The 56,950-nt window shown below is 70.4% G+C and carries 55 protein-coding genes and 2 tRNA genes (1 of these 57 cut by a window edge); 17 read left to right on the forward strand and 40 right to left on the reverse strand.

Annotated features, from left to right (window positions below; genetic code table 11):
* Positions 1-121: 121 nt before the first annotated feature.
* Positions 122-700, reverse strand: a complete 579-nt coding sequence (locus KV097_RS13190; RefSeq protein ID WP_220346208.1) for a hypothetical protein — start codon at positions 698-700, stop codon at positions 122-124.
* 136 nt (positions 701-836) lie between these two features.
* Between KV097_RS13190 and KV097_RS13195 the strand changes: the two genes are divergently transcribed.
* From KV097_RS13195 to KV097_RS13215, 5 genes are read left to right on the forward strand one after another with little or no spacing between them, the layout of a single operon-like run.
* The gene (locus tag KV097_RS13195) at positions 837-2,255 is read left to right on the forward strand and encodes a polysaccharide biosynthesis tyrosine autokinase (protein WP_220366136.1); all 1,419 of its coding nucleotides are present in this window, start codon (positions 837-839) and stop codon (positions 2,253-2,255) included.
* A gap of 5 nt (positions 2,256-2,260) precedes the next feature.
* Complete coding sequence (locus tag KV097_RS13200; RefSeq protein WP_220366137.1) at positions 2,261-3,613, forward strand: hypothetical protein; 1,353 nt, start codon at positions 2,261-2,263, stop codon at positions 3,611-3,613.
* The gene (locus KV097_RS13205; protein WP_220366138.1) at positions 3,591-4,634 is read left to right on the forward strand and encodes a glycosyl transferase; all 1,044 of its coding nucleotides are present in this window, start codon (positions 3,591-3,593) and stop codon (positions 4,632-4,634) included. Before KV097_RS13200 ends, KV097_RS13205 begins: the two co-directional genes overlap by 23 nt.
* Positions 4,631-5,938 carry a hypothetical protein gene (locus tag KV097_RS13210; RefSeq protein WP_220366139.1) on the forward strand — a complete coding sequence of 436 codons (1,308 nt, stop codon included), beginning with the start codon at positions 4,631-4,633 and terminating at the stop codon, positions 5,936-5,938. Before KV097_RS13205 ends, KV097_RS13210 begins: the two co-directional genes overlap by 4 nt.
* Positions 5,939-5,947: 9 nt before the next feature.
* Complete coding sequence (locus tag KV097_RS13215; protein ID WP_220366140.1) at positions 5,948-6,577, forward strand: DapH/DapD/GlmU-related protein; 630 nt, start codon at positions 5,948-5,950, stop codon at positions 6,575-6,577.
* 1 nt (position 6,578) lies between these two features.
* On the opposite strand, the gene KV097_RS13220 is transcribed toward KV097_RS13215, so the two are convergent.
* The 3 genes from KV097_RS13220 to KV097_RS13230 form a co-directional block, all read right to left on the reverse strand.
* The gene (locus KV097_RS13220) at positions 6,579-8,639 is read right to left on the reverse strand and encodes a glycosyltransferase (protein WP_220366141.1); all 2,061 of its coding nucleotides are present in this window, start codon (positions 8,637-8,639) and stop codon (positions 6,579-6,581) included.
* A 1-nt stretch (position 8,640) separates the two neighbouring features.
* Positions 8,641-12,144 (reverse strand): PKD domain-containing protein, encoded by a 3,504-nt coding sequence (locus KV097_RS19350; RefSeq protein WP_255559633.1) that lies wholly within the window; start codon positions 12,142-12,144, stop codon positions 8,641-8,643.
* Between the two features lie 107 nt (positions 12,145-12,251).
* Entirely contained in the window at positions 12,252-12,953 is a 702-nt protein-coding gene (locus KV097_RS13230; protein ID WP_220366142.1) for a hypothetical protein, read from the reverse strand.
* Positions 12,954-13,104: 151 nt separating this feature from the next.
* Between KV097_RS13230 and KV097_RS13235 the strand changes: the two genes are divergently transcribed.
* Positions 13,105-13,992, forward strand: coding sequence for a glycosyltransferase family 2 protein (locus KV097_RS13235; RefSeq protein ID WP_220366143.1), 888 nt, complete (start codon positions 13,105-13,107; stop codon positions 13,990-13,992).
* 13 nt (positions 13,993-14,005) lie between these two features.
* On the opposite strand, the gene KV097_RS13240 is transcribed toward KV097_RS13235, so the two are convergent.
* Genes KV097_RS13240 through KV097_RS13250 form a run of 3 tightly spaced genes read right to left on the reverse strand, consistent with a single transcriptional unit; the run spans position 14,006 to position 16,688 of the window.
* Positions 14,006-15,145, reverse strand: coding sequence for a DUF1972 domain-containing protein (locus tag KV097_RS13240; RefSeq protein ID WP_220366144.1), 1,140 nt, complete (start codon positions 15,143-15,145; stop codon positions 14,006-14,008).
* Entirely contained in the window at positions 15,142-15,894 is a 753-nt protein-coding gene (locus KV097_RS13245; protein ID WP_220346198.1) for a CDP-alcohol phosphatidyltransferase family protein, read from the reverse strand. Before KV097_RS13245 ends, KV097_RS13240 begins: the two co-directional genes overlap by 4 nt.
* Positions 15,891-16,688, reverse strand: a complete 798-nt coding sequence (locus tag KV097_RS13250) for a polyprenol monophosphomannose synthase (protein WP_220366145.1) — start codon at positions 16,686-16,688, stop codon at positions 15,891-15,893. The genes KV097_RS13245 and KV097_RS13250 overlap by 4 nt, the downstream gene beginning before the upstream one ends.
* 163 nt (positions 16,689-16,851) lie before the next feature.
* Between KV097_RS13250 and KV097_RS13255 the strand changes: the two genes are divergently transcribed.
* Positions 16,852-17,349, forward strand: a complete 498-nt coding sequence (locus tag KV097_RS13255; protein ID WP_220346196.1) for a GtrA family protein — start codon at positions 16,852-16,854, stop codon at positions 17,347-17,349.
* 77 nt (positions 17,350-17,426) lie between these two features.
* A complete protein-coding gene (locus KV097_RS13260) occupies positions 17,427-18,569 on the forward strand; it encodes a glycosyltransferase family 4 protein (protein ID WP_220366146.1) in 1,143 nt (380 codons plus the stop codon).
* On the opposite strand, the gene pth is transcribed toward KV097_RS13260, so the two are convergent.
* The 6 genes from pth to KV097_RS13290 form a co-directional block, all read right to left on the reverse strand.
* Positions 18,559-19,143, reverse strand: a complete 585-nt coding sequence (gene pth, locus KV097_RS13265) for an aminoacyl-tRNA hydrolase (RefSeq protein WP_220366147.1) — start codon at positions 19,141-19,143, stop codon at positions 18,559-18,561. The two genes, KV097_RS13260 and pth, sit on opposite strands and share 11 nt — an antisense overlap.
* Before the next feature lie 59 nt (positions 19,144-19,202).
* A complete protein-coding gene (locus KV097_RS13270; RefSeq protein WP_220343615.1) occupies positions 19,203-19,865 on the reverse strand; it encodes a 50S ribosomal protein L25/general stress protein Ctc in 663 nt (220 codons plus the stop codon).
* Between the two features lie 208 nt (positions 19,866-20,073).
* Positions 20,074-21,054 (reverse strand): ribose-phosphate diphosphokinase, encoded by a 981-nt coding sequence (locus KV097_RS13275; RefSeq protein ID WP_220343614.1) that lies wholly within the window; start codon positions 21,052-21,054, stop codon positions 20,074-20,076.
* Positions 21,051-22,514: a bifunctional UDP-N-acetylglucosamine diphosphorylase/glucosamine-1-phosphate N-acetyltransferase GlmU gene (gene glmU, locus KV097_RS13280; protein WP_220346193.1), complete on the reverse strand. Its 1,464-nt coding sequence runs from the start codon at positions 22,512-22,514 to the stop codon at positions 21,051-21,053. The genes KV097_RS13275 and glmU overlap by 4 nt, the downstream gene beginning before the upstream one ends.
* A gap of 35 nt (positions 22,515-22,549) precedes the next feature.
* Positions 22,550-22,629: transfer RNA gene (locus KV097_RS13285), tRNA-Gln, on the reverse strand.
* A 65-nt stretch (positions 22,630-22,694) separates the two neighbouring features.
* On the reverse strand, positions 22,695-24,125 hold the full coding sequence (locus tag KV097_RS13290) for an MFS transporter (protein WP_220366148.1): 1,431 nt from the start codon (positions 24,123-24,125) through the stop codon (positions 22,695-22,697).
* A gap of 62 nt (positions 24,126-24,187) precedes the next feature.
* On the opposite strand from KV097_RS13290, the gene KV097_RS13295 reads away from it, so the two are divergent.
* Positions 24,188-24,643, forward strand: coding sequence for a helix-turn-helix domain-containing protein (locus tag KV097_RS13295; protein ID WP_220346192.1), 456 nt, complete (start codon positions 24,188-24,190; stop codon positions 24,641-24,643).
* Positions 24,644-24,710: 67 nt separating this feature from the next.
* A complete protein-coding gene (locus KV097_RS13300; protein WP_220343610.1) occupies positions 24,711-25,676 on the forward strand; it encodes an acyl-CoA desaturase in 966 nt (321 codons plus the stop codon).
* A gap of 37 nt (positions 25,677-25,713) precedes the next feature.
* On the opposite strand, the gene KV097_RS13305 is transcribed toward KV097_RS13300, so the two are convergent.
* The gene (locus KV097_RS13305) at positions 25,714-25,938 is read right to left on the reverse strand and encodes a hypothetical protein (RefSeq protein WP_220343609.1); all 225 of its coding nucleotides are present in this window, start codon (positions 25,936-25,938) and stop codon (positions 25,714-25,716) included.
* Positions 25,939-26,117: 179 nt separating this feature from the next.
* Positions 26,118-26,984 (reverse strand): serine aminopeptidase domain-containing protein, encoded by an 867-nt coding sequence (locus KV097_RS13310; RefSeq protein ID WP_255559635.1) that lies wholly within the window; start codon positions 26,982-26,984, stop codon positions 26,118-26,120.
* Positions 26,985-27,254: 270 nt separating this feature from the next.
* On the opposite strand from KV097_RS13310, the gene KV097_RS13315 reads away from it, so the two are divergent.
* On the forward strand, positions 27,255-27,917 hold the full coding sequence (locus KV097_RS13315) for a TetR/AcrR family transcriptional regulator (protein WP_220343607.1): 663 nt from the start codon (positions 27,255-27,257) through the stop codon (positions 27,915-27,917).
* Here KV097_RS13315 and KV097_RS13320 read toward each other — a convergent pair.
* The 3 genes from KV097_RS13320 to KV097_RS13330 are packed head-to-tail and all read right to left on the reverse strand — an operon-like array spanning position 27,914 to position 29,433.
* Complete coding sequence (locus tag KV097_RS13320; RefSeq protein ID WP_220366149.1) at positions 27,914-28,681, reverse strand: methyltransferase domain-containing protein; 768 nt, start codon at positions 28,679-28,681, stop codon at positions 27,914-27,916. The genes KV097_RS13315 and KV097_RS13320 overlap by 4 nt on opposite strands.
* Position 28,682: 1 nt before the next feature.
* Positions 28,683-29,216, reverse strand: coding sequence for a Clp protease N-terminal domain-containing protein (locus KV097_RS13325; protein WP_220343605.1), 534 nt, complete (start codon positions 29,214-29,216; stop codon positions 28,683-28,685).
* Between the two features lies 1 nt (position 29,217).
* The gene (locus tag KV097_RS13330; RefSeq protein WP_220343604.1) at positions 29,218-29,433 is read right to left on the reverse strand and encodes a helix-turn-helix domain-containing protein; all 216 of its coding nucleotides are present in this window, start codon (positions 29,431-29,433) and stop codon (positions 29,218-29,220) included.
* Positions 29,434-29,552: 119 nt separating this feature from the next.
* On the opposite strand from KV097_RS13330, the gene KV097_RS13335 reads away from it, so the two are divergent.
* Complete coding sequence (locus KV097_RS13335; RefSeq protein WP_220366150.1) at positions 29,553-30,047, forward strand: MarR family winged helix-turn-helix transcriptional regulator; 495 nt, start codon at positions 29,553-29,555, stop codon at positions 30,045-30,047.
* A 43-nt stretch (positions 30,048-30,090) separates the two neighbouring features.
* On the opposite strand, the gene KV097_RS13340 is transcribed toward KV097_RS13335, so the two are convergent.
* The 11 genes from KV097_RS13340 to KV097_RS13390 all read right to left on the reverse strand — a co-directional run bounded on the left by KV097_RS13340 (position 30,091) and on the right by KV097_RS13390 (position 43,811).
* Positions 30,091-32,142 carry an MMPL family transporter gene (locus KV097_RS13340; protein WP_308289425.1) on the reverse strand — a complete coding sequence of 684 codons (2,052 nt, stop codon included), beginning with the start codon at positions 32,140-32,142 and terminating at the stop codon, positions 30,091-30,093.
* A gap of 89 nt (positions 32,143-32,231) precedes the next feature.
* Positions 32,232-33,995, reverse strand: a complete 1,764-nt coding sequence (locus tag KV097_RS13345; protein ID WP_220343602.1) for an ABC-F family ATP-binding cassette domain-containing protein — start codon at positions 33,993-33,995, stop codon at positions 32,232-32,234.
* An 81-nt stretch (positions 33,996-34,076) separates the two neighbouring features.
* Positions 34,077-34,994, reverse strand: a complete 918-nt coding sequence (locus KV097_RS13350) for a 4-(cytidine 5'-diphospho)-2-C-methyl-D-erythritol kinase (protein WP_220366151.1) — start codon at positions 34,992-34,994, stop codon at positions 34,077-34,079.
* A 9-nt stretch (positions 34,995-35,003) separates the two neighbouring features.
* Complete coding sequence (gene rsmA / locus KV097_RS13355; protein ID WP_255559636.1) at positions 35,004-35,918, reverse strand: 16S rRNA (adenine(1518)-N(6)/adenine(1519)-N(6))-dimethyltransferase RsmA; 915 nt, start codon at positions 35,916-35,918, stop codon at positions 35,004-35,006.
* A complete protein-coding gene (locus KV097_RS13360; protein ID WP_220366152.1) occupies positions 35,879-36,958 on the reverse strand; it encodes a resuscitation-promoting factor in 1,080 nt (359 codons plus the stop codon). Before KV097_RS13360 ends, rsmA begins: the two co-directional genes overlap by 40 nt.
* A gap of 162 nt (positions 36,959-37,120) precedes the next feature.
* Positions 37,121-37,966 carry a TatD family hydrolase gene (locus KV097_RS13365; protein WP_301022157.1) on the reverse strand — a complete coding sequence of 282 codons (846 nt, stop codon included), beginning with the start codon at positions 37,964-37,966 and terminating at the stop codon, positions 37,121-37,123.
* Positions 37,963-39,801, reverse strand: coding sequence for a methionine--tRNA ligase (metG, locus tag KV097_RS13370; RefSeq protein WP_220343599.1), 1,839 nt, complete (start codon positions 39,799-39,801; stop codon positions 37,963-37,965). Before metG ends, KV097_RS13365 begins: the two co-directional genes overlap by 4 nt.
* A 29-nt stretch (positions 39,802-39,830) precedes the next feature.
* Positions 39,831-40,952 (reverse strand): hypothetical protein, encoded by a 1,122-nt coding sequence (locus KV097_RS13375; RefSeq protein WP_220366153.1) that lies wholly within the window; start codon positions 40,950-40,952, stop codon positions 39,831-39,833.
* Between the two features lie 17 nt (positions 40,953-40,969).
* Complete coding sequence (locus KV097_RS13380; RefSeq protein WP_220366154.1) at positions 40,970-42,124, reverse strand: hypothetical protein; 1,155 nt, start codon at positions 42,122-42,124, stop codon at positions 40,970-40,972.
* On the reverse strand, positions 42,121-42,501 hold the full coding sequence (locus KV097_RS13385) for a hypothetical protein (protein WP_220366155.1): 381 nt from the start codon (positions 42,499-42,501) through the stop codon (positions 42,121-42,123). Before KV097_RS13385 ends, KV097_RS13380 begins: the two co-directional genes overlap by 4 nt.
* 140 nt (positions 42,502-42,641) lie before the next feature.
* On the reverse strand, positions 42,642-43,811 hold the full coding sequence (locus tag KV097_RS13390) for a hypothetical protein (RefSeq protein WP_220366156.1): 1,170 nt from the start codon (positions 43,809-43,811) through the stop codon (positions 42,642-42,644).
* Positions 43,812-43,983: 172 nt separating this feature from the next.
* Here KV097_RS13390 and KV097_RS13395 point away from each other — a divergent pair, with 172 nt between their 5' ends.
* A complete protein-coding gene (locus KV097_RS13395) occupies positions 43,984-45,669 on the forward strand; it encodes a hypothetical protein (RefSeq protein WP_220366157.1) in 1,686 nt (561 codons plus the stop codon).
* Between the two features lie 39 nt (positions 45,670-45,708).
* On the opposite strand, the gene rsmI is transcribed toward KV097_RS13395, so the two are convergent.
* Entirely contained in the window at positions 45,709-46,536 is an 828-nt protein-coding gene (gene rsmI / locus KV097_RS13400) for a 16S rRNA (cytidine(1402)-2'-O)-methyltransferase (protein WP_220366158.1), read from the reverse strand.
* 67 nt (positions 46,537-46,603) lie between these two features.
* Here rsmI and KV097_RS13405 point away from each other — a divergent pair, with 67 nt between their 5' ends.
* Entirely contained in the window at positions 46,604-48,277 is a 1,674-nt protein-coding gene (locus KV097_RS13405; protein WP_220366159.1) for a dolichyl-phosphate-mannose--protein mannosyltransferase, read from the forward strand.
* 4 nt (positions 48,278-48,281) lie between these two features.
* Here the strand turns inward: KV097_RS13405 and KV097_RS13410 are convergent, their stop codons facing one another.
* The 3 genes from KV097_RS13410 to KV097_RS13420 all read right to left on the reverse strand — a co-directional run bounded on the left by KV097_RS13410 (position 48,282) and on the right by KV097_RS13420 (position 50,815).
* Positions 48,282-49,538: an RNA polymerase sigma factor gene (locus KV097_RS13410; protein ID WP_220366160.1), complete on the reverse strand. Its 1,257-nt coding sequence runs from the start codon at positions 49,536-49,538 to the stop codon at positions 48,282-48,284.
* Complete coding sequence (locus tag KV097_RS13415; protein ID WP_220346181.1) at positions 49,523-49,900, reverse strand: YciI family protein; 378 nt, start codon at positions 49,898-49,900, stop codon at positions 49,523-49,525. Before KV097_RS13415 ends, KV097_RS13410 begins: the two co-directional genes overlap by 16 nt.
* An 87-nt stretch (positions 49,901-49,987) precedes the next feature.
* Positions 49,988-50,815, reverse strand: coding sequence for an aldo/keto reductase (locus KV097_RS13420; protein WP_220343590.1), 828 nt, complete (start codon positions 50,813-50,815; stop codon positions 49,988-49,990).
* Between the two features lie 164 nt (positions 50,816-50,979).
* Between KV097_RS13420 and KV097_RS13425 the strand changes: the two genes are divergently transcribed.
* Positions 50,980-51,549 carry an RNA polymerase sigma factor gene (locus tag KV097_RS13425; RefSeq protein ID WP_220366161.1) on the forward strand — a complete coding sequence of 190 codons (570 nt, stop codon included), beginning with the start codon at positions 50,980-50,982 and terminating at the stop codon, positions 51,547-51,549.
* On the forward strand, positions 51,546-52,526 hold the full coding sequence (locus tag KV097_RS13430; protein WP_220366162.1) for a DUF4349 domain-containing protein: 981 nt from the start codon (positions 51,546-51,548) through the stop codon (positions 52,524-52,526). Before KV097_RS13425 ends, KV097_RS13430 begins: the two co-directional genes overlap by 4 nt.
* Here KV097_RS13430 and KV097_RS13435 read toward each other — a convergent pair.
* A complete protein-coding gene (locus KV097_RS13435; RefSeq protein ID WP_220366163.1) occupies positions 52,523-53,086 on the reverse strand; it encodes a TetR/AcrR family transcriptional regulator in 564 nt (187 codons plus the stop codon). The genes KV097_RS13430 and KV097_RS13435 overlap by 4 nt on opposite strands.
* A 92-nt stretch (positions 53,087-53,178) precedes the next feature.
* Here KV097_RS13435 and KV097_RS13440 point away from each other — a divergent pair, with 92 nt between their 5' ends.
* Positions 53,179-53,619, forward strand: coding sequence for a DUF2867 domain-containing protein (locus KV097_RS13440; RefSeq protein WP_220366164.1), 441 nt, complete (start codon positions 53,179-53,181; stop codon positions 53,617-53,619).
* 52 nt (positions 53,620-53,671) lie between these two features.
* Here KV097_RS13440 and KV097_RS13445 read toward each other — a convergent pair.
* The 6 genes from KV097_RS13445 to glp form a co-directional block, all read right to left on the reverse strand.
* A tRNA-Ala gene (locus tag KV097_RS13445) sits at positions 53,672-53,747 on the reverse strand.
* A gap of 61 nt (positions 53,748-53,808) precedes the next feature.
* The gene (locus KV097_RS13450; RefSeq protein WP_220366165.1) at positions 53,809-54,702 is read right to left on the reverse strand and encodes a hypothetical protein; all 894 of its coding nucleotides are present in this window, start codon (positions 54,700-54,702) and stop codon (positions 53,809-53,811) included.
* A gap of 75 nt (positions 54,703-54,777) precedes the next feature.
* The gene (locus tag KV097_RS13455; protein WP_220366539.1) at positions 54,778-55,389 is read right to left on the reverse strand and encodes a GNAT family N-acetyltransferase; all 612 of its coding nucleotides are present in this window, start codon (positions 55,387-55,389) and stop codon (positions 54,778-54,780) included.
* Positions 55,386-55,880 (reverse strand): molybdenum cofactor biosynthesis protein B, encoded by a 495-nt coding sequence (locus KV097_RS13460; RefSeq protein WP_220343584.1) that lies wholly within the window; start codon positions 55,878-55,880, stop codon positions 55,386-55,388. Before KV097_RS13460 ends, KV097_RS13455 begins: the two co-directional genes overlap by 4 nt.
* Entirely contained in the window at positions 55,877-56,350 is a 474-nt protein-coding gene (moaC, locus tag KV097_RS13465) for a cyclic pyranopterin monophosphate synthase MoaC (protein ID WP_220366166.1), read from the reverse strand. Before moaC ends, KV097_RS13460 begins: the two co-directional genes overlap by 4 nt.
* Positions 56,350-56,950: the 3' portion of a gephyrin-like molybdotransferase Glp gene (glp, locus tag KV097_RS13470; protein ID WP_220343582.1), read on the reverse strand. Its footprint extends 620 nt past the window's final position; only the last 601 of its 1,221 coding nucleotides appear in the window; its start codon lies beyond the right edge, outside the window; it ends in the stop codon at positions 56,350-56,352. The genes moaC and glp overlap by 1 nt, the downstream gene beginning before the upstream one ends.

Consider the following 56,950-nt stretch of genomic DNA (forward strand, 5'->3'; position numbering starts at 1 on the left):
ACCAACTGCCCCATCATCGCCCCACCCACCACCACCCAGATCGCCACCATCACCAACAACCTCTGGGACACCACCAACACCCCCATCACCATCCGACGAGGCTCCTGAGGAACCGGACGGCTCAGGCGCGCTGAGCACCGACCTCGTCTCGCACGAGAACCTTCGCGAGCTCGTCGACCGACGCGGTAATCATGTCGAGCGCTCGACGGTAGCGGTGCATGCTGTGGCGGTAGGGGTCCGGGATCTCGTCGTCCGCCGGACGCCGAGGCGGTGAGCGGTGCAGCTGGACGTAGGCCAGCGCGGCGGCGAGTCGCTTCGAGTGGGAGGCCTCGGCCTCGACGAGCTCGTCGGGGCGCGCCGTCTCGAGGATCCGCGTGAACTCGCGGAGGAGGAAGGTGCGCTGCACCGCAGCCGGCTCCATCTGGACCACCGCCTTGCGGTGCTTCGTCGTCATGACGAGCACCAGGTCGGTCGACGAAAGGGTCGGCCGATCGAGCGCACGCCCCTCGAACCCCTCGGTGTCGATGTCTCGCAGGGCGAGGAGCTTGGCCATGGGTGAGTCGACAGGATCGCCCACGCGTGCGTAGAGCCCGGCGCTCGCCACGGTCAGATCGCTCTCTCCCAGGCGCTGGCGCAAGGCAAGCTGAGCCGCTGGGGAACGGCAGATGTTGCCCGAGCAGACGAAGAGGAGGTGCGCCACCCCACGAGACTACCGTTCGGCATCAATCTCAGGACGTAGCAAGCGCACACCTTTAACATAGACTCCACATCGGCCGCCACCGGAGGGCGGACACGCATCTCCCTGGGAAGTGCGAACGGCGAGCTCGAAGGCTGAGATGGATTCCAACGCGTACCTGCAGGTGCTCCGTCGACGATGGCTCGCGATCGTCCTCCTCGCCGCACTCGGGGGAGCGCTCGCCGCCGCCTACGTCCAGACGGTGACACCCCAGTACCGCTCGACCGCGACCCTCTTCTACGCGCTGGCGCGGACGGACTCCGTGTCCGAGCTCGTCCAGGGTTCGGACTACACCCGCGAGGTCGTGAAGTCGTACGCCTCGGTCGCCCGGACCCCTCGAGTGCTGACTCCGGTCATCGACGATCTCGACCTCGACACGACCCCGCGTCGTCTGGCGGGGTCGATCACCGCGTCGGCGCCGCTGGACCAGGTGATCATCGACGTCACGGCGACGAGCGCGTCGCCCGTCGAAGCGGCTCAGATCGCCAACGCCACCGCTCGCAGCCTGGCCACCGAGTCCGAGGCGCTCGCCCCGAAGACGCGCAGCGGTCGAGCAGCGCTGGACGTCTCGCTGATCTCGACCGCGACGACGCCGGAGTTCCCCTTCTCCCCCAACAAGAAGTTCTACGTCGCCGGCGGCCTGGCGGCCGGCCTGGGCGTCGGCCTCGCGCTCGCGCTCATCCTGGAGCGTCTCGGGAGCCGGGTCCGAACCGAGGCGGACGTCGAGGCCTACACCGAGGCCCCCGTGCTCGCACGCATCCCGCGCCAACGGTCCCGACGCGTCACCCCTGCCGCCCACAACGACGGTCGCGACATGGCTCGGAGCGAGGCGGTGCGTCGACTCCAGATCAACCTCGAGTCGCTCGGCATCGGTCTGACACCGGGCTCGGTGATGGTCACCTCCGCGCGGCCGGGCGAGGGCAAGACCACGACGACGGTGGACCTCGCCGCCGCGATGTCCGAGGCGGGCCACCGCGTGCTCCTGGTCGACGCCGACCTCCGGCGTCCGCGGGTGGCGAGCTACCTCGGGCTCGAGGGGAGCGTCGGGCTCACCAACGTGCTGGCCGAGCAGGTCGAGCTCGAGAATGTCGTCCAGCCGTGGCTGAGCGAGAACCTGCACGTCCTCCCCGGTGGCTTCGTCCGCTCGACCCCGGCCCAGGTCCTCGGTTCCGAAGCCATGCGTCGGTTCTTGCGCGACTCCTTGATGACCTACGACATCGTCCTGCTGGACGCCGCGCCGCTGATGCCGGTCGCCGACTCCGTCGCGCTCGCCAAGCTGGCCGACGGCACGCTGCTCGTCGTCGACAGCCGCTCGTCCAAGCCCGCCGACTTCAAGCAGGCGTTGCAGGTGCTGAGCGTCGCGGGCGCGAGTCTTGTCGGAGTCGTGCTCAACAAGACCACCGGTGGACGCTCCGGCCAGTACGGCTACGACCAACGTCCTCGCCGCTTCGACTTCCTGCGCAGAGAGCGGGATCCCCACGAGAACCGCGCGCCCGCTCTGGATCGCACGGGCAGGTAGTCGCGATGTCGACGATCGGGGCGTCCGACGTCCCCGGAGGCATCCAGACGTTCGCACCCCTGCGGCCGGCTGTCCCGGAAGCGGTCCCGCGCGAGACCCGCCCGTACCTCGCTGCGCTCGCCGCGACAGCGACCTTCGTGCTGGGCCTCAACTACCGGGTCGGCGGGTTCCTGCCAGTGGCGCTCCCGCTCCTCCTCGCCCTGGCACCGCTCTGGTTGCCCCAGGTGCGCCGCTACCGCGGAGGGCCGTTGGTCGTCTTCGGGGGGCTGCTCGCCGTGCTGTCCGGCTACTGGCTGATCCGGATCGTCACCGGGATCGACCATGAGCTCGACGAGCGGGCGGGGATGGCGACTGGCCTCGCGTACGTCGTCGCGTTCCTCGGTGTCGGTTTCCTCCTCTGGGCTCGCAGCGTGCTGGGCGTTCCCGCAACGGCACTGGCCTATGCGCTGGGAGTGCTCGCCTCGACCGCCGCCTTCCAGGCAGGTGCGACCGACAACCCCTGGAAGTTCGCGTACTCGTGGCCGGTCATCGTGATCGTTCTCGCGGCGTGCGCGCTCAAGCGCAGCCACCATGCCGCCGTGGGGCTGCTCCTCGTGCTCGCTGCGTTCAGCGCCGCCAGCGACGCTCGGAGCCTGATGGGGATATGTCTGGCGACGGCGGCCCTGGTCCTCTGGCAGCGGCGCCCAGGAGCCGGGTCACACGCCCTCGCGCGCCGCGGCAGCACCCTCGTCCTCCTCGCGGTGATGGCGTACGCCGGCTACTCCGTCGTCACCTCGCTCCTGCTCGGCGGCGCACTCGGCGACGAGACTCGAGAGCGCACGCAGGCGCAGATCGAGCGGAGCGGCAACCTCCTGACCGGTGGTCGTCCCGAGTGGTCGGCCACCATCGCGCTCATGCGTGACCAGCCGGAGGGCTTCGGGCTCGGCGCCGTACCCAACTTCCACGACGTCGCCACCGCGAAGACGGGCCTCGCCCCGCTCAACATCCCGACGATCGAGGGATACGTCGACAACTACATGCTCGGCCCGCAGTTCACCTTGCACTCCGTCGTCGCCGATATGTGGGCGAGCCTCGGCGTGGTGGGGCTGGTCGTGGCGCTCGCCGTGGTCTGCCTGCTGATCGGCTCGCTGGTCCGGGGGATCACGGCTCGCGAGGCGTCGGCGCTCGTCGTCTTCCTGGGACTGATGGGGCTGTGGGACCTCGGCTTCTCCTCCACGTTCTCGGTCCTCGTACGGCTGACTCTCGCCATCGCAGTCCTCCTGACCGTCCGGGCGGGATCCACCGCGCCGTGGCAGGAGTCGCCGCAGACTTCACCGAGCCTCGAAGGAGGCGATGATGCCGCGCACGTCCACCGGTGAGGACGTCATCGTGCTCGAGACCTTCCTCGAGCCGTCAGCCGGGACGAACCCGTACATGACCCAGCTGGCCCGCAACATGCCCGACGGCGTGCGGATCCTGACGTTCGGCTGGAGACGTGCACTTCTCGGACGTTACGACGTCCTGCACATCCACTTTCCCGAGCTGCTTCTCCGTGGGTCGACGCGTCCGCGGACGTACGCGCACCGTCTTCTGGCGGTGGTGCTGCTCCTTCGGTGCTGGTTGCGCCGCACAGCCGTCGTCCAGACTCTCCACAACCATCGCCCTCACGAGGACCGCGGCCCCGTGGAGCGGGTCCTCCTCCGGGCGATCCGGGCGCGGACGGACTGGTGGATCCTGATCAACACCGTCGACGCCGCCCCTCGGCCGGGCCGCGCCACGACGATCCTGCACGGCCACTACCGGGACTGGTTCGCCGGATGTCCGCGGCCTCCACGTTCGCCGGGGCGGCTCGCTTACGTCGGGATGATCCGCGAGTACAAGAACGTCCCGGCGCTGCTCGCCGTCTTCAGCCAGGTCGACGACGACAGCCTGTCGCTGGTCGTCGCCGGCCAGCCCCGCACCGACGACCTCACCTCCGCACTCTCACGAGCGGCCGCGCGTGACGGGCGCGTGAGGCTCGACCTCGCCTATGTCGACGACGACACCCTGGCGCGGACCGTGTCAGAAGCAGAGCTCGTAGTCCTGCCCTACACCGAGATGCGCAACTCGGGCGCCGCGCTCCTGGCGCTCTCGCTCGACCGGCCGGTGCTCGTGCCACGTGGCACGGAGAACGACGCACTGGCCGCGGAGGTCGGCGAGGACTGGGTGCTGCGGTACGACGGCCCGCTGACCCGCGAGGTGATCACCGCCGCTGTCGACGTCGTCCGCGGTCCGCGAGCTGCCGACCGCCCGATGCTCGACGGGCGGGACTGGAAGACCGCGGGTCACCTTCACCGCGAGGCGTTCCGCGCGGCGCTCACCCGTCGCCGCCACCGCCGAGAGGACTCCACCACCAGATGAGCGTGTGGCGCGCAACCCTGAGCACGGCGGGGACCCGTGTCGGAGTCATGGCTGTCTCCGGACTCCTCGGCATCGTCACCAGCCGACTGATCCTTCAGTACTTCGGCGTGGAGGCCTACGCGCAGTACGGGCTGCTCAACGGTGTCCGGCTCCTCTTGCCCTTCGCCGACCTCGGGATCGGCGCCGTTGTCATCAACGTGATCGCGGAGTCACGAGACCCGCGGAGGGATCGCCAGGTGCTGGCGACGCTGACGACCGCACTCCGCTACCTGACCATCTCGGGCGTGGTCATCGCGGTGCTGAGCCTGTTGTTCCTCTCGCTCGGCTGGTGGCCCGCGCTGCTCGGCGGCGCGCTCCTCCCGGGCGGGGACGTCGTCGCGATGCTCTGCCTTGCCGTGTTCGGTCTCTCACTGCCCCTCGGGCTCGGTGTCCGGATCCTCATCGGGCTCGGCAAGAACTCGATGCAGACAGCCGTGCTCGGGCTGGCGTCACCGCTGTTCCTGATCGGGCTGCTGCCGCTCATCGCCCTGGGCCACGGCGCCGGCAACTACGTCGCGCTGGTCTCGTACGTGGCTGGCTCTGTGACGTCGGCACTCACCCTCCTCCTCGGCGCACGGTTTCTCCGACCGCAGGTCTGGAAGGCCTTCCGAGACGCGCCGCGGGTGCGTTCGGTGCGCAACGTCAAGGTGGGCCACACCGCCTGGCCGGCGCTGCTGATGGCGATGGCGATGCCGATCGCGATGCAGACGGACCGGTTGTTCCTGTCGCACCTCAGCACGACCCGAGAGCTCGCCAACTACAACTTCGCCTCCCAGATCTTCGGTCTGGTGCTGCAGACGATCATCGCGGCCGGGATCACCCTGTGGCCGTACTTCGCTCGTGCGCGAGCGACGTCATCGGTCGAGAGCCCGTTCGGGATCATGACAGCGTTCGTCGTGGGAGCAGGTGTCCTCTCGGCGATCTTGTGTCTCGCCCTGCCGCTGCTCACCGAGATCGTCACCGACGGCAAGCTCCGGCTCGACCCGTTGCTGACCGTCGGCTTCGTGGCCCTCGTGCTCACCCAGGCGGCGAACTATCCCCTCGGGATGTACATGACCGACCCCAAGGGGTTCCAGTTCCAGGTCGTGCCGATCATCGCGACGCTCCTCGTCAACGTCCCGCTGACCTGGATGCTCGTCGAGCCCCTCGGTGCCGCTGGCCCTGTCCTCGCTTCCGCGGGAGCCCTGTTGGTTTGCCAGATCCTGCCGGCCGTCTGGTGGATCCGTCGCGATCTTTCGCGGCGTCGGCTCGAGCTTCGCCACTAGACTTCGGCCATGGTGGCCAGTGACGACGCCCGGTCCGTTAGTGCCCTTCGCGAGACGCTGAGAGCGGGCCCCGTCGGCGAGCTGGTGCGCCGCGTGAGGCGCACGACGAAGGCTCCTCGGGCCGGCGCGCTGCTGTTGCTGACCCTGTCGCTCGGCCGCCTGCCCCTGCGTGGACTGCGCACGTCGCTGGCTCGCCGTCTGCTCGGCCTGCAGATAGCCCGAGACGCGGTTCTGTACCGGTGGCGCGACCTTCGGTACCCCGCCGGGATCATCATCGGCGGCGGGAGCGTCATCGGGTTCGACGCGACGCTCGACGGCCGGCGCGGCATCACGATCGGGCGCAACGTCAACCTGTCGAGCGAGGTCGCGATGTGGACACTCCAGCACGACCACAACGACCCAGACTTCGGGACGGAGGGCGGTCCGATCACGGTCGGTGACTACGCATGGATCAGCTTCCGCGCGACCATCCTCCCGGGTGTCCGGATCGGCGAGGGTGCTGTGGTGGCCGCCAACGCCGTCGTGACGCGAGACGTTCCCGACTACGCCGTCGTGGGCGGCATCCCTGCCAAGGTCATCGGCCAGCGGACCCGCGACCTGGACTACTCGATCAGCGAAGGCGGACCCTGGTTCGTCTGACTCAGATCGGCCCCACAGGCGCGAAGGCACTGATGCGCGGGTCCCACGGTGCGCCCTCGAGGAGACATCGGGTCACCAGCACGTACCGCCCGACGTAGTCGTCCTGAGTCAGGCCGCGGTCAGCCGATCGGTCCCCGGCCGCGTCGGACTGCTCTGACACCGCGTCGATGATCGCCTTGGTCAGCGCGTCGGTCTCGCCCACAGGAACCAGCGTGGCGTCTCCCTCGACGTAGTCGGCGATGCCGCCTGCGTCGCTCACCACCAGAGGCCGTCCGGCGCTGAGGGCCTCGATGCACACCGTGGCACCGGACGCGTGGGCGTTGTCGAGCAGAGGGACCGCCACCACGGCCGCGGACGAGTAGAGCGCCGCCAGGTCCCACACGTTCGTGACCGGCGCGACGGTGGCGTTCGCCGGCCAGTCGAGCCCGGTCGCGCGCGGTGACCGGGTGGCCACGGCGAAGTCCACCTCGGGAAGGCTGCGGGCGGCGTCGAGCAAGGTCTCCCAGTCACGGTGCCGGTCGTTGCCGATCGAGACGACCACGGGGCGCCCGCTCGGCGCGACCTCGGCACCCGGCTGCCCCGCGACCGATGCCGAGCCGAACGGCACCAGCACCACCTCTCGCCCGGCGACGCGTCGGCGCGAGATCTCCTGGTTGCACCGGCTGAGGACCAGCTCCACCCCGGCACCGCGAAGCAGCGACGCGTACAGCCGCCGCCGCCACGCCGGGAGGTCCGCCCACTCGTCCCAGAGCCACACCGTCTGCGCGATCACCGGGGTGCGGCGGCTCTTGCGCTCGAGCCTCTGGACCGCCAGCACCGCCAGGTGCTCGCGCTCGGTGTGCGTCCACACCACGTCTGAGTCGGCGACGAGTCGCCGGTTGCGGAAAGCGTGGACCAGGTCGAACCCGAGGCGTTGACGGAAGGCCTCGCGGAGGCGTCTGCCAAGCCTGCCCTCCGGGTGGGACCGTGCCCACGCCATGTCGAACCAACGCTGGGCCTTCTCGTACCCGTACGGCGTGACGTCCCACGCGAGGCCGGCCTCGTGACGGCGACGCCATTCCTCGGGATCCTGCGCGTGGCCGAGGACGACCGCCACCCGCGGCCGTGCAAGAGAGGGCTCGCTCACCTGCGGCACCTCCCGCGCGTACTCCGAGTAGCGGTGGCCGAGGATGCCTGCCACCATCCCGGAGCCACGAGCGATGTTGCGGGTGCCCTGCGCGCGCTGCGACAAGGAGCCGGTCAGACGACCGGCCGTCCAGCGCAACGCCCCTCCAGCGACGCGCACCGTGCCCTGAGCGAGCAGGCTGGCGCGCTGACGGAGGCGGGCCCCCGGTCCGACGCAGACGGCGAGGTTGGTCCGGCTCCACGAGTTGCCGCTGCGATAGGAGCGTCGCACGACCCAGTCGCGGGTCAGACGCTCCGGCGGTACGACGTCGGTCACCAGTGCCTCGTCGCACCAGACGAATCGCCCGCCCTGTAGGCGCGCGTCGTGACTGAAGAGGGTGTCCGATCCGCCGGTGAGCCCGAACCGGTTGTCGAACGCCAGGCCGAGGGACCGTAGGAGGCGGAGGTCGAGCAGGAGGTTGTTGGTGGCCACCACGTCGACGACGGTTCCCGTCGGAAGACGGCGGCGCGTGAAGAAGCGGCCTGCGAGGATCCATGGCTCCGGCGCGTGCGCGAACTCTGAGACGACCGGTCCGACCACGCCCAGGACACCAGGATGGTCTTCGTACGTCCGCACGAGCGCGTCCAACCAACCGTCGCCGGGACGCTCGTCGTCGTCGATGAAGACGAGCAGGTCGGCGTCGTCGACCTCGGCGAGCGCTCGGTTCCGCGCGGCGGCGATGCCCGGCGTCGGCTCGTGCGCGTAGCGGACGACGTCGCCCGGGAAGGAACCTACGACGTCGCGAGCACTCGCCGACGGGTCGTTGTCGATGACCTGCACGTAGGCGTGCCCCGGGTACGAGGCAACCTGCGCGACCAGCCGCGGCAGGCTCGCCTCGATGTCCTCAGGGCGCCGGAACGTGAGTACGGCGATGGCTACCGTGGGCCGAGACGGCACGTCAGTCGATGACCTTGGCGAGCAGGTTGTCGTAGACGAGCGCCTGAGGCGCGTTCGTCGCCGAGCCTCCCAGGTATCCGGAGACGCCGACTCCACCCGCTGCCTGCAGCGCAGCGGTGGAGTCCGTCGCCGAGGCCGTCCACGATGCCGGCTCCGCCTCCCCGGTCTTCCACACCTTGGCGCGGACCGTCGTCGGTGAGGTGCCGACCGCTTGCACCTTGACCTTCAGGACGTCGCCGAGCTGGTAGGAGAGACCGGGGGCCACGGTGCTCGCGAGCAGCGACTCGGCTGCGCCGACGAAACGGCTCGGCGACACGACGACCTGCCCATCGGGCTGAAGTCTCAGGCGCACCCGGTAGCCGTCGTTGACCGAACCACGGACCCCGAACCAGGCGAAGATCCCCGAGCCGGTGAGAACCTTCTCGGCGCGGACCTCGGCCGTCAGCTCCGTCGACGTCCCGCTGACGGAGCTCAGCCATGCGGTCGACGTGCCTCCGGCAACGTGCATCTGGAGGCGGCCGACCCCGTCGGCGACCGAGTAGTTGCTGGCCAGCCAGGTGGTCGACCAGGAACCACCGACGTCTGCCGTCCCGAATCCGTTGGTCGCGGTGCGCCCGAAGGTGTCCTGCGCGATGACCGCATCGGGCGGCGGGAGGCTGACGGTCACGTTGCGGGTGACCGATCCCGTCGCACCGTCGTCGTCGGTCACCGTCAGCTTGACCGCATAGGTCCCCGCCGAGGCGTACGTCTTCTGCGGCGACGCACCGGTGGCCGTCGTCCCGTCACCGAACGTCCACGCGTAGGACGCGATCTCCCCGTCCGGATCGGACGACCCCGACGCGTCGAACGACGCCGACAGGTTGTCGGTCGACGACGTGAACGACGCGGTGGGAGCCTGGTTGACCGGTGGTGCAGTCACCGTGACGCTCTGCGTGACCGACGCCGTCGCTCCGTCGTCGTCGGTCACCGTCAGCTTGACCGCGTAGGTCCCCGCCGAGGCGTACGTCTTCTGCGGCGACGCACCGGTGGCCGTCGTCCCGTCACCGAAGGTCCACGCGTAGGACGCGATCTCCCCGTCCGGATCGGACGACCCCGACGCGTCGAACGACGCCGACAGGTTGTCGGTCGACGACGTGAACGACGCGGTCGGCGGAAGGTTCTGCGCCTCGCCCGTCGTCCCGGTGAGGTGGTGAGCCGCGATCTCTCCGGCCGGCAGGGCCCGCGGATAGACAGCGACCTCGTCGATGCGCCCGCTCAGGTTGTTGGACGTGCCGCGGTTCGGCCAGCTGCTCGAGAGCTGGTCGCTCCCGATGCGCCAGTAGCCGAGGTAGGCCTGGCCCCACTGCGTGTCCGTGCGCTGCCCGACCATCGTGCCGTCGAGATAGAGCTTCATGCCCGACTTGTCCAGGCTCGCCGCGAAGTGGTGCCACGTGTCGTCGTTGTAGCCGTTGCCCGACTGCACCGTCCGGATCTCGCCGGGGTTGACACCGAACGTCACTCGACCGCTGCCGTTGATGTAGAGAAGACGGTCGTGCGTCGAGGAGTTGCCGGTCTTTGAGCTGCCGAAGCCGGCGATCCTGCCACCCAAGATCGAGCTGGTACGGAACCAGCCCTCGATCGTGAAGGCGTTGGGCGCGAACCTCAGCTCGTTGGAGTTGATGCGCCCGCTGGTGCTTCCGTTGAGGCTCGACGCGGTGCCCGGAGACACCGCACCCGAGACGCCGCGTGTCACGCCCGAGCCCGCAGTCCCGTTGTCCGTGCCGCCCCAGTCCTGGACGCTGGTGCCCGAGGCCTCGTCGAGCCGGTAGTACAAGGTGGGCTTGCTGCCGAGGACGGCTCGGGCGTAGGGGCCGTACGGGGTACCGCCGCTGCCGAGCACCGAGGTGGACCCGTTGCCGCTCCAGCTGACGTTGTTGTCAGGGTCGGTGACCCGCACGCGGTAGGTGGAGGTCTGGCCGGCCGTGAGTCCGGTGTCCACGAAGGTGAGGGTCGGCCGGTGGTAGAAGTTGGAGCCCTGCGTCACCTCGTACACCGGGGTGGTCGTGTTGCCGTTGCGATAGACGCGGTAGGTGAGGCTTCCGCTGTCGGGATCGGTCGCGGCCTGCCAGGAGACCTGCGCGGTGCCCGGCGCCTTCGAGGTCACCGTCGGGGTCAGGCTGGGCGACGCGCTGGGTCCGACGTTGTTCGGCGCGAGCGACCGCTTGGCGAAGCGTACGAGGCCCTGCTGCGCGACGTTGTTGACCTTCGGGAACTCCCCGCCGTAGACCATGTAGTCGTCGTTGCCGGTCACGCTCCAGGCCGCCTGGCTCTGTCCCGTGAACGAGCCGACGTCGATCGTCGGGAACCAGTCGAGCAGTGTCGGGGACGGGTTGTTGTGGAAGCTCGGGTAGCCCATCGTGTCGCGCGACACGACGCCCGTGGCCTGCTTCGAGAGCGCCGTCGCCTGGTAGAAGTCCCACGGCTCCGTCTGGGCGAATCCACCGATGTTGCCGCAGTAGTGCTTGTGGCCGGCGGCGTACACCGCCTCCTTCGCCGGGTACACCGAGTACGTGTCACCGTGGCAGTCGTCGAGCCACGTGATCTGGCCGGTCGAGCTGGCTCGGAACGTGCCCTCGAACCCGCCACTGCCGTAGTAGTCGTAGCCGCTGCCGTAGACGCCGTCCTCGTCGGTGGCGAGGCTGAGGATCGCGGCGCCGTCGCCGGTGTTCTTCACGACCTGGTTCATCGGCCACCCGAGAGTCGCGCCGGACGTCGGGTCGACGGCGGCAAGGCCGCGGGCCTGGGCACCGTTGACGTTGCCGAAGTGCCCGCCGATCACGACTCGGGACCCGTCGGGCGTGATCGTCAGGGCGTTGACGCGATGGTCTGCCGCGGGCGCCCATGGCCGCACCGCCGCGTTCGAGGCGGCGAAGGCTGCGAGCCGGGTGCGGCTCTCGTTTCCGGCGCGGGAGAAGATGCCACCCGCGTAGACGGTGTCGTTGGTCGCGACGAGAGCGCGCACCTGCGAGTCCGTGCCGGTGTTGAAACCCGGGACAAGAGCGCCGGTGGCCGTGTCGAACGCGGCGATCCGGTAGCGGTTCTGCCCGCTCACCTGGGTGAACGAACCGCCGATGTAGAGACGAGAGCCATCGGGCGAGGCCGTGACGGCCAGCGCCTGTCCGTTCAGGTTGGGGTTGAAGCTGGAGATCAGCGCACCCGTCCTGATGTCGAAGGCCAGCATGTAGTTGCGAGTCACGACGTTCTGGCCTGCGGGCGACCCCGCAGGCCGCGCCTGCGTGAAGTTGCCGACGGCGTAGACCGTGTTGCCGACGACCTCCTGGTCCCACACCACCCCGTTGATCTGGACGGTGGGCAGCCCGTCCGCGGTGACGGTGACCGGCGTCGCGGGATCGGACGGTGCGGAGTCGGCCGGCGCTGGCGCGGTGACCGCGCCGAGGAGCGCCACGGTGAGCGCGGTGGCAGCACCGACGGCACCGAACCGGCGAAGGGTGGACTGGCGACGCATGAAGGCCTCCGAGAAAGGGTGGTCGAACGGTGACAACCTAGTCCGAGCAGGAGTCACGATCAGCAGGTTGTTCGTTTTGCGATGTCGCGTTCGGGACATCGCCGAGGTCAGGGCATGACACCTCTGAACGCCACGATGTCGGCGTCGCCGGAGTAGCTGACGCTCACGACCGCGCGTCGCGCGTCGGGCTTCGGGAGCTGGAAGACGTAGCGACCGGTCGCCGACCCGCCGACCGCGAGGCTCCCGTCGAAGGGTCGGGTCCGCTTGTCACCGAGCACCGGCGAGGCCGGCTGGTTCTGGCGGCCCACGTTCAGGTTCACGACCGCGTCGCCGAGCTGGACCGGCTTGCGGCTGTCGTTCGTCACGCGGACGACCACCACGACGCCGGGTCCCTCCACCTCACCAGCGCCTTGGGCCGAAGCACGGACGTCCTTCAGACGAACAACCGTCGCCGTGACTCCGTCTCCCATGTCGGCAGACTCGCTCATCGGAACCGGCTTCAAGGTCCCCGGATAGAGCCCGTCCGAGCCGTCGGACACGGACGTGCCGGGATCGGAGCCGGGCTCGTCCGCCGAGGGCGCGGAGCCGCCGTCGTCGGGTGCCGGTGTGTCGCCCGACGACTCCTCGGCCCCAGTCGTCGACGCTGCTCCGGCGGTCGCCGTCGGCTCGGCCTTCTCGCCCCGTGTCCCGGCCTCCGGCTCGTCGTCGCCGAGCACGAGCACCGCCACGACCAGGAGAACGACAGCCGTGACGACGCCCACTCCGACGACCACGACCAGGCGCCGCCGTCCCTCCGCGTTCTCGCTCACCGAACCGTCCCTCGCTCCTCGTCGCCCCGATGCTCTGAGCCTCTCGAGGCTAACGTGGCCGCGGAGCGATGTCCGCCGTTTCGGAGCACCGAGGCTATCGTCACGTCTACGATGACGCGGACCCGACCGGTCTCGAGACTCGAGGAGGAGCGTGACCGCGACGACCGCCATCGTGACGGTGAACTACGCATCGCACCGCCTCCTCGCGACGAACGAGGCGCTGCGGCAGGCTCAGGACGAGGGCCTGCACGTCGTCGTCGCCGACAGCTACTCGTCGGCAGGCAACCGCGACGCGGTGGCCGCTCTCTGCGCCGACCGAGGCTGGCAGCTGGTCCCCCTCGCCGGCAATCCCGGCTTCGGCAGCGCCGTCAACGCCGCGGTCGCCGCCCTCGACGAAACAGTCGCCACGCTGGTCCTGCTCAACCCGGACGCGTCCGCCCCCGCCCGCACCCTGTCTCACCTGGCCGACGCCGTCCGAGCCGACCAGGCCGCGATCGTCGCGCCGCGCATCGTGCGCCCTGACGGGTCGACGTGGTCGGAAGGCGGCGACATCCTCGTCGCCGAGGGCACCACCCGCACCGCGGGCGTACGGATCGAACAGGCGTCGCATCCCTGGCTGAGCGGCGCGTGCCTTGCCGTGTCGCGGCCACTGTGGGAGCGGCTCGGGGGGTTCGACGACGACTACTTCATGTACTGGGAGGACGTCGATCTGAGCTATCGCTGCGTGACGGGGGGCGGCCGCGTCGTGGTCAGGCGTGACCTCGAGGTCGTCCACGACGTCGGCGGCACCCAGGGGGGCGGACGTGCGAAGTCCGACCTCTACTACCGCTACAACTGCCGCAACCGGTTGCTGTTCGCGTCGAAGCACCTGACCGCCGACGAGATCCGCGGGTGGATCTCCACGGCGCCCTCGTACGCGCGGGACGTGGTCCTGCGCGGCGGGCGACGTCAGTTCCTCGAGCGTGGCCCGGGACCGCTCCTGTCCGCTGCGCGCGGATCGTGGGAGGGCTACCTCCACGCCCGGCGCGCGTTGCGCTGAGCGACGTCCCGCGTCATCCTCGGCGGCGTCCCGAGGCGACGCCCCGGGTCGAGTGCCCGCCCGCGATCTTCTCGAGGAGCTTCTCGTAGCCCTCGGCGACGTCGTCCCAGCGGTAGAGCTCCGCTGCGCGGTCCTGGAGGCGCCGGCCCGCCGCCCTCATCTCTGCCGGGTCGGCCTCCGCGCGCTCGAGGCAGGAGGCGACGCCCTCCTCATCGCGGAACACGAGATCGTCACCACCGAGCACGCCGACGTTGAAGGACACGTCGTAGGCCGCGACGGCCGTGCCGGCGCCCATCGCACGCAGGAGCGACGGATTGGTCCCGCCGACCGAGTGACCGTGGACGTAGAGCAGGGCGTGCGCATAGAGCTGGTCGAGCAGCTCCTGGTCCCACACGCCGCCGACCAGCCTCACCCCGCTGTGCTCGCGCGCCGCGAGACCCTCGACCCGAGCCGTGTAGTCGTCGGCGTACGGCGCTGACCCCACGACGACCACCGGCAACCTGGCACCGGATCTCACGGCACCGTCGACGATCTCGGAGACATGGTTCTCCGGCTCGAACCGGGCCACGACGAGGTGGTATCCCCCGGGCTCCAGCCCGAGGTCGGCGAGCCTGTCCGCGGGTGGGTCTCGAAGGATGGGTGCGCCGTACGCCAGCAGCTCGGTCGGCAGACCGAACTCGTCCTCGTAGTAGTCGGCGATTCCCTGCGCGTCCGCGATCACAGCGTCGGCCCAGCGCACCGACAGCGCCTCCGCCGCACGGTAGTAGCGCTTGCCGGCGCCGCCCCACTTGGCGCGCTTCCACTCCAACCCGTCGGCATGGAGCGCGGTGGGGATGCCCCGGAGGCGCAGAGCTGGCAGGAACGGGGCGTTGGCGGCGTTGAAGACCACCGCGGCGTCGTAGCGTGCACGGCCGAGCGAGACGTGGCCGACCGAGAGCGCGGTGTGCGACAAGGTCTCCAACGCCTTGCGCCGGGCCGCGGGCAGGTGCACCAGGGTCATACCGCGGTAGCTGTCCGCGCCTCCGCTCCCCCGGCAGTAGACCGTGACCTCGTGTCCTCGGTCGACGAGACGTCGGCCGACCTCCTCCACGGCGGTCTCGAACCCTCCGTACTGCGCCGGGACGCCGCGGGTGCCCAGCAGGGCGATCCTCATCGTGGGCCCCCGGAGGCCCGGTCCAGCGCGCGGAGCTCGCGCCACCACTTGACGAGCGCTGCCGCGAGCGCTGCCGCGTTGGCGAGCATGAGCGCGGTGTAGACGGCGGTGAACGCCGGCCCCCAGGCGAGCAGCACGAAGACGAGACAGAGGACCCCGTAGTCGGTCGGGAGCAGCAACCAGCGGCGCGCCGGGTGCTCCTCGCGGTCGACGTCGATCGTCGACCCACGTGACCCTGCCGGCCGGAGGGTCGGGACCAAAATCAGGCCGAAGAAGGTGACGACCGCCACGACCTCGTACGCCACCGGGACCAACAGCCAGCCGGCCTCGTCGTACGTCGGCCACCGGAACCAGGAGATCAGGACCGCCAGGTGGAGCGTGCTCGTCTTGATGCAGTCGATCATGTGGTCGAGCCACTCGCCGCTGCGCGAGCCGGCCCCCGCCAACCGGGCCAGCTGTCCGTCGACGGAGTCCATGACGTAGCCGAGGGCCAGGAGGACCGCGATCGCGCAGGCGGTCACCACGGTGGGCTCGGTCAGCGCCAGCAGAGCGATCGCGGCGGTGGACAGGGAGGCGCTGATCGCCGTCGCCTGGTTGGGCGTCATCCCGACCGTGCTGACGACCGCGGCCACCTGCCGACCGAGAGGTCTGTTGACGTGCCGCGAGTAGGCGGCGGTGCCCTTGGCCGGCTTCTGCGCCCGCCGGAGCGCGTCGAGAGCCTCCTTGACCGTCCTGGTCGCGGTGGTCACGAAGCCCGTCCCGCGCTGGGAGCCGACGCTTGCCCGTCGCTACCGGTTGACCGCGAACGCAGCCGCTGCACACGAGACTCGACGCCCCAGCGGGTGACCTTCCGTACGGCCTCCACCACGATTCCGCCGGTCATCTTGGACTCACCCCGTTCGCGCTCCACGAAGGTGATCGGAATCTCCTGCAGAGTGAAGCCGCCTCGCACCGCGCGCCAGGCGAGATCGATCTGGAAGCAGTAGCCCTGGCTGTCGACGGGCTCGGCGACCAGCCTCTCCAGCACTTTCGCGTCGTACGCGCGGAACCCGCCGGTCGCGTCGCGGACGGGGAGACCGAGCGCAAGACGGGCATAGAGGCTGCCTCCGCGCGAGAGCAGCCGTCGGTGCCACGGCCAGTTGACGACACCACCCCCCGGCACCCAGCGTGAGCCGAGCGCCACGTCGGCGGACCGCAGCCCGGCAAGCAACCCGGGGAGGTCCTGCGGCCGGTGCGAGCCGTCGGCATCCATCTCCACGACCACGTCGTAGTCGCGCTCGAACGCCCACGCGAACCCGGCCAGGTAAGCGGCGCCGAGCCCCTCCTTGCCGGCTCGGTGGAGCACGAACACCTGGGTGTCTTCGCCGGCGAGACGGTCAGCGATCTCACCAGTGCCGTCGGGCGAGGCGTCGTCGGCGACGAGGACGTCCGCGGTCGGCACGCAGCGCCGGATACCGCTGACCGCACCCACGACGTTGTCCGCCTCGTTGTAGGTCGGGACGATGACGAGCGTGCGCGGAGCTCGCGAGGTGTCCGTGGACATGATGGATGATCCCCGTCTGGCTGAGGCGTGTACGAGGTTGCGACGCTATCAACTGAGCGGCGGTCGGGCGGACGATCGCACGATCCCGGCCCGTGGTGCGCGTCGCATCTCGTCTTGGGACAACCCGGTCAGACGCGACCTCTCCTCGGCCTACGGTGGACGGATGACTTCGGTTCTCGAGCGCTCGCGCGCCCGACGTCTCGCTCACGAGCTGGCGACGTTCGGCGCTGTCGGCCTGACCGGGTACGTCGTCGACGTCTCGGTGTTCAACCTCCTGCGGTACGCGGGTCCTGGGCTGCTTGAGGACAAGCCGTTGACCGCCAAAGCGATCTCCGTGTTCGTCGCCACGCTCGTGACCTACTTCGGCAACCGCACGCTCACGTGGCGGCACCGCGCTCGGGCCAGCCGACTCCGTGAGTACAGCCTGTTCTTCGTCTTCAACGGGATCGGCATGGCGATCGCCCTGGGCTGTCTCGCTGTGTCGCACTACCTCCTCGACCTGACGAGCCCGCTGGCCGACAACATCTCCGCGAATGTCGTCGGCCTGGCGCTCGGCACCGCGTTCCGCTTCTGGGCCTACCGCACGTTCGTCTTCAACCAGGTCCGTACGCCGCCGGAGTCTGCCCCGGAGATGGCCGAGATCACCGCCCCGGGCCGGTGAAGGTCCCTCTGCACGCCGCCCTACGATCGTCTCGGAGCCCAGCCGGCCAGGAGGAATCGTTGCGCACCCACCGATCCGTGCTTGTTGCCCACCCGTCCGCCGACGTCTACGGATCTGATCTCCAGCTCCTGGAGAGCGTGTCGGCGATCGTGGAGCGTGGCGGCCAGGTCCGCACGGTGGTTCCGGAGGACGGGCCGCTCGTCGAACGGTTGCGAGAGCGAGGTGCCACCGTCGACGTCGTGTCGTTCCCGGTGCTCCGCAAGAGTCTGCTGTCTCCGGTCGGACTGCTCGGGCTCCTGCTGTCCCTCCTCCGGGCGTTTCCCCGACTCCTCCGGGCGTGCGACCCGTCACAGGTCGACGTCGTCCTCGTCAACACCGTCACCATCCCCTGGTGGTTGCTCGCGGCCCGTCTGCGCGGCGTCCGGACGGTCTGCCACGTCCACGAGGCCGAGGACGAGGGCAACGCCGTCGTGCTCGCCGCTCTCGCCGCACCGAACCTGCTCGCCGGGTCGATCGTCGTCAACAGCAACGCGTCGGCCGCTGCGCTGACGCGCCGTGCGGGCCTGCTGCGCCGCCGGATCGTGGTGGTCCACAACGGTGTTCCCGGGCCTGACACGAGGCCCGAGCCTCCCCGGGCCCGTCGACCGGGAGATCCGGCCAGGCTCGTCGTCGTCGCACGGGTGTCCCCTCGCAAGGGGGTCGATGTCGCTCTCGATGCCACGGCGCTGCTGCGGCAGCGCGGCCACGACGTGACGCTCGACGTCTGCGGCTCGGTGTTCCCTGGCTACGAGTGGTTCGAGCGCGAGCTCCGGGCCCGGGCCGCACAGACGCCGTTGGAGGGTGCCGTGACGCTGCACGGATACGTGTCCCCGACCTGGCCCGTGCTGGCGGCGGCAGACGTCGTCCTCGTGCCGTCGCGCGTCGAGCCCTTCGGCAACACCGCCGTCGAGGCGCTGCGTGCCCGGCGGCCGCTCGTCGCGTCCGGTGTCCAGGGCCTGATGGAGATCGTCGAGGACGGGGAGACCGGCCTGCTGGCGGAGCCTGGCGATGCCGAGGACCTCGCCGACGCGGTCGAACGCTTCCTGGCTGATCCGACGTGGGCCGCCGAGGTGGCCGAGGCGGGTGAGGCCGAGGCACGGGCGCGGTTCTCCGTCGCGGCCTATCGCGAGAGGATCGCCGCGGCGCTGGGAGTCGCCTCGCCCGCGGCGATCAGCTGTTGAACTCGCGCTGTGCGACCTCGAGGCCCGAGGTGAGCAGTGTCTCGACGGCGTCCGCCGCGGTCTCGACGACCAGCGGCAGCTCCTTGCGCTCCGTGCTCGAGAACGGCTTGAGCACGTAGTCGGCAGGGCTCTGGCGACCGGGCGGACGACCGATGCCCACCCGCACCTTGTAGTAGTCGCCGGTGCCCAGCGACGCGCGGATGGACTTCAGCCCGTTGTGGCCGTTGTCCCCGCCGCCCAGCTTGACGCGCATGGTCTCGTACGGGAGGTCGAGCTCGTCGTAGACCACGACGAGCTGCTCGGACGGCACCTTGTAGAACGTCGCCAACGCCTTGACGGCACCGCCGCTCTCGTTCATGTAGCCGCGTGAGCGGCCGAGCACGACGCGGACGCCGGAAGGGCCGCCGAGGCGACCCTCCACGACGTCCGCGCGCGTGGGCTTGTGCGACTTCCAGCGGCCACCCGCTCTCTCAGCGAGGGCGTCGGCGACCATGTAGCCGATGTTGTGACGCGTCTGGGCGTACCCGGGTCCGGGGTTGCCCAGGCCGACGACGAGCCATGGCGATTCCGTCATGGCGTCGTCGTTCTCCTGCTCGCGTCGGTGAGCCGGGGCTCGGAAGATCCGTCCCAGGATCACTCGGCGGGTGCGGCCTCGGTCTGCTCGGCCTCGGCGGCCTCGGCGGCCTCGGCCTGCGACTCGTCACGCTCGATGCCGGCCTCGGCCTCGGCCTCCTCCAGCTCGGCCTCGACCTGCGCCGCGGTGGGCTCGGCCACGATGTTGACGATCAGCAGATCGCCGTCGACGGCCAGCGACGAGCCCTTGGCCAGATCCAGGTCGGACGCGTGGATCTGAGCACCGGCGTCGAGGCCCTCGACCGAGACCTCGATCTGCTCGGGCAGGTGCGTCGCCTCGGCCTCGATGGGGACCGAGGAGTTCTCGGTGACGACCATCGAACCGCTCACCGACTCGCCGGTGACGACGATCGGGATGTCGACGGTGACCTTCTCGCCCTTGCGGACGACCAGGAGGTCGGCGTGCTCGATGAAGCCCTTGATCGGGTCGCGCTGGACCTGCTTGGGGAGGACCAGCTGGGCGTCCCCGTCGACGTCGACCGACAGCAGCGCGTTGGGCTGCTTGAGCGCCAGCATGAGGTCGTGGCCTGGCAGCATCACGTGGATCGGATCGATGCCGTGGCCGTAGAGGACGGCAGGAACCTTGTTGTCGCGACGGATACGGCGAGCGGCGCCCTTGCCGAACTCGGTACGCGTCTCAGCCTTGATCTTGATCTCGGACACGGCGGAACTGCTCCTTAAAAGCGGGGTCTTCGTGCGGGTCGCGCCTCGGCGACGGTGGTCTTTCGGACGGCCGCATCGCGCACTGAGTCCAAGACACCAAGTCGATCACGGCTGACGGAAAGCCAACCCTCGCCGAGGCAACTTCCCCATCATACAAGGGCGGAGGCAAGGCTGTCGAAGCGGGCTTCGAGACGGGTACGGCGGAGGCTCAGGCCTTGCCGTCGAACAGGCTCGTGACGGACCCGTCCTCGAAGACCTCACGGATGGCCTTCCCGAGCAGCGGCGCGATGGAGAGCTCGGTCAGCTTGTCGAACCGCTTGTCCTCGGACAGCGGCAGCGTGTCGGTGATGATCACCTCGGCTGCCGAACAGCTTGCGAGTCGCTCGACCGCCGGCCCCGAGAAGACGGCGTGGGTCGCCGCGATGACGACGTCGGCGGCTCCGGCGTTCATCAGCGCCTCGCACGCCTGGACGATGGTGCCGCCGGTGTCGATGAGGTCGTCGACCAGGACGCAGGTGCGACCCTCGACCTCACCGACGACGCGGTTGGCGATCGACGCGTTCGGACGGTCGATGTCGCGCGTCTTGTGGATGAACGCCAGCGGCACGCCGCCGAGCTTCTCGGCCCAGTTCTCGGCCACCTTGATGCGGCCCGCATCCGGCGACACGACGGCGAGCCGCTTGTCGCCGTAGCGCTCGAGGACGTACTCGGTGAGGATCGGCATCGCCATCAGGTGGTCGACCGGGCCGTCGAAGAAGCCCTGGATCTGAGCGGTGTGGAGGTCGACGACCATCAGACGGTCGGCGCCGGCGGTGAGGAACAGGTCGGCCATGAGGCGCGCGGAGATGGGCTCGCGACCGCGGTGCTTCTTGTCCTGTCGGGCGTATCCGTAGAACGGCTGGATGACCGTGATCCGCTTGGCCGAGGCCCGCTTGAGGGCGTCGACCATGATGAGCTGCTCCATGATCGCCTCGTTGATCGGCGCGGAGTGGCTCTGGATCACGAACGCGTCCGAGCCGCGTACGGATTCCTGGTATCGCACGTAGATCTCGCCGTTGGCGAAGTCGTACACCGACGTCGGGACGAGCGAGGTGCCGACCTCCTTGGCGACCTCCTCGGCGAGAGCGGGGTGGGCTCGACCCGAGAAGAGCATGAGGTTCTTCTCGGTGGTGCGCTTGATGCCGGTCACGTGGGACTCTCCTGGGCGTCGTCGCTCTGGTCGCCGGCGGCCGCACGGGCGGCCGCCTCGGCGGCTGGGGTCCCGGGGCGTTTCCTCGCGACCCACCCTTCTATCGTCCTCTGTGATCCAGCCGACACCGCAAGTGCCCCTGGCGGAACGTCCTCGCGGATCGTCGCTCCCGCACCGGTGAAGGCGCCCTCACCGACGCTCACCGGGGCGACGAACGTGTTGTTGCACGAGATGCGGGCGTGAGCGCCGATGGTCGTGCGGTTCTTCTTGACGCCGTCGTAGTTGGCAAAGATCGAGCCCGCGCCGATGTTGGCGCCCTCTCCGATGTCGCCGTCACCGACGTACGAGAGGTGAGGGACCTTCGCGCCGGGAGCCAGTCGGGTGTTCTTGGCCTCGACGAACGCACCGAGCTTGCCGCCGGCGCCCACCGTCGTGCCCGGGCGGAGGTAGCTGAACGGACCCACGGTCGCCTCCGCCTCGATCACCGACAGCGAGGCGTGGGTGCGGACCACGCTGGCGCCGTCACCGATCTCCATGTCCTGAAGCGTGCAGTCGGGACCGATCAGGGCGTCTTCGCCGATGCTCGTCGCGCCGAGGATCTGGGTGCCGGGCAGGATCGTGGTGTCGGGCCCGATCGAGACGTCGACGTCGATCCAGGTCGTCGCCGGGTCGACCACGCTCACCCCGGCGAGCATGTGGCGCTCGACGATGCGGCGGTTGGCCTCGGCGGCGAGACGGGCGAGCTGGACGCGGGTGTTGACACCCTCGGTCTGCACGGCGTCGGCGATCTCGTACGCGCCGACCTCGCGGCCTTCGGCGACGGCGAGACCGATGAGGTCGGTGAGGTAGTACTCGCCCTGGGCGTTGTCGTTGCCGAGCGTCCGCAGCGCCTCGCGCGCCCATGCGAGATCGAAGGCGAGGATGCCGGAGTTGATCTCGTCGATCCTGCGCTGCTCGTCGGTGGCGTCGCGCTCCTCGACGATCTCGACGACGCCGCCGTCGGCGCCGCGGACGACGCGACCGTAGCCGTGGGGGTTCGCGACCTTCGCCGTGAGGACGCTGAGGGTACGGCCGTGCTGCCGGTGGTCCTCCACGAAGCGCTCGAGCGTCTCGGGCTCCAGCAACGGCACGTCGCCGTACAGCACGACCACGCTGCCGACCGCCTCGTCGCCGAGGGAGGCCAGCCCGACCGCGACGGCGTGGCCCGTGCCGAGCTGCTCCTCCTGCACGGCCTGGATCACGTCGGGATCGACCTGGGCGAGGTGCTCCGCGACCTGTTCACGCTGGTTGCCGATCACCGCGACCACATGCTCCGGGGAGATCCCTCGGGCGGCGTGGAGCGCATGACCGAGCAACGTTCGCCCGGCGAGGGGGTGGAGGACCTTCATGGTCTTGGACCGCATCCGGGTGCCGCCACCGGCGGCCAGCACCATCACGATGGTCGGAGCCTGCTCGCTCACGGGTTCCTCTCGTACCGACGACTCGGGCGGATGAGCTCCCCGGGTAGGAGTCGAACCTACGTCGCTTGATCCGCATTCAAAGTGCGGCGGGCCCTGCCGACAGACCAACCGGGGATCATCCGCCCCCAGCGTACGGAACCAACGGGCCCCTGCACACACCGAGCCGGACGCCGGACCTCCTCAGTCCCGTCGCAGGCCCGACTCCCGACGCAGGGTCACCGTGCTCACCGCGACCCCGAGGAGCGCGGTCACCACCGGGACGAGCAGCGCGGCCCGGAAGCCGTCGAGCCCGATCGTCGCCGCGGGACCGGACACGGCAGCCAGGACCACCGCGACCGCGGCGAGCCCCAACGCCGACCCGAACTGGAAGGACGTCGACAGCAACCCGCCGGCAAGGCCCTGCTCGTGCGCAGCGACCCCGTTCGTCGCCTCGATCGTGAGCGGCCCGTACGCCAGCGCGAACGCGATGCTCACCAGGACGAAGGAGGGCAGCAGTGCCGCGTATGACCAGTCCGCCCCGAGCCGGAGCAGCGACGCGTAGGCGACGGCGGCGACCACGAACCCGCTGAGGAAGACCACCGTGTTGCCCCAACGCGCCACGAGCAGCGGCGTGACGGTCGGGGCCAGCACGGCGTCGAGGCCGAGCACCGCCATCGCCATCCCGGTCTCGACCTCCGACCATCCCCGCAGCTCCTGCAGGTACAGCACCATCACGAACTGGAACCCGACGAACGCGCCGACGAGCAGCAGCGCCGCGAGGTTGGCGCGGACCAGGCGCCCGGACCGGAGGATGCCGAGCCGTACGACCGGCGCCGGCGCCCGCCGTTCGAGGGCGACGAAGAGACCGAGCAGCGCGAGGCCCAGCACGCCGACCGCCACCGTCCTGAGCGCAGGCGCCTGCGGCGACTGCACCAGCGCCAGCACGACGAGCAGCATCGCCGAGGTGAGGGTGAGAGTCCCCCTCACGTCGAACCGCTCCCGCGCGGACCCGTCGCCGCGCTCGTCGCGTGGGACGAGCGCGACGGCCCCGGCGAGCAGCACGGCCGACATGATGACCGGCGCGAAGAAGACCCACCGCCAGTCGATCGCGGTGAGCAGGCCACCCGCCATCATCCCGAGGGAGAAGCCGCCGGCGGCGGCCCCGGAGTAGATCAAGAGGGCGCGGTCACGACGCGGCCCCTCAGCGAAGGTCGTGGTCACGAGCGCCAGACCGGCCGGGGTGAGGAAGCCGGCCGCGACTCCGGTCACGAAGCGGGAGACCACAAGCATCCACCCGTCGACCGCCACACCTCCCAATCCGGAGAAGAGGAGGAAGACGACCAACCAGGTGAGGAAGGTCCGCCGGCGCCCGAGGACGTCGCTCGCGCGCCCCCCGAGCAGGACGAAACCGCCGTAGCCGAGGGCGTACGCGCTGACGACCCACTGCAGCCCGGTGGTCGACATGTCGAGGTCTGCCCGGATGGACGGCAGGGCGACAGCCGTCATCGACAGGTCGATCCCCTCGAGGAAGATGGCGCCGCACAGGACGGCCAGCATCGCCGCGTCGCGGGCGCGCGCCCTCGATCGAGAGGGTTGCGCGGCGGTGTGCTCGGTGGGGACGCGTTCGTGCATGACGTGCTCCTCGTGTGGTTACTTCTTGTCACTGAGCCCATCGTGAGGAACCATGAGGACTTATGGAAGAAGGCACTTCAGAAGAACCGACGCACTGCGACGACACCGTCCCGTACGACGCCTTCCAGTGGGACTCGCGCGAGGACTGCGAGGTCCGCCAGATCCTGGACCGGGTGGCCGACAAGTGGTCTCTTCTCGTGATCTCCCTGGTCGGCAACCAGACCATGCGGTTCACCGAGCTCCGGCGGGCCATCGACGGCATCAGCCAGCGGATGCTCACGGTGACGCTCCGGCACCTCGAGCGCGACGGGCTGGTCGAGCGGACGGTCCACCCGGTGGTGCCACCGCGCGTGGACTACACGCTGACGCCGCTGGGGTGCACCCTGCTCGAGACGATCCAGTCGCTGGTCCGGTGGACCGAGGAGCACCAGAGCGAGGTGGCGAGGGCTCGAATGTCGTACGACCGCGCCCGAGCGGGCGTAAAAGTTGCTCAGGCGGGTACCGCCAGCAAGACTTAACCTACGCGCGCGTAGGTTGAAACGCCCGCGCTCGCGCGAGACTGCCGTCGAACACGAGGACCTCCACATGTCAGTACGCACCGAGACCCCCCCGCTACACAACGAGGCCGGCTTCGGCGCCGAGGGCGCACCCCCCGGCAAGCCTGAGCAGATCATGCTCGGGATCTTCGTCGTGCTCCCGATCCTCGCCATCCTGGCCGCGGTGCCTGTCGCCTGGGGCGGCTGGCTCGGACCGCTCGACCTCGTCCTGCTGGCGGTCTTCTACGTGATCTCCACCCTCGGCGTCACCGTCGGCATGCACCGCCTCTTCACCCACAAGGCGTTCAAGCCCAATCGCGGGGTCAAGATCGCGCTGGGCGTGGCCGCCAGCCTGGCGATCCAGGGACCGATCACGCGCTGGGTCGCCGACCACCGCAAGCACCACAAGTTCTCCGACCGTGAGGGCGACCCGCACTCCCCGTGGCGCTACGGCGAGACGGTGCCCGCGCTCACCAAGGGCTTGGCCTACGCGCACCTGGGATGGATGTTCAACGCCGAGCAGACTCCTCAGCGCCAGTACGCGCCCGACCTCCTGAAGGACCGCGACATCGTCCGGCTGTCGAAGCTCTTTCCGATGTGGGTGCTGATCTCCCTCGCCCTGCCGCCCGTGATCGGTGGCCTGGCGACATGGTCCTGGCAGGGCGCGGCGACCGCGTTCTTCTGGGGCTCCCTCGTCCGGCTCTTCCTCGTCCACCACGTGACGTGGTCCATCAACTCCATCTGCCACACGGTCGGCGAGTCGCCGTTCAAGTCACGCGACCACTCCGGCAACGTGTGGTGGCTGGCGATCCCGTCGATGGGCGAGAGCTGGCACAACCTGCACCACGCCGACCCGACCTGCGCGCGCCACGGCGTGCTGCCCGGTCAGATCGACATCTCGGCCCGCGTCATCTGGCTCCTCGAGAAGGCGGGCTGGGTGCGCGACGTGCGGTGGCCCGTCCCGTCCCGGATCGAGGCCAAGCGCGTCGAGGCCACCGCGAGAGCCGCGGCCTGACCTCTCGAGCGCCGCGGACGCGTCGCCGCGTCCGCGGTTAGCTGTCCCGCTTGGTCTGGTGGGTGCCGATGTCGGCCTCGGCGATCCCGATCACGAGTGCCGAGATGGCGCCGAAGATGGCGAGAGCCGTCCCGATCGGCTCCCACGGGTTGCTGTTGAGGGTGCCGCCCCGGACGAGCAGCAGGATGGTGGCCCCGGTGATCACGAACGCCGCCACCACGGCGACCACGAGACTCCACTTGGCCAGGGTGCTGAGATGCATGCGACGCGACCTCCTCAGAGGATTGGATGTCTCCTCCAGAGTCGACCTGCCGCGGCGATGCCGCAAGCAGAGCCCGCGCGGCCGAGGTCGTGACGCCGACCCGGGCGTGATGTGAGGCGGCCGGGCACGGTGCTTCGTCCACCATGCCCGGCCGCCTCCTCCTGCGATCCGCCGTGAGGTCAGTCGGGGCAGGAGTTCCGATAGTCCGACAGCGCCGTCGAGGTAGGCGCGGGGCACAGGAACTGCGAGTACCGCGTGTCGGAGTCGACGTAGCGCTTGAGCCAGGTCACCATCAGGCGGCCCTGCCAGTCGGGGTTGGTGTTGGCGGCGAGGTGGCTCTCCCCGCGCAGCTCGCCGTACGCCCGCTCAGGTGCCCCGGTCAGGCTGTTGTAGAACGGGATCGAGTGGGAGCTGTTGGCGGCGATCGAGTCGTTCTGGGCACCGATGATCATCGTCGGGACCCGGATCCCCTGCCAGGTCTTGTCGGTGTTCCACGGCTGGAGCGCGACGGCCGCCTTGAGGGTGGGCCGCGAGTTCGCTGCCTCCAACGTGCCGCCGCCGCCCATGGAGTGGCCGGAGGCCGCGAGCCGGGTGGCGTCGACGCGCGACCTCACCGAGCTGCGCTCGGTGAGGTAGTCGAGTGCCGTGAGGATCTGGCGCCCGCGACTGGCGGGCTGGTCGAGCGTCGAGCTCGTGTCGATCGCGAACACGACGAAGCCGTGCGACGCGACCCTGCGCGCGAGCCCGGCGTACGACCCGGACGTCGCCGTGAAGCCCGGAGCGAGAACCACTCCGCCGAACGTCCCGGCGCTGGTGGACGTGGGGTAGTAGATCGTGCCGCCCCCGAAACCGGAGGCACTCAGCCGCGACACCGAGGTGGTGCTGACCGCGAACGACCCGTTGCCGAGCACGCTCGAAGCCGTCGGGGCAGGGCCCCGCTCGTACGGGTTGTCGGCGGCGGTCGCGGTCGGAGCCGTCGCGCCCACCAAGGGCAGGGCCACGGCCGCGAACAAGGTCACGAGCCGGAGCACAAGTGGTCTGAACATCATCGGTCTCCCATCGGTTCCGCGGCCCAGGGATGCCCCGGAACGACCGGGGAGACCGCGAGGTGAACGGGACGTTAACGCCCGATCACAACCTGGACAAGAGCACTAGAAGAAGTTCTGTGACGTGCTATGTCGGTGGTGACTAAGCGCTTGCTTAGGCCCTGGATAGTGGAGAATCTCGCGCCATTCGGGAGATGCACCGGACGTTGAGATTCCGGGCATCGCCCTCGAGGAGCGCGCCGAGGTTGCGCTGACGTCACGTAGGGCACAATGCCGAGAGTGGCCAAGAACCCCGCCCCGGACGCCAAGCGCAAGGGCAGCAGACGGATGACGGCTGCCGAGCGGCGCGAGCAGCTGATCGCGATCGCTCGGACGCTCTTCGCCGACCGTGGGGTCGACGGGACGACGGTCGAGGAGATCGCCTCACGGGCGTCGGTGTCCAAGCCGGTCGTGTACGAGCACTTCGGCGGCAAGGAAGGGCTGTACGCGGTGGTCGTCGACCGCGAGGTCCGCACGCTCCTCGACATGATGCGCGCCGCTCTCACCACAGGCGGGCCCCGCGAGCTCCTCCAGGCGGCGGCGGTCGCCCTGCTCACCTACATCGAGACCAGCTCGGACGGGTTTCGGATCCTGGTGCGAGACGCGCCGGTCGGCTCGCCGACCGGGTCCTACGTGAGCATCATCGGTGACGTCGCCAGCCGCGTCGAGGACATCCTCGTCGGAGAGTTCAAACGACGCGGGTACGAGGCCAGGCTGGCGCCGATGTACGCCCAGATGCTCGTCGGCATGGTCTCCACGACAGGCCAGTGGTGGCTCCATGCGCGCCGGCCGACGAAGGACATCGTCGCCGCCCACGTCGTCAACCTCGCCTGGAACGGGCTCTCCAACCTCGAGGCCGAGCCGACCCTCTTCCGCGACGCACCGAAGCCCTAGCGCCGCTTCGCGACGACGAAGGTCCTCGGGAACGGAAGCACCGTCCCGTACCCCTCCCTCGGGTACGCCGAGCGCAACGCCGCCTTGTAGTCCTCCACGAAGCGACCGCGCAGGCCCTCCGGGAGCGCCTCGAGCACCGGACGCGCGCCGGTCCCGGAGATCCACCGGAACACCGGGTCCTCCCCCGGGAGCAGGTGGAGGTAGGTGGTGCCCCAGACGTCGAGCTCCCAGGCGTCGTCGACGAGCAGCTCGAGGTAGGTGCGGGGTGAGACACCGCGCGCCTCCGCCAGCCCAGCGGCATGCTCCGCGTAGGGGTCCTGCGAGGCGAGCTCTCGAAGCAGGACGTGGCTCGGCTCCTGGTGGTTGTCGGGGACCTGGAAGGCCAGCACCCCACCGGGGGCGACATGCTCACGCAGTCGTGGCACGACCTCGAGCTGGTCAGGCACCCACTGAAACGCGGCGTTGGAGACGACCAGGTCGACGGGGTCCGCGGGAGACCATGCCGCGATGTCGCCCAGCTCGTAGCCCACTGCGGGATCGGCGTTCTCACGCCGCGCCTGTTCGACCATCTCGGGAGAGGAGTCGACCCCCAGGATGGTCGCCGCCGGCCACCGGCCCCTCAGCACGGCGGTCAGGTGGCCTGGTCCGCACCCGAGGTCGACGATCGCGCGGGGCTCGGTCGGGATCCGGGAGACCAGGTCGACGAACGGCCGCGCGCGCTCGGACTCGTACGCGAGGTACAGCGCGGGGTCCCACTGCGCCACGTCAGGCCGCCCAGCCCGCCACGGCGCGGTCGACGTCGGCCCGGAGGGCGTCAGGATCGTCGCACACCGCCGAGACCACCGCCGCGAGCCGCGCGTCGTCGACCGAGAGGACACCCGCGAGCAGCTGCACGGTCCCGATCTCACGTCCGGGGCCCGCGACCGTCGCTCTCAGCGCACGCTCGAGCACCTTCTTGCCGGCACGGGTGAACCGGAGATGTCCTCGGCTCCGCCCTCCGGCACGCTCGAGCGCACCCTCACCGAACGTCGTGTCGGCCTGGGCGCGGACGGCGTCGAGATCGACACCCACGGCCGCCAGCGCCTCCGCGTCGAGCGCACCGCCACCCCCTCGCACGATCTCTCGGCGCACTGCCTCGTGGGTCACCCCGTGGCGTGCCAGCAGCCCGTCGTCCGCACCCCGCCTCACCAGCGCCCCGAGGATGTGGACCGGCTCGATGCGGCGGTCCCCTGCCTCGCGTGCCTCCTCCTGCGCATCGACCACCGCCGAGCGCGCCTCTGCCGCGAATCTTTCGAACATGTCAGCCCTTCCCCTCTCGGTCCTCGCCGCCGTGCTTCTTGTGCGCCGCCTGCCTCGAGACACCCAGGGCGTCGGCGATCTGCTGCCACGACCACCCGAGGGCTCGCGCGCGCTCCACCTGGAGGCGCTCGAGACGGTCGGCGAGCTCGCGGAGCGCACGGACCGCACGGAGGCCCACGGCGGGATCAGAGTCGGTCAGCGGGTCGGCGTCGAACATGCTGTCAACCGTAATTGACGCAGTTGGCAGGCGTCAACCCTTATTGACATGTGGGTCACCCCGGCGCGTCGGCGTGCGCGAACTCTCGATGTCGAGAATCTCGACGGTACGCTGGAGAGGTGGACGATGAGGTGGATCGGCTGGTCGCTGCGTGGCGACGCGAGCGCCCCGACCTCGACGTCGACCCCATGGAGGTGCTGAGCCGGGTGTCCCGGCTCTCCCGGCACCTCGATCTCGCCCGGCGTGAGGCCTTCGCGGACCACGACCTCGAGACGTGGGAGTTCGACGTGCTGTCTGCACTGCGACGCTCCGGCGAGCCGTACCAGCTGTCTCCCGGTCAGCTCCTGCGCGAGACCCTCGTGACCAGCGGCACCATGACCAACCGTATCGACCGGCTGGCGGCTCGTGGCTTCGTCGAGCGCCTCCCCGACCCCGTCGACCGTCGCGGGGTGCAGGTCAGGTTGACCAGCACGGGCAGAGCCGCCGTCGACGCGGCGCTGGAGGCACTGCTGGAGCGCGAGCGTCAGCTGCTCGCGTCTCTCGGAAGCGATGACACGGGGCACCTGGTGGCCATGCTGAGGGGACTGCTGCTTCCCTTCGACGTCAACAGGTGAGCCCGTCGGCCGGGGCGCTGCCCGCGCACCCCGGCCGACGGCGTCACCGGCGGCGCTGCAGCGCGCTCGGCCACCAGATCCGCGAGCCGATGTCGTACGACAGCGCCGGAACGAGCAGCGAACGTACGACGAGCGCATCGAGCAGGACCCCGAAGGCGACCAGGAACGCCAGCTGCGCGAGGAACAGGATCGGGATCACCGCCAGTGCGGAGAACGTCGCGGCGAGCACGATCCCGGCCGACGTGATCACGCCACCGGTGACCACCAACCCATGGAGGATCCCCTGGCGCGTGCCCCGTCGGGCAGACTCCTCCCGCACTCGTGTCATGAGGAAGATGTTGTAGTCGATCCCGAGCGCGACGAGGAACACGAACGCGTAGAGAGGGACGGACGGGTCGGCGCCCTCCCACCCGAACACGTGGGTGAACACGAGGCCGGCCACCCCCAGCGTCGAGAAGAAGCTGAGAACCGTCGTCGCGACCAGCAGCACGGGGGCGAGCACCGACCGCAGCAGCACGATCAGGACCAGCAGGATGACCGCGAGGACGACCGGGATGATGACCGTCCGGTCGCGCTCCGCGACGTCGTTGCCGTCGACCTGCTGTGCCGTGGAGCCGCCGACCAGGACGTCGTCGCCCAGCTCGTGAAGCTCGTCGCGCAAGGTCCGGACCGTCTCCTCGGCGGCGTGGCTGTCCGCCGCGTCCTCGAGCGTGACCTCGACGACGACACGCCCGTCGACCACCATGGGAGGCGGGGCGTCGCCCGTCGGCGGTCCGCTCGTACGCTCGGCCATCGGCATGGCGGAAGCCACGCCGTCGGTGCCCTCGACGACCTTGACGACCTCCTCGAGGTCGTCCTCCGGAGCCACCACGACAGCCGGCGAACCCGAACCGCCCGGGAAGTGACGCGCCAGCGCCTCCTGGCCCTGCACCGCCTCGACCTCACCGAGGAACAGGTCGCTCTGCGAGACGCCCGACGCGTTGAAGGTCGGGACGAACGCCGCCGCGGCCACGAGTGCGAGGGTCGCACCGACCCAGAGGCGGCGCGGCCGTCGCTCGACCTGGCCCGCGACCTTGCCCCAGACGCCTGACTCCTCCGGCTTGGCCGTGCCCACGTGCGGCTTGAACGGCCAGAACGCGACCCTGCCCAGGAGGACGAGGGCGGCAGGCAGGAAGGTGAGCGCCGACAGCATCGCAGCGGCGATGCCGAGGGCAGCCACCGGCCCCAGACTCCGGTTGGAGGTGAGGTCGGACAGCAGGAGGCAGAGCAGGCCCAGGATGACCGTGCTCCCGGAGGCGATGATCGGACGCAGCGCACGGCGCCACGCGACGAGCATCGCGGAGAACCGGTCGTCGTGGACGCGCAGCTCCTCTCGATATCGCGCGACGAGCAGCAGGGCGTAGTCGGTCGCCGCACCCACTACCAGGATCGACATGATCCCCTGGCTCTGGCCGTTGAGGTCGAGCACGCCGCCGTCGGCGAGCTGGTAGACCACGAAGGCGGCGAGACCGAGCCCCAGGACGGACGTGAGGAGCACGGCGAAGGGCAGCAGCGGACTTCGGTAGACGATCAGCAGGATGACGAGGACGACAGCGAGCGCGACTCCGAGCAGGATCCCGTCGATGCCGCCGAACGCCGCTCCGAGATCGGCGGCGAACCCGCCGGGCCCGGTCACGTACGGCGTGGCTCCGTCCACCTCTTCGACAACGCCGCGGATGTCGTCGACGACGGTCTCGATGTCACCCTCGTACGACGCGCCCACCTGCACGAACGCCGACAGGGCATCACCGTCCTCCGAGGGAACCGGTGGACTGATCTGCCCCTCGATGCCCTCGACCTTCGACACGGCGTCGAGCTGCTGCGCGGCGGCCGCTCGACCCTCGGCGGAGATCGGGCCGTCCGACTCCCAGATGATGACGATCGGCACGGACTCGGGAGCGAACTTCTCCTCGATCGCCGCGACCTCGGTCGACTCCGCACTCTCGGGCAGGAAGGCGGCGTTGTCGTTCTCCGAGACCTCCGACAGCTTTCCGGCGAAGGGCCCGGCGAGCCCTCCGAGAACCAGCCACAGGAGCACGAGCGCGATCGGCAGCACCCACCGGATCCGAGAATGCGACCGTTCGCCGGATTCGCGCTGAGACACTGTCACTCCATTAGGTAGATAATCTATCTTTCAAGGAGTCCTCAATCTAACATCTCCGCGAGCTGAAGCCAGATCGACTCCAGCTCCTCGCGCTCGCCAGCGATCTCCGACAGCCGCTTCTGGAGCTCGGTCAGCCTTCCAACATCCGTCGCGTTCGCCGCCATCTCGTTCTCAACCGCTGACGCCTGCTCGCTCAGCCGGGCCAACCGGCGGTCGATGCGTGCCATCTCCTTGTGCGCCGCGCGCTCTTCGGCTCCCGACATGCCCGCCTGTGGGGAGGTCGACGGTGCGCCCGCGGAGACCGACGCCGCAGCGTCGGCGCCCGACGTACGCCGAGCCCCCGGCGCTCCCGGGTGGTACTCCTCCACTCCTCCCACCAGCATGCGGATCGATCCGTCACCCGGCAGCTCGAACACCGTGTCGGTGACGCGCTCGAGGAAGTAGCGGTCGTGCGAGACGGCCACCAGCGTGCCCGGCCACCGGTCGAGGTAGTCCTCGATCACGGTCAAGGTGTCGATGTCCAGGTCGTTGGTCGGCTCGTCGAGAAGCAGGACGTTGGGCTCAGCCTGGAGGATCCGCATCACCTGGAGCCGCCGTCGCTCGCCACCCGACAGGTCGCCGATGCGCGCCGTGAGGAGGTCCCCGGTGAACCCGAACCCCTCGAGGAGGGTGCTGGACTGGAGCTCCGGTCCCTTCACCGCGTCGAGCACGCGCTGAGTGGGGTCCATCTCGTCGAGAGCCTGCGAGAGATAGGCCACGGTGACGGTCTTGCCGCGCTTCACGCGGCCGGAGTCAGGCGCGACCTCGCCGGTGAGGAGCCGCATGATCGAGGTCTTGCCGGTGCCGTTCGGCCCGACCAGCCCCACCCGGTCACCGGGACCGAGCCGCCAGGTCGCACGGTCGAGGATCAGCGCGTCTCCGCGCACCAGCGAGACGTCCTCGAGATCAAACACGTCCTTGCCGAGACGCTGGGTCGCGAACCGCTCGAGCTCGAGGCGGTCACGTGGCGGCGGCTCGTCCGCGATCAGGGTGTTGGCGGCCTCGATGCGGAACTTCGGCTTCGACGTGCGGGCTGGCGGACCTCGCCGGAGCCACGCGAGCTCCTTGCGGACGAGGTTGCGCCGGCGGGACTCGGTCGCCGCCGCCTGGCGGTCACGCTCGGCCCGCGCGAGGACGTACGCCGCGTAGCCGCCGTCGTACTGGTCGACGACGCCGTCGTGCACCTCCCACGTGCGGGTGGCGACCTCGTCGAGGAACCAGCGGTCGTGGGTGACGACCACGAGGGCGCACTCGCGCCGGCGCACGTGACGGGCCAGCCAGGCGATGGCGTCGATGTCCAGGTGGTTGGTGGGCTCGTCGAGGACGAGGAGATCGTGCTGACCGAGCAGGAGCCGGGCCAGGGAGGCGCGGCGTCGCTCGCCGCCGGACATGCCCTCGACGATGCGGTCCAGCGGGATCCCGGCCAGCAGCACCGTCACGATCTCTCGCGTCGTCGCGTCGGCGGCCCACTCGTGGTCGGCCTTGCCCCCGAGCACGGCCTCCCGGAGCGTGTGCGCCTCGTGGAGGTCGTCACGCTGGTTGAGGAAGCCGACCTCGAGCCCGCGCGTATGGGTGACCCGGCCTGCATCGGGCGGCTCGATCCGAGAGAGGACACGGAGCAGGGTCGTCTTGCCGCCACCGTTGCGGCCGACAACACCGATCCGGTCGGTGGCGGCGATCCCGAGGCTGACCGAGTCCAGCAGGGTGCGGGTGCCGTGGGACTTGTCGACCCCGTCGAGATTCACGAGATTTGGCGGCGGCGTCACTCGAGCAAGACTACGGGGCGGCTCTCGGGCGCCGAGAACCGCGCGGAGTCTCCGGGCACGGCGGTCGCCCTCGTCGCGCGGTCAGATCAGGTGGGCGCCCGGCTCGGGGCCGCTCGCCTGGACCGCGTCGGCGCAGGCACCGCTGCGGAGCAGCAGGCCCGCGAGCTCCTCCGAGTGGGAGGGGTCCTCGGCCAGGACCATCACGGTCGGGCCCGACCCGGACACCAGCGCGCCGAGAGCGTCGGCCTCCCCGGCGACCTCGAGCACACGCGACAGCTCAGGTCGCAGGTCGAGGGAGGCCTTCTGGAGATCGTTCGAGAGAGCGTTGCCGAGCGCGGCCGCATCACCGGCTGCCAGCGCGGTGAGCAGGGCCTGCGGAACGTGAGGCGCCGGCGGCGGGGCCTCGGCGTGCATCTCGTCGTACCGGGCATAGACCTCGGCCGTGGAGAGGCCCCGGTCGGCGATCGCGAAGACCCAGTGGAAGCGGCCGCGCGCGAGGACTGGGCTGACCTCCTCGCCGCGCCCTGCGCCGAGCGCGGTCCCACCGTGCAGCAGGAAGGGGACGTCCGAGCCGAGCGTCGCCGCGATCTCCTCGAGCTCGCCACGGGTCGCCTTCGTACCCCACAACGCGTCACACGCGACCAGGGCGGCCGCCGCGTCCGCCGACCCGCCTGCCATTCCTCCCATGACCGGGATGGCCTTGCGGATGGCGAGACCGGCCCCGGCCTCGACGCCGAAGGCGTCACGCAGGGCGCAGGCGGCCTTCACCGCGAGGTTGTCGGGTCCCGTCGGCACGGGGGCCTGCTCGCGACGCTCGTCGCCGGCGAACTGCACGCTCACGGTCACCGCGCCGTCCTCGACCTCCGTGGCCCGCACCTCGTCGCACAGGTCCACGGCCTGGTAGACCGTCGCGAGCGGGTGGTAGCCGTCATCACGCCGCGGTCCCACGCCGAGGCACAGGTTGATCTTCGCCGGAACCCGGACGGTCGTCGTTCGCACCGGATCAACCTACCGTCCGGCTGCCGGGGCCTCGGGGGCTGCTTCCAGGGCGGCCGCGATGCGGACGAACGCCGCGAGGTCGAGCTGCTCTCCCCGCTCCTGCGGCGGCACTCCGGCGGCCAGCAGCGCAGCCTCGGCGCGGTCGGCACCGCCGGCGATCCCCGCGAGCGCGGCCCGCAACGTCTTGCGGCGCTGGGCGAAGGCGGCGTCGACCACGGCAAACACCTGCCGTCGGTCGGCGTCTCGGGGCGGCTCGCGGCGGGTCCACGCGACGAGACCCGAGTCGACGTTGGGCGCCGGCCAGAACACCGTGCGACCGACCCGACCCGCAGGGCGGACGTCGGCGTACCACGACGCCTTGAGGCTCGGCACGCCGTACGTCTTGGAGCCGGGGCCGGCGGTCAGCCGGTCGGCCACCTCGGCCTGGACCATCACCAGCCCGCGCTCGATCGACGGCACGTGCTCGAAGAAGTGCAGCAGCACCGGGACGGAGACGTTGTAGGGCAGGTTCGCGACCAGCGCCGTCGGCGCGGGACCGGGGAGCTCGTGCACCCGAAGGGCGTCGGCGTGCACCACGTCGACGTCGGCCGAGCGGCTCGGCGCGTAGGTGGCGATCGTCGACGGCAACGCCTCAGCCAGGCGCTCGTCGATCTCGACCGCGACGACGCGCCGCGCCGCCTCGAGGAGCGCCAGCGTCAGCGATCCCAGACCAGGCCCCACCTCGAGCACCACGTCGTCGGGCCCCACGCCCGCGACCCGCACGATCCGGCGGACCGTGTTGGCGTCGATGACGAAGTTCTGGCCTCGACGCTTCGTCGGCACGACGTCGAGCTCCTCGGCGAGGGCGCGGACGTCACCCTGGCCGAGGAGGCGTACGTCGCCGCTCAGGTCGGGAGCCCGAGCTGCGCCGCGCAGTGCGGCCAACTGCCGTAGCTGCCGCCGTTGGCGTCGCGCAGCTTGGTAGCGACGGCGATCTGCTGCTCGCGCGAGTTCTCGTGCGGGTAGCCCTGGCCGCCGTACGCACGCCAGGTGCCGAGGTTGAACTGGAGGCCGCCGTAGTAGCCGTTGCCGGTGTTGATGCTCCAGTTGCCGCCCGACTCGCACTTGGCCAGACGGTCCCAGACCGAGCCGCTGCCCGGGTCGATGGACGGCGTCGACGGCTTGGTGCCGTGGCGCTCGACCTGTGCACGGGCCGCAGTCACGACGACCCGCTTGACCTCCTTGCGACTGCGGACCTTGCCGTCGGCGCGGACGATCTCGTACGTCACCTTCGCGGTGCCGGGCTTGCCCTCGCGGACGACCTTGGTCTTGCCGGCGGCCATCGAGTCGTCCTCGCGGACCTTGGTGGTGAACGCGACCTTCTCGGTCTTGGTGCGGACGACCTTCGCGACACGCACGACACGCACCCGCATGCCGTCGGTGACCTTCGCCGCGAGACGCGGGGTCACCTCGTCGAGCTCGCCGAGCGTGATGCCGAGTCCGGCGAGGGCGTCCTTGACGGTCGCGCCGCTCGTGAAGACCGCGCGGCGGGTGCCGTCGGCGACGAGCCGGATCTTGGTGGGGCTGGTGATCGTCAGCGCGAGACCGTCGCGGGGCACCACGGCCGAGCGGCTGGTCGACAGCTCCGCGGCCGCGTGCGGCCGGATGCCGAGCTGGTCGAGCGCCTCGTCGACGCGGAGAGCGGTCGTCCAGTAGGTCTTGGCCGCTCCGTCGACGGTGAGCACGAGCTTGCGCGCGTAGCGGACGGCGACCTTGGTGCCGTCCTCGATGTCGGCGTCGGCCGCGGGGAGGACCACGTCACGCTCTCCGAGGTCGATGCCCTCGGCGTCCAGGACGTCGGCGACGGTGCCACCGAAGGTGCGGACCGTGGTCTCCTTGCCGTCCACGCTGAGCGTGACGGTCTTGTTGAGCACGGTGAAGGCGAGAACGCCGGCCACGATAGCGGCGACGACGACAGCGCTCACGGTGGTGAGTGCAAGGCGGGTACGCACGAAGCTCCCTCGGGGGTCGGGACACAAACTCTCGGCAGAGTAACCAGATCGTGACGTGAAACCCAACCCCCCGTGGCCTGAGTCACAGTCCACCAGGGAACTTACCTTGTTGTGGTTTCGTCTCGCGAGAGCGCCTCAGCCCCAGCTGCCGCCGAACGCAGCATCGGTGTTGGTGTCGATCGCCTCACACAGCTCCTCGAGCTCGGCTCCGAGGACGGCGGCCATCGCGCGCACCGTCGTCGGCACCAGGTAGGAGGCGTTCGGACGGCCCCGGTAGGGCGTCGGAGTGAGGAACGGAGCGTCGGTCTCGACCAGGACGCGGTCCATCGGGGTGACGGCGAGCGCGTCGCGGACCGGCTGCGCGTTCTTGAACGTGAGCGTCCCCGAGTACGACAGCCAGTAGCCCCGCTCGACGCACGCCCGAGCGAAGTCGGCGTGCCCCGAGAAGCAGTGCATGACGGTCCGCTCGGGAGCCCCCACCTCGTCGAGCACCGCGAGCACGTCGGCATGGGCGTCGCGGTCGTGGATGACGAGGGTTCTGTCGTGCTCCTTGGCCATCGCGATGTGAGCCCGGAACGACGCGTGCTGCGCCGTACGGCCGTCCTCACCGGTCCGGTAGTAGTCCAGCCCGGTCTCCCCCACGGCGCGCACCCGCGGACTCGAGACGACCAGCGACTCGATCTCGGCGAGGGCGTCGTCGAGCCGCCCTTCGGCCGCCAGCCGAGGCGCTTCGTTGGGGTGGAGCGCGACACCCGCGACGACGGAGTCGTGGGACTCGGCTGCCTTCACCGCCCACCGAGCACCGGGCAGGTCGCACCCGATCTGGACGATCCGTGTCACATTCACCTGGCGGGCACGGTCGACCGCGTCGACGACCGCGAGCTGCTCGGCGGAGTCGTCCATGTCGAGGTGGCAGTGGCTGTCGGCCACCGGGCGCGGGAGCGGCTCCGGCAGCGGCGGCCGCTCTCCGTCACGGCTCACGCGGGTGCTTCCTCTCGGACGATGGGCGCCCACTCCGGGCCGGTCTCCGCCAGCGAGGGGTCGAGCTTGGCGAACAGCGGCGTCGGCTTGACCAAGGGCGTCCCCGCGACGATCTCGGTCCGGCGCCACACCGCCTGCTCGGCGGTGTAGTCACCGGTGATGACGGGATAGCTGACGCCCATCTCGGGCACGCCCACCCCGATCGGGTCGGCAGGCAGGTCGTCTCGCACCTCGCGGACCTCGGGCTGTGCCGCCCACACTCCGGTGCCGCCCAGCGTCTCGAACACCCGCTGCGCCGCGTGCGGGAGGAACGGGGTCAGCAGCGTGTTGGCGTCGGCCACGATCTGGAGGGCGGTGTGCAGCACGGTCGCCTGACGCTCACGGTCCTGCTTGAGCTTCCACGGCTCCATGTCCGAGAGATAGCGGTTGGCGAGGGTCACCACGCGCATCGCCTCGGCGACGGCCTGCTTGAAGCGGCTCCGCGCCAGGTGGTCACCGACGGTGTCGAAGGCGGCCGCGGCCGCGTCGAGGAGAGCCTGGTCGACGTCGGTCAGTGCGCCTGGCGTCGGGATCTCTCCGAAGTTCTTGTGGGCCATCGAGACCGAGCGGTTGACGAGGTTGCCCCACTCGTTGGCGAGCTCGAAGTTGGTCCGTCGGACGAACTCCTCCCACGTGAAGTCGGCGTCCTGGTTCTCCGGCCCGGCGACGGCGATGAAGTAGCGCAGCGCGTCGGGGCCGAAGTCGCGAAGGAAGTCGCGGACATAGATGACCGTGCCGCGGCTCGTCGAGAACTTGGAGCCGCTCATCGTCAGGTACTCCGAGGAGACGACCTCGCTCGGCAGCTGGAGCTCGCCGAGCGGACCCGCCTCCCCACCCTTGTCGCCGAGACCGCGGTAGCCCAGCAGCAGCGCCGGCCAGATCTGGGCGTGGAACGTGATGTTGTCCTTGCCCATGAAGTACGCCGACTCGGCGTCTGGGTTCGTCCACCACTCGCGCCACGCCTCCGGGTCACCGGAGCGCACCGCCCACTCGACCGAGGCCGACAGGTAGCCGATGACCGCGTCGAACCAGACGTACAGCTTTTTGTCGTTGCGGTCCGACCAGCCTTCCAGCGGGACAGGCACGCCCCAGTCGATGTCTCGCGTGACGGCCCGCGGACGCAGGTCGTCGACCAGGTTCAGGCTGAACCGCAGGACGTTGGGGCGCCAGTCGGAGCGCGACTTCAACCAATCGGCGAGCGCGGAGGCGAGCGCGGGCAGGTCCAGGAAGAAGTGCTCGGTCTCGACGAACTCCGGCGTCTCGCCGTTGACCCGGCTGCGCGGGTCGATGAGGTCGGCGGCGTCGAGCTGGTTGCCGCAGTTGTCGCACTGGTCGCCGCGCGCACTGTCGTACCCGCAGATCGGGCACGTGCCCTCGATGTAGCGGTCGGGGAGCGTCCGGCCGGTCGACGGGGAGATCGCCCCGGTCGTCAGCCGGGGAACGACGTAGCCGTTGCGGTAGAGGCCGGCGAAGACCTCCTGCGCGATCGCGTAGTGGTTGCGGGTCGTCGTGCGGGTGAACAGGTCGTACGAGACCCCCAGCCCGACGAGGTCGTCGACGATCACGCGGTTGTAGCGGTCGGCCAGCTCGCGTGCGGTGACACCCTCGGCGTCGGCCTGGACGAGGATCGGGGTCCCGTGCTCGTCGGTGCCCGAGACCATCAAGACCCGGTCACCCATCATCCGGTGGTAGCGCGAGAAGATGTCGGAAGGAACTCCGAACCCCGACACGTGACCGATGTGGCGCGGACCGTTGGCGTAGGGCCAGGCGACCGCGGTGAGGACCGTCTTCGACATGCCCTCATCCTACGGAGCCCGGCTCGGGCTCAGCGGCGGAGCCCGCGGGGCAGGACGCGGTCGACGACCTCGGCGGGCGACGGCACCCCTGCGCGCCGCAGGAGCCCGACCCCGGAGCGCTCCTGCATCGCGGCCTCGACGGCACCGGCGACCGCCCGAGCGGCCACGTCGCTCGGGACCGGGACGGTCTTGGGGATCCGGTCGGGCGTGTCCCGGCCGGGGCGCGGCACGCGCAGGGCGTCGAGGTCGCCGACGACCTCGACGCCGCTCGCCCGGATGTTGGCGACGACGTCGGTGCTGATCGCTCGCAGCCGCTCGACCGCCCACCGCGGCAGGACGAGACCGGGCGCGCCTGGATCGGGGGGCTGAGCCTTGAGCGCACGTGCGACACCGACACGGACGAAGTGCCGGTAGTCGCGAGGGCTCCAGCTCCTTGAGCGGAACTCCCGGTTGAGGGAGCGCACGAGCTCCACCTCCGGCAGGGTCAACGAGCGGTTGAGCCGGTCGGGCTCGGGCTCGAGGACACCCTCGGGGAGCCCGACCATGGCCTCGAACGTCCGGAGCAGTGTCGAGCGGCGGTCGTCGTCGACGACGACCACCCGCACGCGGTCCGGGCCGACGACGTCGACCCAGCGCTGGACCAGGACGTCGTGCCGGTGCCGTCGCCAGAAGCCCGACCCGTTCGGGTCGTCCTCGCGCAGCGTCTTCTTCAGCCACCGGCGCAAGGACGACACCGAACCGTTCTGGACGTACTGCTGCCACTGCGACGGCGCGATCTTGTCGAGTGGTCGCAGCGTCACCACCACGTGGACGCGATCCCGACCCAGGTCGGTCACGACGCGGTCGACGGCGTCACCCACGGCGTCGGCGAAGAACTCGCTCGAGACCACCACGCGGCCCCGCCCCGGGATCGACGCGACGAAGCGCTCCCAGTCGCTGATGTCGAGCGGCGGCTCCCCGAGCATCGGCCCGTGACCGGTGACGGCGACGACCGCCTGGATCGGCGTACGACTGCGGCCGGGGTAGCGAACGCCGTGCTCACGAAGGGTGGAGGATGCCGCGAAGAATGCGCTCTGCACGGCAGTGGTGCCCGTCTTGTGGGGTCCGACGTGAAGAAGCAGGCCGTCTTCTGGCAGAAGCAGGTCACTCATGTCGTCCGATCCCCCCGTCAGGACTTGCTGCGCCGTTCCGTCAGCCTGCGGCGGAGTAGACCCGCGAGCTCGCGGGTCGTGTAGTCGTCGACCGGCTTCCATCCGCGGACCCGTCGCGCGTCGACCTTCGGCTCCCCGGTCTGGGCCATCGCGCCGATCATCGCGAGCGACGCCACCTCGGGCGAGACACGACGCGCCGAGTCGGGTTGCTCGACCGCGCCGGCCGGCGCAGGCGGCGCGACCAGCGTGTCGAGGTCGCCGACGACCCGGACACCGGACTTCCACAGGTTTGCAACCATCGTCTCGGTCAGCGCCGCGACCCGGTCCTGCGCCCAGGGAGGCGTCACGATCTTGGCCTCGTCCTTGCCGGGCTGCCGCGTCCGCAGCTCGTTGACGACGCCGTTGCGCAGATAGTGGAAGTGAGCCGAGGACGGCCACCCTGCCTCCCTGTACAACCGGTTGAAGTCGCGAACGACCTCGATCTCACCAAGAGTGAGCGAACGGTTGGAGAGATCCTCCTGGAGCTCGAGCAGCCCGGCGGGAAGCCCGACGAGCTCCTCGAAGACCCTGAGCACGAGCTCGTGGTCTCGCGGGTCTAGGACGACCACGGTGACGTTGTCGGCCCCGACGACGTCGGCCCATCGCTCGGCGAGCTCGTCGTGGCGGTGACGTACCCAGAAGGTCGGCGTCAGTCCCTTGCGCGGGGTGTCGCTGAACATCTCTCGCAGCCATGCGTCGTACGAGATGTCGTATCCCGTCTGGACGTACTGCTGCCACTGCGACGGAATCAGCCGATCGAGCGGTCGCAGCGTGAGGACGACGTGGATCTGCTCGCGACCGATCTCGTCGACGATGCGCTCAACCTTCGGTAGGCGCGCCTGCGCGAGGTACTCGCTGCTGAGGACGACGCGCTGACTGCCGGCGGCCTCCATGTCGGCGAGCAGCGCCTTCCACGCGGACAGGTCCGGCTCCGGGCCGCCGAGGAAGCCCCTGCCACCGACGGCGGCAACCACGGCGAGCATCTCGTGACGTCGCGAGCCTGCGTAGTGCACACCGTGCTGCTCGAGCTTGGGACGAGCCGCGTGGAACGCGGCCTGGAGCGAGGTCGTCGCGGTCTTGGGCGGGCCGACGTGGACGAGTCGGACTCCCTCGGGAAGCAGGAGGTCACTCATCGCTCGCCTCCCACGCGCAGGAGTCTGCGGGCTACGACGCCGGTCAACTGGACGACGCCGAGCTGCGAGGGGGGACGGCGACCGACGGGCAGGTCGTGCGCGTCCTCGGTCCGGGCGTCGGTGGGGTCGGGCACGAGCGGCGCGGGCCCCTCCCGCAGGGCCTGGGCGACCACGTCGGCGACCGCGGCGGCGACCCGCTCGGGAGCGAGCGTCGCGGAGTGAGCGTCGGCGTCACCGCCGTCGTCTGCTGCGTGCCACGCAGCCGCGAGCCGCCGACGAGTGTTCAGGCTCCAACGCCGCTCGCGAGCCTCGTCGTCGACCCGCCGCAGCACGTCGCTGTCGGCTGCGGTCGCAGGCCCCGTGCCGGCAGGCCCCATCGTGTCCAGCTCCTCGCTCGCTCGCGGCGCGACCGGGCCTCGGTCGGCGTCGGCCCACGCACGTGTGGATATTGGTCGGGATGAACGAAACCACAGGCTACACGCAGGACGTCGAGGATCCGGACGGCCTCGTCAGTGGTTCACCCGCGGCGAAGGACTCGCCCCATCCGTCGGCGTCCGCGACGGATCAGTTCCCGCACCAGCATCGACGTGGGAAGCGGCTTGAGAACGCGGCCGGATGAGACGGCCGCCGCCTGCTCCACCTCCGTCGCACTCTGGTGCGCCTTGAGGACAGCGAGCGCCAGCCGTCCCGCGATGTCTGGCGGAACGTCTGGTGGTGGAACTTCGTCCGACCCGGAGCCGTGCAACGACAGGACGCCTAGGTCGCCGATGATGCGCACGCCGGACGCGGCAATGTTCGCCGCCGCCTCGGCACCGATCTCGGCCGCTCGCGCGACGGCCCAACCGGGAGTGGGAACGGGCACCTCGGACTGCGTGGGGGCGCGTTCCTTCACCACTGCCCCGACGGTGGTGCGTGCCATGCGTGCATGGAGCGCCCGATCCTGGCCGTCCGCGAGATAGGCCGCGTTGTAGGCGCGCAGGGCTTCGGCCTCCTGGAAGGTGAACGACCGGTTCTCGCCCCCTGCGTCGACAAGGGTGCCTTCGGGCAGCCCCAGCATCCGTTCGAACGTCCGGTTCAGCATCCCTCGGTCGGATGGATCGAGGACGATGACCGTCACGTTCTCAGTCCCCGCTGCTGCGGCCCATCGCTCGACCAGCTCGTCGTGGCAGTGGCGCTTCCAGAACGATGGGTTGACCCGCGAGGCGACCGACCTGTCATCGGCAAGGATCCTGCGCAACCACTCCTCGTACGGCATGCGGAGGCCGCGTAGGACGTACTGCTGCCACTGGGACGGCAGGATCTTGACGAGAGGACGAAGAGTGATGACGATGTGCGTGTCGGGGCCGAAGGCCTCGACCACCTTGGCCGCAGCCGCTGCGTCGGCATCGGAGAAGTACTCGCTGCTGACCACGACGCGGCCGCCTGGCGCGGACCGGGCGTCGGCAACAAGTCGCTCCCACGCACGCCGGCCTGCCCGAGGCTTGGCGTAGGGAAGCATGTGGTCGACCGCGTAGCCGACAGCCAGCGCTGGGTGCCGCGCCTTGCCGGCACGCGTGACGCCATGAGCCGCCAGCGTGGGAAGCGCGGCGTGGAGCGACGTCTGGATCGCAGTCGTCCCGGTCTTGTGCGGGCCGATGTGGATCAGCCGCACGCCCTCGGGCAACAGCAGGTCGTCGGTGTCGCTCATCAAAAAGGGCTCCTGTGTATCGGACGACGTCAAAGGCTACACGCGACACCTCGTCCGTCCGCGCCGCCGGGCTCCTCGTACGACTGTCCGAGCCGAGCTCTCTCCTGCGCGCCGCTCACCCCTTCAATGTGCCATGGTTGGTCGCACCTACTACGAGACGAGGAACACCTCCATGACTGCTTCCGCCATCTTGCGCCCGTGGCGGCGAATGTCCGTGATCCTGGTCGCGGTCGCGATGGTCGCTGGCCTGCCGCTCGCCGCTCAGCCCGCGAGCGCGACGTCGAAGGGCAGGTCCACGATCAGCGGGAAGGTCTCGACAGCCGCTCCCGACAAGCGGGCGCATGACGGCGTCACGGTGGTTGCCTACCGCCGCACCGCGGTCAACCGTTGGGTGCGTCAGAAGTCCGTCCGCACGACCCGCTCGGGCGCCTTCACCATCAAGCGGGTCCCCGCAGGTACGTACCGACTCTTGGCCCGATCGAACAGCTGGAACGCCGCGGACCGATGGTTCGGCGGGGAGACGGTGTGGGACGGGCGGCCGTCAGGTCGCACCCTGACCGCCGCGGGCGGGAAGTCGTTCAAGGTCAAGACCGGCAAGACGTCGAAGCGGCACCACACGAAGCTGGCTGCCGCGGGCGAGCTCAGAGTCACGTTCGTCGACGACCGAGGGCTGAAGCCGGTCCTAGGGACGGTGACCTACCGGCGGCGCGCTGACGGGAACGGCAACGGGCAGTGGCGGACGACCCCGCTCGACGACTCGTACAGGCTGCGCACTCTCCAGCCCGGCCGGCACACCGTGAAGTACCGCGGCGTCGACGGAGCATGGCGCACGTCCGTCGTCGTCGTGAAGGCCGACGCGAAGGCGCCCACCAGCCTCAGGGTTCCAGCATCTATCCGACCGCTGGCGGCTACTCCTTCGCTCAGCGTGATGCCCAGCGCATCGGGCGCTGACAAGATTGCTGTCGATCGCTGGAGCCGCTTCTTCAACTACCCGAACGACAAGTTGTCCATCACCTACCAGTGGTACCGATCGGGAGCGGCGATCGCCGGGGCCACCGGACCGGAGTACGTCAGCACCCCCGCAGATCGGTCACACCGTCTCTCGGTTCACGTGACCGCTTCGCGTCCCGGCTACACGCCGGTCGTCATCAAGTCCCAGAGCACCGCGGTGTCCCGGAGCACCACGACGACAGCACTGACACTGTCGAAGAGGTCGGCTCGCTTCGGCGAGACCGACACGATCATTGCGACGGCGAAGGTCACCGCAGCCGACGGCGGATCCGTTGCCGGCGAGGTGCGGTTCAGCGCTGGTCCGCGAGACTGCGTCGAGGAGAGCGGCTGCGAATACCTCAGCTGGATCGCCTACGCCGACGTGAACGCCTCCGGCGTCGCGACGATGCGGCTCCCCCGCCGGCTCAGCGTGGTGACGCAGATCGAGGCGTCGTTCTGGCCCCGTGTGTCGACATCTGGTTTCGTGTCGCCGTCGACCGCGCGAGCAGCGCCGATCACCGTGATCCCCCGCGCTTCGCGCACGAAGGTGTCGCTGCGACCCAAGTCCGTACGCCGCGGCGCGCGGCCGAAGGTCACCGTGCGAGTGACCGTGCCAGGAGGCATCGCGCCCCACCAGATCGTCGGGTCGATCGTCGTCACGGCGAACGGCAAGAAGGTTGGTGCGTGGAAGGCCTCCGCGTTCCCACACACCAACAAGGTGAAAATCACGCTGAAGCGGTTCTCCCGGAAGGGAACCTACAAGATCCGCGCGCGATTCGTCGCAGCCCCGGGACCGCAGACGCGCCACCAGGTCCGCAGCGGCGCGAAGTCCAGCACCAGCAAGCCGGTGAAGCTGCGCGTGCGCTGATCCGCCGGGCGAGCGGGATCACGACCCGATCCCGCTCGCTCAGCGGTGCACGAGGTCGAACACCGCGCGTCGGCGCACGCCGGTGCGGCGGGCGACGTCGGCGATGGCGTCCTTGCGCGACATGCCCGCACGCTCGCCGGCCGCGACCATCTCGAGCAAGGTCGCCTCGTCGTACTCACGCGCCGGCGCGCCGTCGACCACGATCGTGATCTCGCCACGGACCCGCTCGTCGTCCCCGGCAGGGCGCGCCCAGGACGCCAACTCCTCGAGGGTGCCGCGCCGGACCTCCTCGTAGGTCTTGGTCAGCTCGCGGCACACCGCGCCGCGTCGCTCGGGGCCGAACGCCGCCACCATCGCGTCGAGCGTGTCGGCCGTACGGTGCGGCGACTCGAAGAAGACCATCGTGCGCGGCTCGTCGGCGAGTGCCGCGAGTCCGCGGTCACGCTCGCCGGTCTTGCGCGGCAGGAATCCCTCGAAGGTGAAGCGGTCCACGGGCAGCCCGGACACGGCGAGCGCGGCGAGCGCCGCCGAAGGGCCTGGGGCGACCGTGACCTCGAGCCCGGCCTCGACCGCGGCGGCGACGAGGCGGTAGCCGGGATCCGACACGCTCGGCATCCCGGCGTCGGTGACGAGCAGGACCGTACGGCCGGCCTCGAGGTCGGCAACGAGCTCCGGTGTGCGCCGGGACTCGTTGCCCTCGAAGTACGACACGATGCGCCCGCCGATGCGTACGTCGAGGTCTGAGGCGAGTCGGTGCAGCCGACGGGTGTCCTCGGCCGCCACGACATCGGCACCCGCCAGCAGGTCGCGCAGTCGCTGCGAGGCGTCGGCAGGGTTCCCGATGGGTGTCGCGGCGAGGACCAGCACGGGCCTAGCCTACGGTCGCCGTCCGCGACCGGCTTCGCCGCCACGTGGCGGCCGCTAGGGTTGCCGAGTGTCCGTGACCGTCGACGAGCGCAACGGGAGCAGCGAGAGGTTCGCGCCGCTGGGCCGCACGCCCGAGGGTGCGCCGCTCCCGCCGCTGCGCGACCGGTTCCGCTCGCGGATCGCCGACTCCCCCCGGCTGCTCGGCTGGCTGGGTCCGATCGCCGTCACGCTGCTGGCGTTCGCCGCGCGTGTCTGGCGCCTGGAGTATCCACCGCGCCTCCTCTTCGACGAGACCTACTACGCCAAGGACGCCTGGTCGCTGCTGCGGTTCGGCTACGCGCAGGACTGGGTCGAGGACGCCAACGCGAAGGTCGAGGCCGGGCAGACGACCGGTCTGTGGACCGGAGAGCCGACACAGGTCGTCCACCCCGAGGTCGGCAAGTGGATGATCGCGATCGGCGAGCAGCTGTTCGGGATGAACGCGTTCGGCTGGCGCATCTCGGCGGCCGTCGTCGGTGCGTTGACCGTGCTGGTCCTCGCCCGGATGGTCCGCCGCCTCAGCGGCTCCACGGCGCTCGGCTGCCTCGCGGGCCTGCTCCTCGCCGTCGACGGCGTGCACCTGGTGATGTCCCGGCTCGCGCTCCTCGACGTGTTCCTCGCGTTCTGGCTGGTGTGCGCGGTCGCGTGCGTCGTCGCCGACCGAGAGTGGGGTCGCACCCGGATCGCCCGGCGCTACGCCACCACCGAGACCGTTTCGGGCTTCGGTCCGGTCCGGATGCTCCTGCTGCGCCCGTGGCGCCTCGCCGCCGGGGTGTGCTTCGGGCTGGCCGTCGGCACCAAGTGGAGCGCCCTGTACGTCCTCGCCGCCGTCGGCGTCTTCGTCTGGGTGCTCGACGTGATCGACCGTCGGGCGATCGGCGTACGCGGTGCGTGGTGGCGCTCGATGATCGTCGACGGACTTCCCGCGTTCGTGTCGCTGGTGATCGTGGCCCTCGTCGTGTACGTCGTGACCTGGACGGGGTTCCTGGTGAACCACGAGGTCTTCGAGGGCCGGTTCGGGCTCGGCTACGGGGACGCGCAACCGTGGGGGTCAGCCATCGACAAGACCGACAGAGGGCTGATCGGAGAGCTGCTGCGACCGCTGGAGTCGCTGTGGCACTACCACCAGATGGTCTACTCGTTCCACACCGGCGACTACCTCGCCGGCAAGTCTCACCCGTACCAGTCGGACCCGTGGGGGTGGCTGGTCCTCAACCGTCCGGTCGGCGTCGACGCCCAGACCGACCTCGCCGCCTCGACGCCGGGGTGCGCGGCGAGCGGGACCGAGACGTGCATCCGTCAGGTGCTCATCCTCGGCAACCCCGCCGTCTGGTGGGGCGGGCTCGCCGCGCTCGTCGCGTCCGTCTGGTACTGGCTGCGCGACCGCGACTGGCGGTTCGGTCTCCTCGTGCTGGTGGTCGTGTCGGCCTGGCTGCCGTGGTTCGCCTACGACGACCGGCCGATCTTCCTCTTCTACGCGACCGCCTTCGTCCCGTTCACGTGCGCCGCGATCGCGCTCGTCGCCGGTCGGCTGCTCCGAGGGTCCCGCGGAAGCCGTCTGCGGTGGTGGGCGCCCGCGGCCCTCGGCACCTACGTGGCCGTGGCCCTGGCACTCGCCGCGTTCTTCTTCCCGATCTGGACCGACATCCTGATCACCCACGAGGAGTGGCTCCAGCGGATGTGGTTCTCCCGCTGGGTCTGATCCCCTAGCGCCGACCGAGTCGGTCGTGGCTCTCCTGCAGGAACGCGCGACTCCTGGGATCGGTGGTCAGCGAGATCGCCTTCGCGTACGCCGCCCTCGCCTCGTCCGCGCACTGCTTCCCCAGCTCGGCCAGCAGGTGGGCACGCAGCGCCCACGCCGGTTGGAACCGGCGAGCGGCGTCGGAGCCCGACGCCGCCGTGACCCCGTCGAGGACAGCGAGCCCGGCTCGTGCCCCCTCCACACGCGCGGTGGCCGCGGCGAGTGCGACCTGCGCTCCCAGGGTCGGCGCGGTCGCGACGAGGGCCCGGTGCAGCCGCAACAGCGCGGCGTGGTCCGTACGGCCGGTGCGAGCGCGGTCGCAGTGCGCCGACTGGATCGCTGCCTCCAGCTGGAACCGGCCAGGTCTGCCCCGGTCGGCTGCCGCGTGCAGGAGGCGCTCTCCGTGCGCGATGAGCTCGTCGTCCCATCGAGCGGGGTCCTGGACGTCGAGCGGCACGTACGCGCCGACCTCGTCCGTGCGTGCTCCTGCGCGTGCCAGCGAGAGGGAGACCAGCGCCGCGAGGCCGAGCGCCTCGGGCTCGTCGGGCAGCAGCGCGGCGAGGAGCACCGCGAGGTAGTGGGCCTCCCCGGCTGTCGAGGTCCGAAGCGTGGTGCTCGGAACCGCGGACCAGTCGATCGCGTACGCGCCGTACACCGCCTCGAGCACCGCAGGAAGCCGCTGCGGCATGACGTCACGGTCGGGGACGACGAAGGGGATCCGGGCTTCACGGATCCGGCGCTTCGCACGCACGAGCCGCTGCGCCATCGCGGTGGTCGGCACGACGTACGCCTCCGCGATCCGCTGGGCGTCCAGCCCGAGGACGGTCTGGAGCATCAATGGCGTGCGGACCGACGCATCGATCGCCGGGTGGGCGCACACGAAGAGGAGCGCGAGCCGCTCGTCGGGGATGCGGCCGGCGGCCGACTGGTCTGCGTCCACGACCGCGATCGCCTCGTCAGGCATCGGCGAGGACGTCCGATGTGCCGCCGAGCGATAGAGGTCGCGGAGGCGGTTGCGCCCTGCGGTGAGCAGCCATGCGTCCGGGTTGTCCGGCACGCCACGTTCGGGCCAGGTCACGAGCGCCCTCTCGAACGCGTCGGCCAGAGCGTCCTCCGCGGTGGCGATGTCTCCGTCGGCGGCCGCGAGGAGCGCGAGCAGGCGGCCGTACGAGGCACGGGCCGCCCGCTCCGCCTCCCCGTACGCCCTCAGGGCTGGTACCACTGCCGCTCACGGCTCCATGTGAGCGCCGTCGGCCGGACCTCGACGGTCCCGTAGGTCGCCCCGGGGCACTTCTGCGCCCAGGCGAGCGCAGCGTCGAGGTCGGGCACGTCGATGACGACGATCCCGCCGACGTACTCCTTCGTGTCGGCGAACGGCCCGTCCTGGATCTTCGGCTCACCATCGACCGCGGTCACGGTCGTCGCCACCTCCGGCATGCCGAGGATCTGGGTCGTGACGAAGGCGCCCGCCTCGTCGAGGTCCTTCACGTACGTCTCGAACGCGGCCTTGACAGGCGCCATGTCGTCCTCGCTGATGCCCGCGTCACGCGGGTCGGCGTTGTGGATGAAGAGCGTGTACAACATCGGAGGTCCTTCCGTCGGTGTCGATCCTGACACCGTGATGACGGACGAGCCACCGGTCGATCGACACCTGGTGCAGGTTGCCGGAGCTCAGAGCTCCTCGTGCGTGTCCGGATCCCCGCCGCTGCGCGTCTGCGGACGGTCGCCGATCGCCACCATCTCCTCCTCGCTCAGTGAGAACCCGAAGACGTCGAGGTTGTCCCGCTGCCGTCGCGGGTCGCTCGACTTCGGGATCGGCACCACGCCACGCTGGACGTGCCAGCGCAGCGTGACCTGGGCCGGGGTGACCCCGTGCCGCTCCGCGATCTCGACGATCGTCGCCTCGGTGAGAAGGTCGGTCTTGCGGGCGAGCGGCTGCCACGCCTCGGTGACGATCCCGTGGTCGGCGTCGTACGCCCGCAGCTCGTCCTGCACGAAGTAGGGGTGGAGCTCGATCTGGTTCACGACGGGAGCGACGCCGGTCTCGGCGACGAGGCGGTCGATCTGGTCGGGCGTGAAGTTGGAGACGCCGAGGCTGTTGACGAGCCCGTCGTCGCGCAGCCGGATCATCGCCCGCCACGAGTCGACGTACCGGTCGAGCCGCGGGAGAGGCCAGTGGATGAGATAGAGATCGACGTAGTCGAGCCCGAGCCGTTCGCGCGACTCGCCGAACGCGCGCAGCGTCGGCTCGTATCCTTGGTCTTCTCCGCGCAGCTTGGTGGTGACGACCACCTCGTCACGAGGCACCTCGCTCATCGCGACGCCCTGCCCCACTCCCGCCTCGTTGCCGTACGAGGCGGCGGTGTCGACCAGGCGGTAGCCGATGTCGAGGGCGCTGCGGACGGCGTCGGCGGCTTCGGCGTCGTCCATCGGATAGGTTCCGAGGCCGATCGTCGGCAGCTCGAGCCCGTCGGCCATGGTCGTCGTGGGTGCCTTCATGACCCGAGCCTGGCACCGCCGCGGCACGGACGCAGAGCGGAAGCGATGCTGCCCGCCCGCGGCCCTCGCCGCCAACCAGAACACCCTGGTCGTCGACGGCCGAACCATGAGACGGTCGGGCTCCTCGCGACATGGACCAGGTGAGGCCCTGCGAACGGAGCAGCATGACGACCGACCTGCCGACGGAGCACGCCGCCGATGACCGGATGCTGCTCGCTCGGACGCGACGCGGTGACCGCGACGCGTTCGGTGACCTGTACGCACGCCACGTCAGGCCGGTGTACTGGCAGGCGTACCGGCTGATCGGCACCGCGCAGGACGCCGAGGAGATCACGCAGGACGTGTTCATCACGGCGTGGCGCCGGCGGTCCGACATCAACCTCGTCGACACGTCGGTGCTCCCCTGGTTGCTCGCCACTGCGAAGAACGTGGCGCTCAACCTCCGCCGGAAGCGTGGCCGCCAGTGGGAGCAGCTCGACGACGCCCTGCCCAGCACCGACCGTGAGCCCTCGGACGAGGCGGTGTCCGCGGTGCTCATGGCCCGCGTGCGCGAGAGCGTCGCCGGCCTGTCGCCGTTGGACCAACAGCTCTTCGAGAGGTGCGTCGTCGGTGACCTCACCTACGCGCAGGCCGCCGACGCGCTTGGCGTGAGCCATGCAGCCGTACGCAACCGCGTGGCGCGGATCCGGAGTCGTGTCCGCGCCGCCACCGAGGACCTGAGGGGGCCCGCATGAGCATCCGACCCGAGATCCCCGAGCTGACCGACGAGCAGGTCGACCGGATGTACCGCCGCGTCACCGGGCGGATCGACCTCGATGCCTCGCTCGTCCGTACGAAGCGCCGCAGGCTCGTGCTCGTGGCCGCCTCCGCGATCCTCGTCGCCGGGCTCGGCGTCGGAGTGCTCGCCGGAGGCGTGACGGTGCTGCCGCAGCAGGGCTCGGACGACTCGTCCTCGGACACGCTGTCGGCCACGGAGACGAAGGGGCGCGCGTTGACCGACGGCAGCACCGAGGGCGGAGCAGGGACCGGCGGACCAGGGACGGGCGACCCCGTGCAGGGCGTACGCGAGATCGTGACCACCGCGTCGGCACACGTTGCCACAGACGACCCGGGAGCGGCCGCCGACGACCTCGCGCGCTGGGCGGAGGAAGAGCGCGGCTGGGTCCAGTCGCGGTCCGAGGAGACGGAGGACGGCGGGACGAGAATCGACCTCCGGCTGCGCGTCCCCACAGGCAGTACCGGCGACACGACGCAGCGGTTGCGTGAGCTCGGGAAGATCTCCGGACTGACGATCGACGCAGAGGACGTCTCCGCTCAGGGGCGTGATCTCGACGCACGGATCACAGCGCTCGAGATCTCCGTGGCCCGCCTCCAGGACCTGATGACGAAGGCGTCCACGACGGCCGACCTCCTCGCGGCCGAACAGACCCTCTCGCAGCGACAGTCCGATCTCGAGGCACTCCAGGCGGAGCGCCGCGGGCTGTCCGACCAGGTCGCGATGGCCACGTACAGCGTGTCGATCTCCTCGGAGGACGGGTCCGAGGTCCCGAGCAGCTCCGGCTTCGTCGGTGCCCTGATGAGCGGGTGGGACGCGCTCGTCGTCACCGTCGCCGTCGCCCTCCGAGTCGTCGGGTTCCTGCTCCCCTGGGCGGCGCTCCTGGCGGCGGTGGCGGCGGCGTACCTCGCGGGACGGCGCCTCCTGCGCCGTTAGGCCGGTGCCGACGGTCGCAGGACGAGGGCCGCGGCGAGGTCGACGGCCTCGTCCTTGGTGTACGCCCCGTGGTCGGCCGCCATGAAGTGCTGCCCGATGGCCGTGGCGAACGCCAGGGTGCTGCGTGCCTCGATCTCGGACTCGTCGGTGATGTAGGTCCTGAACATCGCCCGCAGGAACTCGATGCGAATGTTGTCGACCCGGCGCAGACGCTCGGCCACGCCGTGATCGTGCCGTGCCCATGCCCGGACGGCGAGGTCGATCGGCAGCAGGGCGTCGGAGAAGGTCAGCGAACCGGCGAGCTTCATCGTCTCGCGCACGCTGCGTCCCTCCTTCTCGGCGACGGCGATCGCGTCGTCGGTGCTGCGGCGCTCCCACTCGGCGAGCATCCCGTCCAGGAGCGCGTCCCGGTTGGCGAAGTATCCGTAGAAGCCGCCCTTGGTCACTCCCAGCCTGGCAGCGAGGGTCTCCACACGGACCGCACTCGGCCCACCGTCGACGAGCGCCTCGAGTCCGGCGGCGATCCACCGCTCACGGGTGACGCGAGGGGAAGCGGGCATGTGACGACTCCTGGATCGAGGACCATTCCGCCGGACGGCGATATACGGTACCGTACATTATTCGGTGCCGTATAAACGATGCAGGAGGCATCATGCAGCTACCCACCACCAGCTGGAGCGCGCTGGACGCACCCGACTACGCCGACGTCTTCTCGCACAGGTCCGACGTCGACACGACCGCCGAGCACTGGGCCCGAGTCATGTTCGGGAACACCCCGGGCCTGCTCGGGACGCTGCTCTTCCGTGGGCTGCTGGGCCTCCGGATCACCCACCGCCGCTCGCGCGACACCATCGGAGGCTGGCGCGTCGCGGCGCGCACCGACGAGGCAGTCCGCCTGGAGGCCCGCTCATGGTTCCTCACCGGCGAGCTGGTCGTGCTGGCCGCTGCGGGCTCCGTCACGCTCGTGACCTCCATGCGCTACGACCGGCGCCTCGCGGCGATCGTCTGGCCGGCGGTCGCCTTCGTCCACCGCCGCGTGGCGCCGGGGCTGCTGCGCGACGCCGCGACCGCCATCGCGCAGAAGAACCGGTGACCGCGGCAGAACGACGAAGGCCGGGTCCGCGACTGCGAACCCGGCCTTCGGCTGGTGGAGCTACGGGGATTCGAACCCCGGACCTTCTCATTGCGAACGAGACGCGCTACCAACTGCGCCATAGCCCCAAAGCGAGATCGAGATTACCACGCGATCAGATGGGTCCCGAACCCGGGGCGCGACGGCCCGTCAGTCACCGACGGCGCGACGGCCGACGTCGGAGTCGGAGTCGCTCTCGGGGACGCCCGTCCCGGCCGCACCGGCGGCAGGACCGTCACCGAAGTCGATCGTCCGGACCGTCCGCGCGACGGCGGGTTTGGTGACGTAGGTCGGAAGGGTGACCGGCACCGGGTCCCAGAGCGTCGTGCCCGAGGTGGTGGCCGACGCGATCGCGTCGTGCACCTGCTGGTCGAGCGCACCCTCGGGCAGCGGACCGCGGACCATCACGTTGCGTCGAGCCGGCTCGTGGTCCTCGATCTGGCCGGAGAGGATCACGGTCATCTCGGTGTCGGGATCGACCTGGAGCTCGACGTCGCTCTCCGCCTCGCGCGCAGCGCGTCGCTCGTCACGACGGGCCTCGCGACGGCGAGCACGGGCGGCGCGGGCCTCCGGGTCACTCACCCTCGGCAGCCGCACCGGTCGGCCGATCTCTCGGCGCACCATGACACGGCACAGCACCAGCCACGCGACGACCAGACCACCGGGGATCGCGGCGGCCCACGGCAGCAGGATGCCGGCCACGGACAGGCCGCCGACGACGGCGCACGCCGTGAGGAGGGTCAGCAGCACCCGACGACGGCGGCGGGCCGCGAGACGAGCGGCCCGACGGTTGTGACGGCGCGGTGCGGGACGAGACTCGGACGCCTCGGCGGGCACGGCCTCGCTCTCGTCGGCCGGGGCGGGCGAGGCATCCGGAGTCACCTGGTCGGTGTCGTCCTTGCGGTGGGTGAGCACCCGCAGCGCCCCGGAGAAGCTGGTCACCGACCCGGCGCGCGTCGCCTCCTCGTGGCGCCGGAGCGCCAGAGGAACGCCGTACGCCACCCAGATGGCGATCACGGCTGCGAAGATCAGACCGGTACCCACAGATGAACCGTACGTGCTGCGGACGGTCACCCCTGCGGACCTCGCCCGGTGTGTCGCGCGGCGGTTCTTGCGGTGTCAGCGATCGACGCCGGCCGCGTCGGCCCTCGCGATGAGCCCGCCGGGCAGAACCTGCTCGGCGGTGATCGCGAACAGCAGGTGGTCGCGCCACGCCCCGTCGATGTGCAGGTAGCGCGGCGCCAGCCCCACCCGGTCGAAACCGAGCTTGTCGACGATGCGCAGGCTCGAACGGTTCTCCGGACGGATCGCGATCTCGATGCGGTGCAGTCCCAGCGCCTCGAAGCAGTGGTCGGTGGCGAGCGCCACCGCCGTGGTCGTGATGCCGCGACCGGCGTAGGGCCGCGCGATCCAGTAGCCGATCTGCGCCCAGCGCGCCGAGCCCCAGGTCATCCCGGACACCGTGACCTGGCCGATCATCTCGTCGCCGTCGCCGTACGTCGTCACGAACGGGAGCGCCCGACCCTGGGACGCCTGCTGCCGCAGCGAACGGACCGCCGCGCCGTACGAACGCGTCCCGGACGGCGCCGATCGCGGCAGCGTCGCCTCCCACCGGCCCAGCCAGTCGGACGACTCCTGCCGCAGCCGCGCCCACACCCGTGCGTCACCGCGGCGGATGGGGCGCAGGCCGACGTCGCCGTGCTGAAGCGTCGCCGGCCAGCCCGCGCTCAGGACGCACCTCCGGCGTCACGGACGTGGTCGACCCCGGCCACCTGCTCGACGGCATGGACGAGGACGTCGGCCAGCACGGCCAGCCCGTCGCGCACACCACCGCGCGAGCCCGGGAGGTTCACGACGACCGTCTGATCGGCGACCCCGGCCCGGCCGCGCGACAGCATGGCTGTCGGCACCCCGTGGGCGACGCCGTACGCGCGAATCGCCTCGGCCACTCCCGGAAGCTCGCGGTCCAGCACGTTCGCGGTCGCCTCGGGCGTGGCGTCCGTGGGACTGATCCCTGTCCCGCCGGTGGTGACGACGGCCGCGTGACGCAGGTCGACCGCCTCCCGGAGCGCCTCCTCGACAGGTGGTCCGTCGGGCACGACGAGCGGCTCGTCGACGTCGAAACCCCACTCGCGCAGGGCCTGCACGATCATCGGCCCGGTGGTGTCCTCGTAGACTCCGGCCGCGGCGCGGTTGGAGCAGGTGATCACGAGCGCCTTCACGTCGACCAGTCTCCGCTCTTGCCGCCCGACTTCGCGCGGACCCGGACCTCGGCGATCACGGCGTGCTTGTCGACCGCCTTGATCATGTCGACGACGGTGAGGGCCGCGACGCTGACAGAGGTCAACGCCTCCATCTCGACACCCGTCCGGCCCGTCGTCCGCACGGTCGCTGCGATCTCGACACCGTCGTCGACGACGTCCAGGTCGACCTCGACCCCGGTGATCGCGAGCGGGTGGCACAACGGCACGAGGTCGGGCGTGCGCTTGGCCGCCATGATGCCGGCGATCCGCGCGACCCCGAGCGCGTCGCCCTTCGGCACGTCACCGGACCGCAGGAGCGCCACGACCTCGGGGGTCGTCCGGACCATCCCGGTGGCGCGGGCCTCGCGACGGCTCTCGCCCTTGGCGGAAACGTCCACCATCCGTGCGGCACCCTGGTCGTCGACGTGGGTCAGACGCGGCTCGCCCATCAGAAGTCCCTGTCCAGGACGAGGACCTTCGCCGTGTCGCCGACGTGCAGCGCCGTCTCGTCCTCGTCGACGGAGATCAGGCAGTTGGCCCGCGCCAGGCCGGCGATCAGGTGGGATCCGGGGCCGCTCACGGGCGTCACACGGGCGCCGCGGGGTGAGACCTCGAACCAGCCGCGAAGGTACTGGCGGCGACCGGCAGGCGAGCGGATCTCCTCGGTCATGGTCGCCTGGATCAGCGGGCGGCGGTACGGGAGCCTGCCCATCATCCGCCGGAGCATCGGGAGGACGAAGACCTCGAACGACACGTACGACGACACCGGGTTGCCCGGCAGCGTGACGATCGGCGTCCGGTCGTCACCGACGGTCCCGAAGCCCTGTGGCTTGCCGGGCTGCATCGCGACCTCGCAGAACTCGACGGTCCCGAGGTCGGACAACGCGGCCTTCACGACGTCGTACGAACCCTTGCTGATCCCGCCGCTGGTGATGACGAGGTCGGCGCGGACGAGCTGGTCGGAGAGCACGTCGGCGAACTCACGGGGGTCGTCGGAGGTGATGCCGACCCGGTAGGCGATCGCACCGGCCGCCCTCGCGCACGCGGCG

The organism is Mumia sp. zg.B17, assembly GCF_019550915.1.
GTDB lineage: Bacteria > Actinomycetota > Actinomycetes > Propionibacteriales > Nocardioidaceae > Mumia.

Coding starts and splice junctions, on each gene's coding strand:
- KV097_RS13195 (WP_220366136.1), top strand. CDS start 837: ATGGATTCCAACGCGTACCTGCAGGTGCTCCGTCGACGATGGCTCGCG.
- KV097_RS13435 (WP_220366163.1), bottom strand. CDS start 53,086: ATGCCCGCTTCCCCTCGCGTCACCCGTGAGCGGTGGATCGCCGCCGGA.
- metG (WP_220343599.1), bottom strand. CDS start 39,801: ATGTCGAAGACGGTCCTCACCGCGGTCGCCTGGCCCTACGCCAACGGT.
- KV097_RS13390 (WP_220366156.1), bottom strand. CDS start 43,811: ATGAGCGACACCGACGACCTGCTGTTGCCCGAGGGCGTGCGGCTGATC.
- KV097_RS13310 (WP_255559635.1), bottom strand. CDS start 26,984: ATGTTCAGACCACTTGTGCTCCGGCTCGTGACCTTGTTCGCGGCCGTG.
- KV097_RS13325 (WP_220343605.1), bottom strand. CDS start 29,216: ATGTTCGAAAGATTCGCGGCAGAGGCGCGCTCGGCGGTGGTCGATGCG.
- KV097_RS13330 (WP_220343604.1), bottom strand. CDS start 29,433: ATGTTCGACGCCGACCCGCTGACCGACTCTGATCCCGCCGTGGGCCTC.
- KV097_RS13200 (WP_220366137.1), top strand. CDS start 2,261: ATGTCGACGATCGGGGCGTCCGACGTCCCCGGAGGCATCCAGACGTTC.
- pth (WP_220366147.1), bottom strand. CDS start 19,143: ATGACGGAATCGCCATGGCTCGTCGTCGGCCTGGGCAACCCCGGACCC.
- KV097_RS13250 (WP_220366145.1), bottom strand. CDS start 16,688: ATGTCCACGGACACCTCGCGAGCTCCGCGCACGCTCGTCATCGTCCCG.
- KV097_RS13300 (WP_220343610.1), top strand. CDS start 24,711: ATGTCAGTACGCACCGAGACCCCCCCGCTACACAACGAGGCCGGCTTC.
- KV097_RS13380 (WP_220366154.1), bottom strand. CDS start 42,124: ATGAGTGACCTCCTGCTTCCCGAGGGAGTCCGACTCGTCCACGTCGGC.
- KV097_RS13305 (WP_220343609.1), bottom strand. CDS start 25,938: ATGCATCTCAGCACCCTGGCCAAGTGGAGTCTCGTGGTCGCCGTGGTG.
- KV097_RS13290 (WP_220366148.1), bottom strand. CDS start 24,125: ATGCACGAACGCGTCCCCACCGAGCACACCGCCGCGCAACCCTCTCGA.
- KV097_RS13385 (WP_220366155.1), bottom strand. CDS start 42,501: ATGGGGCCTGCCGGCACGGGGCCTGCGACCGCAGCCGACAGCGACGTG.
- KV097_RS13375 (WP_220366153.1), bottom strand. CDS start 40,952: ATGAGTGACCTGCTTCTGCCAGAAGACGGCCTGCTTCTTCACGTCGGA.
- KV097_RS13255 (WP_220346196.1), top strand. CDS start 16,852: ATGACTTCGGTTCTCGAGCGCTCGCGCGCCCGACGTCTCGCTCACGAG.
- KV097_RS13210 (WP_220366139.1), top strand. CDS start 4,631: ATGAGCGTGTGGCGCGCAACCCTGAGCACGGCGGGGACCCGTGTCGGA.
- KV097_RS13240 (WP_220366144.1), bottom strand. CDS start 15,145: ATGAGGATCGCCCTGCTGGGCACCCGCGGCGTCCCGGCGCAGTACGGA.
- KV097_RS13215 (WP_220366140.1), top strand. CDS start 5,948: ATGGTGGCCAGTGACGACGCCCGGTCCGTTAGTGCCCTTCGCGAGACG.
- moaC (WP_220366166.1), bottom strand. CDS start 56,350: ATGGGCGAGCCGCGTCTGACCCACGTCGACGACCAGGGTGCCGCACGG.
- KV097_RS13415 (WP_220346181.1), bottom strand. CDS start 49,900: ATGTTGTACACGCTCTTCATCCACAACGCCGACCCGCGTGACGCGGGC.
- KV097_RS13430 (WP_220366162.1), top strand. CDS start 51,546: ATGAGCATCCGACCCGAGATCCCCGAGCTGACCGACGAGCAGGTCGAC.
- KV097_RS13315 (WP_220343607.1), top strand. CDS start 27,255: ATGCCGAGAGTGGCCAAGAACCCCGCCCCGGACGCCAAGCGCAAGGGC.
- KV097_RS13395 (WP_220366157.1), top strand. CDS start 43,984: ATGACTGCTTCCGCCATCTTGCGCCCGTGGCGGCGAATGTCCGTGATC.
- KV097_RS13295 (WP_220346192.1), top strand. CDS start 24,188: ATGGAAGAAGGCACTTCAGAAGAACCGACGCACTGCGACGACACCGTC.
- KV097_RS13440 (WP_220366164.1), top strand. CDS start 53,179: ATGCAGCTACCCACCACCAGCTGGAGCGCGCTGGACGCACCCGACTAC.
- KV097_RS19350 (WP_255559633.1), bottom strand. CDS start 12,144: ATGCGTCGCCAGTCCACCCTTCGCCGGTTCGGTGCCGTCGGTGCTGCC.
- KV097_RS13425 (WP_220366161.1), top strand. CDS start 50,980: ATGACGACCGACCTGCCGACGGAGCACGCCGCCGATGACCGGATGCTG.
- KV097_RS13420 (WP_220343590.1), bottom strand. CDS start 50,815: ATGAAGGCACCCACGACGACCATGGCCGACGGGCTCGAGCTGCCGACG.
- KV097_RS13205 (WP_220366138.1), top strand. CDS start 3,591: ATGCCGCGCACGTCCACCGGTGAGGACGTCATCGTGCTCGAGACCTTC.